The sequence below is a fragment of the Limobrevibacterium gyesilva genome (assembly GCF_025989185.1).
Lineage (GTDB): Bacteria > Pseudomonadota > Alphaproteobacteria > Acetobacterales > Acetobacteraceae > Limobrevibacterium > Limobrevibacterium gyesilva.
Genome location: NZ_JAPDNT010000034.1, coordinates 1 through 41,526, shown reverse-complemented (window position 1 = coordinate 41,526; position 41,526 = coordinate 1). Strand labels below are relative to the sequence as shown.

Below are 41,526 nucleotides of genomic sequence, written 5' to 3'. Positions count from 1 at the left end.
GCCACCGCCGGCGCTGCTCGAACAGCTCAAGCCAGGTGGGCGCCTGATTTTGCCGGTGGGTCCTGCTGAGACGCAGCTTCTCACGGTCATCGACAAGGGCGTGGCTGGAGATATTCGTATTCACGAGCTGATCCCGGTACGGTTCAGCCGGCTCGAGACTGTCACGTGATGAAGCCCGTGCGCGTGCCGCTGAGGACACAAGGGGTGCGACACCGCGATGTGTGAAGCGACCTTATCCGGCCTATGCGGAGACCGGCCCACAGCCTCTGCACGGTCATCTCCACCCGCCGTCCCGACAACGACAGCGCCCCCGCCGGAGCGGAGTTGGTGTGGCGTCCGCGCGTCGGTCCGTCTTGACCGCCTCGCGAGTCCGCCAGAACGCGGTACCGTCCATCCAGATGCGGTGCAGTATGACGGCGATCTTGCGTGCGGCCGCGATGCAGACTCTTCTCGACACCATCCACGTGGCGCGCGAAAAACAGAACCCGGCCAGAGCTGCATGACTGAAGCTGCTGACAGTCTCGATCCGGCGACACCCACCACGCCAGATCCAATGACTGTCAGATCAAGTCCGTGCTTCTACACTTCATGCGCAACCCATCGTGCGCGCTTCGCGTCGACGCGCTGGCCTTTGCCGGCAAGGCCCAGCACAGCATCGTCTCTGCCTGGGTGGCAACCGCGTTTGCCCGGGCCGACGCGCTCGCCGCTCGCACGCAGTGGCGCCACGTGGCCGACCAGGCCCGTCCCCGTGTGCCCAAGCTGGCGACCTTCATGGACGAGGCCGAGACCGCCGTTCTGGCCTACATGGGTTCCCCGCACAGCACCGCGCCAGGATCCACTCGACGGATGCGTTGGACAAGCGACGTTCTGTATCGTGGGGCCCTCGTCTGGTGGCCTACGTTGCGGGCTTCTCCTTGCCAGCAGCGGGCACCCGCTTCCTTTTCGTTGCGGGCTTCTTGGGCCAGGCCGCAACGAACCGCGTACCCCACAGATTCGGGGGCGCCGCACGCCACTCTTGACATAAGCGCCCTCAGCCATGGCCCAGTGCGCGGGACAGCGCTGCGGCCCCCTCCTCGGCCAGCGCCAGCAGCTCCGGCACACGCGCCTTCGCCACCCGCGCCAGCGGGGCCGCGATCAGCAGTGCGGCGGCAACCTGCCCCGTCGCGTCGCGCACCGGCACGCCGACCGAGAACGCCTCCGGCGCCACTTCCCCGCAACTGATGCAATGGCCGCTAACGCGGATACGGTCGAGTGCCGCCAGCAGATCGGCCGCCTCGACCGGCGTCGTGTCGGTGTAGCGCTGGCGGGGACATGCCAGCACCACGTCCAGCACGGCGGCCGGCGCATATGCCAGCAGCACCTTGCTCGCCCCCGCATGCAGCGGGGAAGCCTGGCCGACCTCGGCATGGTAGCGAACGATGCGCTGCGTCTCCCATTTGCAGACGCAAAGGCTTTCCAACCCTTGCCGCACGCGCAGCTGCACCGTCTCCTCACAGCGCGGGCCGATGGCGTCGAGCACCCGCTGGCCGAGCTGCACGATGTCGATCTGGGCCGCGGCGTGCAGCGACAGCCGCAGCGCCCGGGGGCCCAGCCAGTAATCGGTTTCGGGCAGCCGCTGCTGCACGAAGCCGGCATTCTCGAGGGTCTGCAGCAGGCGGAAGGTGCGCGCCTTCGTGTTGCCCGACAACCGCGCCAGCTCGGACAGTCCAAGGCCCGGGGTGTCCCCGACAATGCCCAGCAGGCGCAGCGCCCGGTCCACCGCGGCGATGATGTAGTTCGGCCCGTCGTCCGCCGCCTCGTCGGCCGCTGCGGCGCTCTCCTCTCTGGGCGGTCGTGCCATCACGTTCCGGCTGGCTCCCTTCCTCCGGTGTCGGTAGCAGAAGGCGCCGGAGGAGGGAAATGACCGGGCGCGCCGATCAGGCGGCGCCTCCCCCGGCGGATCAGCCTTCCAGCGCCTCGATCGCCTGCCGCAGTGCATGCGCCAGGCGGTTGCGCGCTCGCATCGCCGAAACAGCGAGAAACGGCGCCTCCGCGGTGCCGCGCGCCGCGGCGAGGCGGCGCAGCGGTTGCAGGCTCGGCCAGGCCGGCTGCTCCAGCGCCGGGTCGGGGCGGAAGCGGTCGCCCCGGGTGTAGTCCATCGGCACCAAAGCACGGCCGGCGCGCATCAGCGCCGCATCGAGGCGCGCCAAGCCAGCCTCGCCTGCCCCGGCGGCCCGGGCCCGCAGCGCCGTTGCCGCTTGCGCCAGCACCCTGGCGCGATCGGCCAGCAGGGAAAGGTCCAGGGCGTCCCCCAGGCTCGCCTGCAGCCGCGCCAGCTCCGCCTGCAAGGCGCGGGCGTGCTCGGCATAATCGAGCGGCAGCAGCGGATCGGTCAGCAGCCGCCAGACGACATGGACGAAGATCCGCGTGTCGCGCACCAGCGTGTCGGCGTCGATCTTGTCCAGCGTATCGTCCGGCGTATGCCACCACCAGCCGAGCTTCATGTGCCCCTCGCCGGCAGCACCGGGCGGGGCGGGGTGATGGCTCAGGCTGTTGAAGATGGAGGGGATGCCGACGCCCCAGAAGCTCTCGTCGCCATTGCGGCCATGGCGCGCCCGCGCATAGGCTTGGCCGGCCTGCGCCGCCACGGCCTCGCCGGCAAGTGCCCAGAGTTCGGCAGCCGCGCCGGACTGATTGACGAGGTCCGCGCCGCGCCCGCCGGTGGAATCGGTGTTCACATGCGCCACGCAGCGCCGGTCAAGCTCATCCCAGAATGCATCGGCGTACCAGGCCGAGCCGGAATATCGGCCCTGGGAATGCCCGGACCAGAAACAGAGACGCAGGCCACGGCGCCACGCATCGCGATGCAGGGCGCAGAGGCGCGCCACCTCCACCATGGTGGCGTTCGCCGCACCGTTGTCCATCACCCCCAGGTGCCAGGTGTCGTGATGGCCGGAGAACATCACGAAAGGCGCCTCGGGCCCCGCCCCCGGGGCGTCCATCTCGGCCACCAGGATCGGCGTCTCCCGCCAGCCGGTATCGACCGCGGCGTGCAGGGTAACGGCCGGCGCCGCGCCGGCGGCGAGCCGCGCACGCAGGGCGAGCCCGGCCGCGCGCCCCACGGTCAGCGCGACGCAGCGCGGCAGATCGGCGCGACTCTGCTCATCGGGACTGCCCCACACCGGGGAGATGCACATCTCATGCAGATGCGCGTCGGGCGAGATGTGCAGCTGCGCCAGCGCGCCGGCCGCATTGGCACGCGCCGCCATGGCGGGTGTCGCCATGCCCTCGATGAGCGCGATGCAGCCGGTCAGGTCATGCGCGGCGAAATCGGCCGGCGTGCCCCCTCCCAGGTCGACCACCGGCGCGGTCAGTCCAGCGGCGGGCGTGGGCTGCGAGAAGGAATGCGTGATGCAGGGCTGCGGCTCGTTGTCGACCAGCACCGCGGCGGCGGCGGGCAGGCTGATATAGGCCGGATGGCGCAGCAGGGTGGTTCGGTAGCCCAGGCCGGCAAGCAGCCCCTCGAGGCCGCGCAGGCTGGTCAGCTCCGCCGTCGTACCGGCGAGCTTCACATGACGTGCCAGGCCCTCCAGCGTCTCGAACATGGTCGTGGCCGAGACGGCGGTGGCAAGTCCGGCGGGCGTGACAGGACGCATCGGAACCTCGTCAGAACAGCGGGTCGACGGCGAGGAGCGCCCCTGGGCCGGGGCGCCGCCACCGCACATCAAGGCGCGGGGCGGATGCCCGTGGCGAGCGTGTACTGGTCCCCGCGCGGCTGCAGTGTCAGCCCCGTGCGCATGCCCCAGGCGGCCTTGAGGTAGAACAGCGGCAGGATCGGCAGATCGCGTGTGAAGACGAGACGCGTCGCCTCCGTGAGTTTCGCCGCCCGCGCAGCCGGATCGACCGCGGCGGCCGCGCCGTCGATCAGCGCATCGAGGCTCGGGTTGCTGTAGCGGCCCAGATTCGACACGCCGCGCCCCCGCGTGCGGTCGTAGCTCTGCACCAGCGAGGTGAAGGCATTGTCCGGCAGGCCGGCGGCGCTGCCGAATATGCTCAGCGACGCGCTGAACTCCGGCTCGCCGTTGGCGCCGCTCTGGGCGCGACGGAAGAAGATCGACGACGGCAGCGCCTCAATCTTCGTGCGCACGCCGATGGCGGAGAACATCTGGCCGATCGCCTGGCAGCTTTTCGTGTCGCCGGCGAAGCGGTCGTTCAGGCAGTGCAGCGTCAGGCCGAAGCCCTGGGGATAGCCGGCTTCGGCCAGCAGCCGGCGCGCGCCGGCGGGGTCATAGGCCGGCTTGGGCAGATCGGCGACATGGCCGATAAAGCCAGGCGGCGCGAACTGGTTCGCCGCCACCGCCCCGCCCTCCATGGCCCGTTCGGCCAGGCCCGCGCGGTTGATCGCAAGGTTGAGCGCCGCCCGCACCGCGTTCTTGGCAAGCGGGTTCTCGGCCAGCGTGTTGCCGTCGAGGTCGGTGACGAAGCCCGATTGCGGCCGTTGATCGAGCGTGAGCTGAAGCAGGAACAGGGAGGTCGCTGTGACCAGGCGGGAGCGGTTGCCATCGCCGACGCGGCCATACAGGCCGGCGGGCACGGCATCGACCACATCGACATCGCCTGAGAGCAAGGCCGCCACGCGGGCGCTGTCATTGTCCATGAAGCGGAAGGTCACGCGCGACCAGGGCTCCGCACCGCCGCGATAGGCGGGATTGCGCTCCAGCGTCACCTGCTGGCCGGGCAGCCATTGTCCCCAACGATAGGGACCGGTCCCAGTTGCCGCGCGACCGCCGTTGAAATCCGGCGCCGTCGCGTCCTTCGCCGCGCGGGCCGAGACGATGCCGAAGGTGGAGAGGTTGTTGGGCAGCAGGGCAGTCGGGGTCGCGGTGTGGACCACCACCCGGTGCGGCCCGGCCGCCTCGACCGAGGCGACCTCGCGCAGATAGGCGCGATAGGTTCGGATGCCCTCGATGGTTTGGGCGCGGCGGATCGAGAACACCACGTCCTCGGCCGTGAGCGGGCTGCCATCCGTGAAGCGCGCATCCTCGCGCAGGATGAACTCCCAGCTCGTCGGCCCGATCGGCCGCCACGACAAAGCGAGGCCCGGCGTGGGCTGAAGCTGCGCATCCTGCACCACCAGCGGCTCCCACACATGCAGCTGCACGGTGCGGCTGGGGGTGTAGAGCAGATGCGGATCGGCGCTGTCGATCGCTGCCTTCATGCCGATGCGCAGTTCCTGCGCCTGCGCCTGGGCGGGCAGCGCGAGCAACGCGGCCATGACAAGACGGGTGGCAAGTTTGACCATGAGCGGCGGTTCTCCGACAGGGCTGGCCAGCACCGCGGGACGTTCCTGATCGGCTTTCGATAGAAACGAACCGACGGTTCATTTTTCCGAAGCCCTCGTAACACCTTCGCCCCGCCCCGGCAACCGGTTCCGTCAGCGGTCTCGCCGCAACACCAGACGAGGCTGCTCGGCCTCGGCGCGACAGTGTCACGTTAACTGGTCGAGATCGTTGCCCGACTGAGAACGGGGACCCGGCGCGGTTATGCTGCCGTCCGGGCGCACGTCTCCTGGTTCCAGGACAATGCCCACGCATCACATGCCGAGGCGCTGGTGCTGGGTGCCACGGCACTGGCGGACGTCGCCGCGGCGGTAGTGGCTATGCTCGATGTCCCGGGCGGCCCATCGGTCACTCGCGACCGGCGGTAACGCCGGGGGACGCCGCGTTCAGTCCACGGCCAGCGCCATGCCGTCGCGCTGCGGATCGGCGCCGCCCGAGCACACGCCATCGTCGATGCGAATGCCGTGCAGCGCGGCGAAGGCGTAGCTCTGCCAGGAGCGCGCAACGGTGTAGCCCATCGCCTCCAGCGCGTTGGTCACGTAATGCGGCACGCGGTTGGAAACGCCGATTGCGTTGGACACGGCCATCACGCGCGGCGCCGCCACCGCCTCGGCCATGGTCATGCCGAAATCGATCACGTTCATGATTCCCTGCGCCATGGCCGGCGCGATGTAGCTGCCGCCCGGCGCGCCCATGACGACGAACGGCGCCTCGCCACGAAAGACGATGGTGGGCGCGGCCGAGCTCGCCCGCCGCTTGCCCGGCGCGATCGAGGCGGCGCGGCCCGGCCGCGGATCGAAACGGCTCATCGTGCCGTTGTACATGAAGCCCAGTCCCTCGGTGATGGCGCCGGAGGGGCTGCCCAGCGTGTGCGTCAGCGCGACGGCATTGCCGTGGCGGTCCACCACCGAAATATGCGTCGTCTCCCGCTGCGAAGCGCGTTCCAGCCGGCTGACCCGCGCGCGCTCGCCGGCGCGGATGCTGTCGGCGAGGCTGCTGCAATATTCGACGGAAATCAGGTGTTCGACGGGCACGTCGACATAGGCGGGGTCGCCCATGTGGCGGTCCTTGTCGATGGTCATGCGCTTCATCGCCTCCGCCAGCAGCCGGATATGTTCCGCGCTGTTATGGCCGAGTGCCGCGAGGTCGAAATGCTGCAGCATGTGCAGGACCTGCAGCATGGACATGCCGCTGGCCGGTGGCGGGCTGGTGGAAATGCGATGGCCGCGATATTCGCCCCAGATCGGGTCGGCGACGGATAGTTCGTAGCGCGCCAGGTCCTCGCGCGCGATCAGCCCGCCATTGGCCGCAAAATCCGCCGCGATCTCCTCGGCGATTTCGCCGCGATAGAAAATATCGGCGCCGCCCGAGCGGGCGATGCGTTCCAGCGTGCGGGCCAGGTCCGGATTCAGCACAAGATCGCCCGGCCGCTTCAGGCTTCCGTCGGCGTGGAAATAGATCCGCCGCCCCGTGGCACTGAAGCGCAGCTTGTCGATGGTGTTGACCTGCTCGCTGGCGCTCTGGTCCTGCGACCAGTACCAGTGGACGTGCGGGCGCACCATGAAGCCGCGCCGCGCCTGGGCGATGGCAGGCGCCATGGCATCAGCCCAATCCATCGTGCCCCAGCGCGACAGCGCCTCGGCATAGCCCTTCAGGCTGCCGGGCGTGCAGGCGGCCAGGTAGCCGATCTCGCTGAGGCCGTCCTTCAGCAGGAAGGCGAACCCGTCCTGGGACTGGCCGGTCAGCTTGTCGGCCCACATGTCCGGCCGGGCGGCAAGCGGCGCGCGGGCGTAGAACTCGAGGATGCGATGCTCGCCGCGGGAGGGCACGAACACCTGCATCGAGCCGAAGCCGCCAATGCCGGACATTTGCGGGTCCACCACGCCCTGCACGAAGGCGGCGGCGATGGCCGCGTCCACCGCGTTGCCGCCGCGCTTCAGCACCAGCGCCCCGGCCTCCGCCGCCTCGGGCTGCGGCGCCACGATCATGCCGCTCACGGGCCTAGCCCCGGCGCATGCGGGCAAGATGGTCGGCGAGGAAATCCTTGACGTGGCCGAGCACTTTCATGCGCTCGTGCGAAACGCCGGCCAGCAGGTCGAAGCGCACCGACACGCCCGCCGCCTCGAAGGATTGCTGCAGCGCGCGCAGGCGCTCCGGGCGGGTGCGGCCGGCATCGTTGGCGCCGGGCATCCAGTAGGCGCCGCCTTCCTTGTGGGTGATTTCCCAGGTTTCCAGATCGGCGTCGCCCACCACCATCTGCACGGGCACGCGGCGCAGCGCCTCGGCGTCGAACGCGATGCCGAATTTCTGTTGCAAGTCGCGCACGCCCACCCACCAGTCCCGGTCCGGGTCCAGCAGCGTCACCGAACCCGGCGCGCCGATGGAGGCGGCCCAGAGCCGGCGCGGGTGCAGTATGGCGAAGCGGTGCACGAAATGGCCGCCGCCGGAGAAGCCGAACATGGCGAAGCGGCTCCAGTCCTGCCGGTATTTTCCGGCGACTTCCTCGACCATGGACAGCAGCACCTGGTCGTAGCGGATGTCGCCTTCGGCCATGTATTTGTAGCCGCTGCGCGCCCCGTCGCCGCGCACGCCCACGGGGAAGATCGGGCACAGTATGGCGCAATTGTTCCAGCGCCCGAACTCGGCGAAGCCGTCGCGGAACTCCAGGAACGAGGTGCGGCTGGTGCCGTGCACGGCCACCAGCAGCTCCACCTTCCCGCCTTTGCCAACGGCGGGCGGAACATAGAGGCAGTAGTGAAAGCGCGGATCGGCCTTGCAGGCGAACATGGCGGTGTTGCCAAGATCGTAGATGGCGCGGGCACGATCGGCGGACTCGGCGGCAAGCTCCGGCGCTGCGGTGCTGGACATGGTCAGGGATTCCCGTCGGCAGATGGCCAGGTCAGGCGGTCTGGCCGACGCCCATGGCGAGCGTGTACTGGTCGGCCCGCGTGGCATAGGTGATGTTCTTGCGCGCCGCCCAGATCGAGACTTCGTGATGCAGCGGCGCGATGCCCACGTCGCGGAACAGCAGCTCGCTCGCTTCGGCGAGCATCCGGCCGCGCTCCTTGTCGTCCATGGTCCGCAGCGCCTGCTTCACCAGTGCATCCAGTTTCGGGTTGCTGTAGCGCCCGCTATTGGCCACGCCCAGGCCGGACTCGCGGTCATAGGTGGCGGCAATCGCCCCCAGCGGGTTGGAGGTCTCGCCGGTGTTCACGCCCCAGGCGTTCAGGAACATGCTGAATTCCGCCTTGTCGCTGCGGCCGGCATAGGCCGTCCACGGCATCACCTCGGCGCGGGTCTGGATGCCGATGCGGGTCAGCATCTGCGCCACCGCCTGCACGATCTTGCCATCGTTGATGTAGCGGTCGTTGGGGCCGTGCAGGGTGATGCGGAAGCCGTTCGGATAGCCGGCCTCGGCCAGCAGCGCCTTGGCGCGCACCGCGTCGTATGTCTCCGGCGCCAGCGCCGGCGAGGTGCCGAAGCCGCCCTTCGGCAGGAATTGCGAGGCGATGACGGCGTTGCCCTCCATCACCCGGTCCACGATGGCCTGCCGGTTGATCGCCATCGACAGGGCCTGGCGCACGCGCAGATCCTTCAGCGGGTTGGTGGGCAGCGGCTTGCCGTCATTGTCAGTGATGAAGGTGGCCTGGTCGCGCTCCTGGTCGAAAGCGAAATACACCAGGCGGCTGGAAATGCCGCTGATCAAATGCAGGTTGCCGCTGGCCTTGATGCGCTCCTCGTTCTCGGCCGGCACTGCCTCGATCATGTCGAGGTCGCCGGCCAGCAGGCCGGCCAGCCGGGCGCCGGTGGCGGGCACGATGCTCAGCACCACCCGGCTCCACGGCAGGCGCGGCCCCCAGTAATTCGGGTTGCGGTCCAGCGTCACGCGGCTGCCGGATGCGAACTCGGCCAGCACGAACGGGCCGGTGCCGATGGCGGCGCGGCCGGAATTGTAGTCGGCCGTGGTCGCGTCCTTGAACTTCGCGCTGATGATGCGGATACGGCTCAGCGAGTTCAGCAGCAGCGGGTCGGGCGCGCGCGTCTCGATCAGCAGCGTGTGCGGCCCCTTCGCCTGCATGGACTTGATGCTGCGCGTATAGGTGCGGAACGAGCTGGTGCTGGGCAGGTTCGTCGCCCGGTCGAAAGAGACGATCGCGTCCTCGGCGGTGAACGGGGTGCCGTCGCTGAAGCGCACATCGGGCCGAAGGGAAAATTCCCAGTGCGTGTCGTCGACAACCCGCCAGGACTGGGCGAGACCGGGCTGCGAGCGCGAGGCCTCGTCGTTCACGATGAGCGAGTCGAAGATATGCGTGGCCACCGCGTTGTTCGGCGCGTTGCTTTGCAGATGCGGGTCCATCGTGGTGTTCGGCGCGGCCATGCCGATGCGCAGCGTGGACGCCGCATCCTGGCCCCAGGCGGCGTGCGGGCGAAGCGCAAGCGGCGAGGCCAGGCCGATGCCGCCGATACCGGCCAGTCTGAGAAGCAAGCGACGATCCAGATCCATTTCTCTGTTCCCAAGCGTTCTGCGGCCGGAGCAATCCGGAGGTTTCCGGGGCCGTACTGTTTTTGCGGCAACTTGCCATAAATACGTTATAGCCAAAATTGGTACCAATCCACAATCCGCGAAACCGCGAACCGACGCATGAAGCTGGATCCCGCCGCCGCCCCATCCGGGAACGATCCCGCCCGAGACCATTCTCGCGACCCCGGGCGCGGGTACGCCGTCGCCGAGCTGATTGCCCAGGACATCCAGGCCGGAAGGCCGGCACCGGGCGCCTGGCTGAAGCGGGTTGGCCGTTACTCGCGCGGGCGCTGGACGGTTTTCCTTGCAGCCTCCCGCAAACCGGCTGAACATCGCGCCACTTGCAGAATCCCGGCAGGTACACCGAGGAGGAGAGCAATGCTCCGTCGCCGCAGCTTCGCCGCGGGCGCCGCGGCAACCATCCTGACCAGCGCTGGGATTCACCGCGCCCCGGCGCAGCCAGTCCGCAAGGTGCTGCGCGTGGTGCCCCAGGCGGAGCCGCAATCCTTCGATCCCGTGTTCGCCCAGGTCAATAATACCTCGATGCACGGCGCCATGATCTATGACCAGTTGTTCGGCTGGGACGACAAGATGAACGTCCGCCCGCAGATGGTCGATACCTGGTCAACCTCCGACGACAAGCTGCTCTACACCTTCACCCTGCGCCGCGGCCTGATGTTTCACGACGGTACGCCGGTGACCACGCGCGACGTTATCGCCTCATTGAAGCGCATGTTCGTGCGCGACACCCAGAACCAGATCTTCGCGAACCTGATCGATGGCTACGAGCGGATCGACGACGGCACATTCACCCTCCGCCTGAAGCAGCCGTTCGCCTTCACGGAATTCCTGCTCGGCGGCAGCAACGGCGTCGTCGGCGCGATCATGCGGGAGAAGGACGCGCTCACCGATCCATTCATTCCGGTGCGCGACCGCATCGGCTCCGGCCCTTTCCGCTTCGTCGAGGCTGAGTACCGACCGGGGGCGAAACTGGTCTATGAGAAATTCGACGGGTATGTCCCGCGCTCCGAGCCTGCCAGCGGCTTTGCTGGCGGCAAGGTGGCAAAGGTTGACCGCGTGGAGTGGATCATCATCCCCGACCCGTCGGTCGCATTCACGGCGCTGCGCAGGGGTGAAGTCGACATGCTCGATGCCCCGCCGCTCGATCTTCTGACGACCGTGGAGCACGACCCCAACATCGTTATCGGCGAGGTCTGGCCACTGGAATCCTACGCGGTGCTGCGCTTCAACTCGCTGTGGCCGCCATTCAGCAACGTCAGGGCGCGGCAGGCCGTCGCGCACGCCATGAACCAGGTCGACTACATGTCGGCGGCGTATGGCGATGCGAAGAACTGGCGCGAATGCTATGCGTTCTGGGTCTGCGGCAGCCCCAACGGAACCGAGGTCGGTTCCGAGGCATTCCGCAAACCCGACCTCAACCTCGCGCGCAGGCTGGTCCGCGAATCCGGCTATGCCGGCACACCCGTCGTGCTGATCGGCGGGTCGGATATTCCGGCCTATCAGCGGCTCAGCCTGGTCACGGTCGATCTACTGCAGAAGATCGGCTTCAAGGTGGACCTGCAGCTTTCCGATTGGGGCAGCGTCGCCACGCGCCGGCAGAAGAAGGACGCACCGGCGCAGGGTGGATGGAACCTGTTCCACACCAGCGCCAACGGCGCCCAACTCTCCAGCCCACTGACCAGCCCGTCGACGATCACCACGTGTGACGGCAAGAATTTCTACGGGTGGCCGTGCGACCAGCCCGAGGAGGACATGCGCCTGCGCTACATTCGTGAGCCGGATCCCGCCACTCGCATGGCATTGCTGCAGGACATGCATCGCCGCCTATGGGAGGTCGTGCCGTACGTCCCGCTGGGCCAGTTCATCCAGCCGTTCCTGTGGCGCAGCAACATCTCCGGCGTGCTGAAATCAAACGTGCTGGCGTTCTGGAACATCAGCAAGGCGTAGCCGGTGCGCCGCGGTACGACATCGGCTTTGCATGGCTCATCCTGTCGATCGGGCGCACACGATGTTCCTGCAAACCCGGGGTCTGAGCGTGCGGTATGGTGCCGAGATCGGCATCGCGGATCTTGCAGATCGCCGGATCAGCAAGATGAGCGGCGGGCAAAGGCAACTCGTGATGATCGCGCAGGTCCTGGCCGCGCATCCCGTGGTGCGAACATAGGATCTAGCCTCGCCGGCGTGTCGCGTTGTCTGCTCTGCCGCTCAGCACGCGATCGATATGGGCGAGGAAGCTGGCCGCCAGGCGCGGCAGCGGTCGATCGGCGGCCTGCAGCGCTTCCAGCGTGATCGAGATTTTCGGCCGCAGCGGCCGGCTGACGACGTTCGGGAACAGCTCCTGGTAGCCGGAATGAGGATCGACGATGGCGATCCCGGCGCCCTGACTGACCAGCGACCAAGCGTTGATAATCAGCCCAACCTCGATCGGGCAGCAGACGGCGACGCGTGCCTCGGCCAGCAGGCCGTTGATGATCGGCGCCAGGCCCTGGCGGGAGGTGTAGCCGATCACCGGATACCCCCGCAGGTCGCCGACGCTGATTTCGGCGCGCTCGCACAACACATGCCCGCGCGGCAGGATACAAGCGAGGTCGCCTTGCGCGATCTCGCGGATCGTGATGCGCGGCGAGGCGGGCGACAGAAAGCCGAAACCGAGATCAGCGGCCCCGCTGCTTACCTGGTCCACCATCTCCTGGCGGGTGCGCATGTGGAAGCGGATCTGCACCTGACGTCCACGGGCTGTGAAGGCACCGATCACTGTCGGCAGCAGAGTCAATGCCAGCGCCGGAATCGCCACCAGGTCGAGCGTGCCGACTCGCGAGTCGCGCATGTCCTCAACCACTCGGTTGACCACGTCCACGCGGTCGAACACGTGGACGATCTCGGCGTAGAGCGTGCGCGCCTCCGCGGTCGGCGCCAGCCGGCCCTTGACGCGGTCGAACAGCCGAAAACCGAGTTGATCTTCGGTGTGGCGCAGCAGCGCCGTCACGGCCGGCTGCGAGACGTGGAGGACCCGCGACGCTGCCGTCACGGAGCCCGTCTCGATCACCGCGCGAAACACTTCCATCTGCCGCAAATTCACGCGCACCTCCCGACAAGCGGGCCATAAGAGCATCTTATGTCTCCGCACCAAATAGCGATTAGCGCGAACCGCAGGGGGACTCTTCACTGGTCGTGTTTCACCGGTCATATCACTGGTCGCGTTTCCCCGGTCACAGAAAGGTTTCCGATGTACCGCCCGAACGCCGCAAAGCGCCGCCTGCAGGCAGGCGAGAAAATCCTCGGCTGCTGGTCAGCCCTCGGCAGCCCCGCAGTGGTCGAACTGCTCGGCTTCGCCGGTTTCGACTACATCCTGCTCGACCAGGAGCACGGGATCGGCGAGCCGTCGAACCTGTTGGCGCAGTTACAGGCGATGTCGGCCACCGCCTGCACCTCGATCGTGCGGGTGCCGTGGAACGACCATGTCTACCTGAAGCGGGTGCTGGACGCCGGCGTCGAGGGTGTGATGGTGCCCAGCATCGAAACCGCCGAGGAGGCCCGAGCGGCGGTCGCCGCTTGCCGCTATCCGCCGGTCGGCCATCGCGGCGCCGGCGCCAGCAGCGCACGGGCATCGAACTACGGCATGGCGCCAGACTACGTCGCCACCTGCGCCGACAACCTGCTGATCGCGTTGCAGATCGAATCTGCCAAGGGGGTTGAGAACATCGACTCGATCCTCGCCGTCGAGGGTATAGATGTCATGTTCATCGGGCCGCACGACCTGTCGGGCACGATCGGGCAGCTCGGCAACCTCAAGCACCCCGATGTCGCGGCCCTTATCGCGCGCGCCGAGGAACGCATCCTGGCGCGCGGGCTGCCGATGGGCACCGTGCCGCATCCCGGCTGCTCGGCGCTCGACATGTTCGCCCGCGGCTACAGCTTCGTGAACGCGGGCAGCGATGTCAGCCGGCTGCGCGACAGCTCGCTCAGCGATGTCCGCGCCTTCCGCCAGTCGTTCCGGGCGAAGGACGTCGCCGCGTGAGGAAATTCCTTCTCAAGGACATGACCTTCCGGGAGTTCGAGGCGCGGATCCCGGACAAGCCCGTGATTCTGCTACCGCTCGGCTCGCAGGAGGAGCATGGGCCGACCGCGCCGATGGGCGACTTCATGCTCACCGACGCATTGGCCGGGCGGATCGCCGAGCGTGCCGACGCCATCGCCGCGGCGACCCTGCCGTTCGGCTACGCCGATTACTTCCGTCCGATCGCCGGCGGCATCCAGCTGCGCGCGCCCACGTTCTGCGCCGTGCTGCGCGACTTCGCCGATAACTTTCTCGACCATGGCCTGGACCGGCTCGTGATCCTCAACGGCCATAGCGGCAATGCGCCGCTGATCGACCAGGTGACGCGCGGCATCCGTCGCGACACCGGTGTCGTGGTACCCTCGATCAACCTGTGGCGCCTGCACACGCCGCAGGTCTGGACCGAGGCCTACGGCGTGCCCTCGGGAAAGGGTTTCGGCCACGGCGCGGAACCGGTGGGCTCGGTCTACGCGCATTTGTTTCCCGACGCGATCCGACCCGACCTCGGGGAGGCACCGGCCAACGGCAAGCCGTTCATGGGCTTCGAGACGGCGGGCTTTGCCGGGGTGCGGTTCCACGGGATCGAAATCGCCATGCCGCTCGACGTCACCGACCTCACCGACAATGGCATCGTCTCGGGCGACCCCACGATGTGCTCGCCCGAGGCCGGGCGACGCATCGCCGAGCATATCGTGGCCACCAGTGCCGATTTCGTCATAGCCTTCCGCGATGCGTGCGCGATGAGAGCCCGGGAGCAGAGCTGATGTTCGATATCCAACCCCTTCCCGCCCCGGTGGCGCCCGACCTGCTGGCGCTGCTATGCCAAGCCGAACCAGCGACGATCGGCCATGTCCGCCATACCGGCTTCATGGACCCCGGCATGCGCGGCCTGCTGTCCGGCCACCGTATCGCCGGGACCGCGGTGACGATCCGCTGCTTTGGCCCGGATACGACGATCGTGCATTACGCCCTGGGCAAGCTGCGCGCCGGCGACGTGCTGGTGATCGACCGCGCCGGCGACCATCGCCACGCCGCTTGCGGAGGCGGCGTCGCCTACGCCGCGCGGGAAGCCGGCTGCCTCGGCATCATCATCGACGGCATGGCCACCGATATCGACGAGCTGCGCGACTACGGCGTGCCCGTCTGGGCGCGTGGACTGTCGCCGGTGACCGGGAAGCGGCTGTTCCTGCACGGCGAATTCTGCACCCCGGTGTCCTGTGGCGGCGTTACGGTCACACCTGGCGACGCGATCCTGGCCGACGAGAATGGCGTACTGGTGCTGAAGGCGCACGAGATCACCGCCGCGGCCAACCGCGCCATCGAGATGCAGCAGGCCGAGAAGAAGACCCTGGCGCGCATCAAGGCAGGGGAGAGGATGCCCGACATCAACGGCACCAACGCGCGCATCGCCGAAATCGTCGCGACCCAGAAATAGGAGCCGCATGATGCTGAACAGACGAGCACTGACCAGGCGGGGATTGCTTGGCGGAGCCGGCGTCGCGGTCGGAGCGGGCGCGCTGGCGGGCGGCGCCCGGGCGGAGCTGAAGGGCGACACGCTGGTGATCGGCCAGGCCGGCGACATCGTCTCGCTGGATCCTGCCTACCGGGTGGATACGCTGACCGGCAATGTCCAGAAGCATCTCTACGACACGGTGCTGACCCGGCGCCCCGATATGGGCGTGGGCCCGGGAGCCGCTGAGGCGGTCGAGCGCATCGGGCCGACCGCGTGGCGGCTGCGGCTACGGCCAGACCGCCGCTTCGCCAACGGCGAGCCGGTCGATGCGCAATGCGTGCAATACACCCTGGCCCGGCTGAACGCGCCGGAAACCCGTTCGCCGATCCGCAGCTTCTTCGAGCCGCTGAACAAGGTGACGGTGGAAAGCCCGACCTCGGCGCTGATCGAGACGGAGACGCCCGACGCACTGTTCCTGGCGCGAATGACCAATCTGCAGCTTGTGCCGCCGCGCGCCACTGAGAAGCTCGGCCTGAAATTCGGCGAGGCACCGATCGGCTCCGGCCCGTACACGCTCGATCACTGGCGCCGCAACGACGAAGTCGTGCTGAACGCCAACCCGACCTATGGTGGACCAGCGCCCCGCTTCGCCCGGCTGGTGATCCGGCCGGTCCCGGAAGAGATTGCGCGGATTTCGGCGGTCAAGACCGGGCAAGCCCAGCTGGTGACGAACATCTCGCCCAACCAGGCCGACGCCCTGCAGCGCGCCGGCGCGGTGCAGGTTCTGCGCACCGCCAGCAACCGGGTGATGGTGGTGCAGTTCAACAAGATGGCGGCCCCCGCCGACGACCCGCGTTTCCGCCGCGCGGTCGGGCTCGCCATAAACCGCGACGAAATCATCCGCGGCCTGCTGAAAGGGTTTGCCAGCCCGGTCCGCGGCATCTTCGGCGCGGCCATCCAGGGCGTGCCGCAGGATGTGCGCGGTGACTTCGATTACGACCCCGATCAGGCCAGGCGGATCATTCAGGAGCTGGGGTTGGCCGGCCGCGAGATCGAGCTGGCGGGTGCCGCGGGCCGCTATCCGCTCGACCGCGAATGCGCTCTGGCGATCGGCGCGCAATTGCGCCGCATCGGGCTGCAAGTGAAGGTCCGCACCAGCGATTACGGTAGCTTCGCGGAGGACATCAAGACCAACCGCGTCGCCCCGGTGTTCATCCAGCCGCACGGCAATGTCTGGCTGGATCCGCTGCCGCAAATCATCGCCTTCTTCGACAGTCGCGGTCATTGGTCTGGCTGGCGCGACCCGGCGCTGGACGCGATGATCGCACGTGCCGGCAACGCCGAGGGCGATGCGCGGCTAGCCCGCGTGGGCGATTTGATTCGCAAGCTCCACGACGACGCGATCGCCGTGCCGCTGTATGCCGACGAGGTGATCTACGCCGCGGTGCCGGAGCTGAAATGGAGTCCGCGCGCGGACGACCTGATCGTCGCCAGCGAGGTCTCATGACCGACGCCGAGACCCGTGTCCTTGCCCATATAGATGGGCGTCGCGCGGCCTCAGTAGAGGAGATCCGCCTGGCGATCCGCCAGCCCAGCGTATCGCGCACCGGCGAGGGGGTGGCCGCGATGGCGGCGTCGGTGCGCGACGCGCTCACGGCCCTCGGCGCCGATGCCAGGCTGGTGCCAGGCGACCGGTTCCCCATCGTCGAGGGCACGCTGGTGGTGGACCCGGCTCTACCGACGCTGCTGTTCTACGACCTCTACGACGTGCAGCCCGCCGCCGGCCAGCAGGGATGGAGCGTGCCGCCATTTGCCGCCGACATGGTCACCGATGCGCAGGGGCGGGAGCGGCTGGTCGGGAGGGGCGCGTTCAACTCCAAAGGCCCCCTGATCGGCACGCTGGCAACCCTGCGTGCCTTTACCGAAGCGGGGGTCGCATTGCCGTGCAATTTCCGCTTCCTGATCGAGGGCGAGGAGGAAGTCGGCAGCCCTGGCCTGCCCGCCTACATCTCCGCGAATCGCGCGGCGCTGGCCGCCTGCGATGCCGCGTTCATCCCCTATTTCGGCACCAACGGCCGCGGCGAGACGATCATCCGGCTTGGCTTCAAGGGCTTAGTGCTGGTCGAATTCCGGGTCGCCGGCGGCGATTGGGGCGGCCCTGCGCGCGGCGACATCCATGCCGCCAACGGCGCGCTGGTGGACAGCCCGTCCTGGCATCTGGTGCGGGCGTTGGCGAGCCTCGTCGACGCGCAGGACCGGCTGGTCGTCGACGGGCTTTCGGATATCGTGCCGCCGCCGGCTTCTGCCGACCTCGCGTTGATCGAGACCGCCGCCCAACGGTTCGACGCCGTCGCCCACCGCGCCGATCTGGGCGTGACCCGACTGAAGGATCTCGGCAGCGCCCGAGCGTTGCTGTCCGAGCTGATGCTGACGTGCACGCTCAACATCGACGCGCTGCAGGCCGGCCGCATAGAGGAGGGCGAGGGTGCGGCGACGCTGATCCCGCGGACGGCGCGGGCGCTGACCGATCTGCGGGTGGTCCCCGGGGTGGCGCCAGAGGCCGTGTTGGGACTGATCCGCGCGCATCTCGACCGTCGCGGGTTCCAGCACGTCGAGGTCCTGCTGCGCTCCGCCTATCCGGCATCCCGCGCCACACTGGACGAGCCGGTGGTGGCGGCGCTGATCGATGCCTGCAGCGTCCATGCGCCCGATGTCCGGGTGTTGCCGATCCATGCCGGCGCCGCCCCGATGCACTGGTTCAGCGACGTCATCGGCATTCCCTACGCGTTCGGCGGCGTCGGCCATGGCGCCGGATCGCACGGGCCGGACGAGTACATCCTGGTCGATGACGTCGTACCGTTCATGAAGTCGATGGCCAGCTTCTTCTATCGTTTCGCCCAGCGCCGGCAGGCTGCCAGCGGCAAGACGGGCCCGCGATGCTGACGTATCTTATCCGCCGCACCCTGCTGGTCTCCGTCACCATCTGGGGGGTGATGACCATCCTGTTCGGCCTGCAGCACCTCTCGGGCGACCCGACCCTGCTGCTGCTGTCGTCGGACGCGACCGAGGATGCGCGCCGTACACTGGCGAACCAGCTCGGCCTCGACCAGCCGCTCGCCGCGCAATACGCGGCGTTCCTGTGGAACACGCTGACCGGCGATCTCGGCCTGTCCTGGAAATACCACCAGCCGGCCCTACGGATCGTGCTCGAGGCGCTGCCGGCGACCGCCCTGCTCACCAGCGCAGCAATAGCCCTCGGGCTGGCAGTCGCGGTGCCGCTCGGCATCCTCGCCGCGGTCTATCGCAACAGCTGGATCGACACGCTGGCCAGCTTCATTGCCGTGCTCGGGCAATCCATGCCGGTCTACTGGTCTGGCCTGCTGCTGATCCTCCTGTTCAGCACGACGCTGCGCTGGCTGCCGTCGATGGGCTCGGACGGCGCCGTGGCCCTGGTGCTACCGGCGGCGACGCTCGGCCTCAACATCATGGCGCGCATCGAGCGCATCACCCGCGCGTCGATGCTGGAGGTGCTCGGCCAGGACTTCGTCCGCACGCTGCGCTCCAAGGGCCTTTCCGAGCGCTCGGTGCTGTTCCGCCATGGCCTGCGCAATGCCTCGGTGCCGATCGTCTCGATGGTCGGCCTTCAGCTCAGCGCCCTGCTGGGCGGTGCGGTGCTGATTGAGACGGTGTTCGCATGGCCGGGGGTCGGCCGGCTGGCGGTCAACGCGGTGTATGCACGCGACTTTCCACTGGTGCATGCCGCGGCACTGGTGGTGACGCTGACCTTCTGCCTGGTGAACATGCTGGTGGACGTGCTGTGCGCCAGCCTGAACCCGCAGATCCGGCTCGACTGATGCGGTCCCTTCCGGCCAAACCGGCATTCGGTACCTGTATCATCCTCCTCGTCATCGCGTGCGCGCTACTGGCGCCGCTGATCGCGCCGTTCGATCCGAACGACCAGGACATCCTCAACAGCCTGGCGCCACCGTTCTCGACCGGCGATGGCGGCCGACACTGGCTCGGCACCGACCGGCTGGGCCAGGACATCCTCAGCCGGATGATCTTCGGCACAAGGGTGGCGCTGACCGTGGCGTTCGGCGCGGCCGCGGCGTCGGCGGCAATCGGCGTGCCGCTCGGCCTCGCCGCCGGCTTCCTCGGCCGTGCCGTGGAATCGGCGGTGCTGGTACTGGCCGACATGATCCTGTCGATCCCGTTCATCCTGCTGGCGCTGGTGATCATGAGCGTGCTCGGCGCCAGCCTTCTCAACCTCGTCATCTGTTTCGCGGCGGTGCGCTGGGCGCAGTTCGCACGGGTGTCGTACTCGCTGTCGCTCGAGTTGCGGGAGAAGGACTACGTCATGGCCTGCCGAGCCGGCGGCATATCGCTCGGCCGCACGCTGCTGGTGCATGTACTGCCGAACATGCTGGGCCCGATTACCGTCATCCTCACCCTCGAACTCGCCTACGCGATATTGATGGAGAGTGGGCTATCGTTCCTCGGCCTCGGCGCGCCGCCAGAGATCCCGTCCTGGGGCGGCATGCTGCAGGAGGGGCGCGACGAACTCGACACCGCCTGGTGGCTGACCACCTCGCCGGGGCTCGCCATAATGGCCACCGCGATCGCCTGCAACTTCATCGGAGACTGGATCCGCGACCGGCTCGATCCACGCACCCAGGGAGTGCTGCGATGAGCGGCGCCGAACCGGTTTTGGAAATGCGCGACGTCGGCGTGGAGCTGGCCCCGCTCGGCGGCGCGGCGCGGCGGATCACCAGCGACGTCGATCTGGCGCTGCATGCCGGGCGCACGTTGGCCCTGGTCGGCGAAAGTGGCTGCGGCAAGTCGGTGACAGCACTGGCGGCGATGAACTTGCTGGCGCCGCCGCTGCGCCTGGGCACGGGGCATATCCTGTTGCGCACGCCGGGCGCCGCGCCGCGCGACCTCACCCGCCTGTCGCCCGCGGAGCTGCGGGCGGCACGCGGCGGCCAGCTTGGCATGATCTTTCAGGACCCGATGACGGCGCTCGATCCGGCGTTCCAGGTCGGCGAGCAGATTGCCGAAAGCCTGCGCGCACATTTGGGCCTCAGCCGGCGGGCGGCACACGACCGTGCGGTTGAGCTGTTGCAATTGGTCGGGATCCACGAGCCGGAACGCCGCGTCCGCGCCTACCCGTTCCAGCTGTCGGGCGGCATGCGCCAGCGTGTGATGATCGCCATCGCCGTCGCCTGTTCGCCGGCGGTGCTGATCGCCGATGAGCCGACCACGGCGCTCGATGTCACGGTGCAGGCGCAGATCCTCGAGCTGCTGCGCGAGTTGGGCGCGCGGCTGGGGATGGCGACGCTGCTGATCACCCACGACCTCGGCGTGGTGGCGGAGAACGCCGACACGGTGGCAGTGATGTATCGCGGGCGGATCGTCGAGCGGGCATCGGCTGAGGCGCTGTTCACCGCCCCGGCCCATCCATACACGCGCGGCTTGCTGGCCTCGCTGCCGCCACTGGACGGGCCGCGCGAGCGGCTGCGGCCAATCCCCGGACAAGTTCCGCCGGCCGGTGTCGCCGACGCGGACTGCCCGTTTGTCGCGCGCTGCCCGGAGGCGATGCCGCGCTGCCTCGCCGCCCGCCCGGCGCTCACCGCGATCGCGCCGGAGCACGAGGCGGCCTGTTTCCTGCACGCGACGGTGGCGGCATGAACACGCAACTGCAAGTGACTGACCTGCGCGTGCACTACCCGATCCGAAAGGGCGTCTTCCGCCGCCAGGTGGGCGCGGTGCGCGCCGTCGATGGAGTCAGCTTCGGCATCGCTGAGGGCGAGACCTTCGGTCTGGTGGGCGAGAGCGGATGTGGCAAGAGTACCCTGGCCCGCGCCATCCTGCGGCTGCAGCAGCCGACCGGTGGGACGGTACAATTCCGTCACCGGGACGGCGGCGAGATCGATGTCACCTCGCTGCCGGCGCCGGCCATGCGGGCTCTGCGCCGCGACATTCAGATCGTTTTCCAGGACCCGTATTCATCGCTCAATCCGCGGCTGTCGATCGGCATGACGCTCGCCGAGCCGGTGCGCGCGATTGAAGGTGTCGGGTCGCGGGAGCGCCGCGCCCGCGTGGCCGAGGCGCTCGCCGCGGTCGGCCTGCCGATGGAAGCGGCGCGGCGGTTTCCGCATGAATTTTCTGGCGGCCAGCGACAGCGCATCGCCATCGCCCGCGCGCTGATCACCCGGCCCCGTTTCGTGGTGCTGGACGAGCCGGTTTCGGCGCTGGACGTCTCGATCCGCGCGCAGGTGCTGAACCTGCTGGTCGACATGCAGCGCGAACGGGCGCTGACTTATCTGTTCGTCTCGCACGACCTGTCGGTGGTGCGCTATCTCTGCAACCGGGTGGCGGTGATGTATCTTGGCCGCATCGTCGAACTGGGCGAGGTGGACCGGATGTTCGCGGCCCCGCGCCACCCGTATACGCGCAGCCTGCTGGCAGCGATTCCGCGCCCGCAGCCGCGGAAAATACGGCCGCCGCTCGGCGTTGTCGGCGAGCCGCCGGGCCCGCTTTCTGTCGCGGGCGGCTGCGCCTTCCGCTCGCGCTGCCCGCACGCGACCGGGCACTGCGCCGCCGAGCCGCCGGTGCTGCGAGATCTTGGAAACGGCGATCTGGTTGCCTGCCACCACGCCGAAACCCTGCCCGCAACGCCACGCTTCGTGGCCGCCTGAACCGGAGGAGAAGCCGATGCGCCCACCCGTTTCGATCGGACGCCGCAGACTGCTGACGGGGGCGGCGGCGATCGCCGTTGCGCCCCAGGCGCGCGCACAGGACCGCGCCGTGGTAATCGCGCAGACCAGCGACGTGGCGACGCTCGATCCCGCCTACGGCATGGACACCGCCACTGGCAACGTACTCAAGCACATCTACGAATCGGTGCTATCGCGGCGCGGCGACGGCAGTATCGGCCCCGGTGCCGCCGGCCCGGCAGTGAACCTCTCGCCCACCGAATGGCGCGTCGAGCTGCCCGCCGGCCGCCGCTTCGCCAATGGCGAGCCGGTCGATGCAGAGGCGGTGCGCGCAAGCTTCGCGCGCATTGTCGATCCCGCGGCCAAGGCCCCGACCCGGCCGCTGTTCACGAAGATCGTCGAGGCGATCGTGGAAAGCCCCGGCGCGATCCGCTTCCGCACCGATGGACCGGATGCGCTGTTCGAGGCGCGGATGACCAACCTGTTGGTGGTGCCGCCTAAATATGCCGCTACCGGCAAGCTGACAGAGGCGCCGGTCGGCTCCGGCCCCTACATGCTCGAGCAGTGGCGGCGCAACGATGCCGTGGTGCTGACCGCCCGCCCCGACAGCGGCCTTCCCGCGCCACACTACACGCGAGTCACCTTCCGGGCGATCCCCGAGGAGATCGCGCGCATCTCGGCGGTGAAGACCGGAGAGGCGCAGCTGGTCACCGCCCTTTCGCCCAACCAGGCCGACAGCATCGCGCGGGGCGGCGGCGTGCAGGTACTGCGCTCAGACAGCACGCGGGTGATGGTGGTGCATTTCAACACCGCAGTGCCACCAGCCGACGACCTGCGCTTTCGCCGCGCCGTCGCGATGGCGGTCAACCGCGACGAGATCATCCGCGGCCTGATGAAGGGCTATGCGACACCGGTCGCGACAATATTCGGCGCCGCAGTGCAGGGCGTGCAAAAAGGGGCCGACGGCGCCTTCGCGCACGACCCGGAGGCGGCGCGCAAGCTGATCCAGGAGCTGGGCCTGACCGGGCATGAGATCGAGATCGCCGGCGGCGCCGGACGCTATCCGCTCGATCGCGAAATTGCCCTCGCGGTTGGCGCCCAGCTGCGCCGCGTCGGGCTTGCGGTGAAAGTGCGGGCGACCGAATATGGCACCTTCCTGGGCGATGTGAAGCAGCGCAGAGTGGCGCCGGTATTCATCCAGCCGCACGGCAATGTCTGGTTCGATCCGCTCCCGCAGCTGGTCGCGTTCTTCGACAGCAACGGCTTCATCTCGGCCTGGCGCGAACCGGCGCTAGACCGGCTGCTGACCGAAACAGACGGCGCGCTTGGGGCGGCTCGCGAGCAGCTGGTCGGCAAGATCGTCACCCACCTCAAGGACGAGGCCGCCGCCGTGCCGCTGTTCGCCTATCAGTTCATCTACGCGGCGGCGCCGGGGCTGCAATGGCGGCCGCGGCCCGATGACGTAATCCTGGCGCAGGAGATGACCTGACATGAAACGCAGGACTCTCCTTACTGCTATGGCCGGCGGCGCGGTGGCGCTGGCCGCACCGCGCCTTTCCGCAGCCGAAAAGGACCGGGTGCTGACCTTCGTTCCGCAGGCGGACCTTGCGATCCTCGACCCGGTGTGGACCAGCGCCACCATCACTCGCCAACATGGCAGCCTAGTCTACGACACGCTGTATGGCCAGGACGAGCAATACCGCACGCAGCCGCAGATGGTTGCCGGGCACAGCATCGAACGGGACGGCAGGCTGTGGCGGCTAACGCTGCGCGACGGGCTTCGATTCCACGACGGCGAGCCGGTGCGGGCGCAGGATGTCGTGCCGAGCTTGGAGCGCTGGGGCCGCAGGGACGCGTTCGGCTCGGCACTGCTAGCGGCGACTGACGAGCTGCGCGCCGAGTCCGACCGGGTGGTGGCGATCCAGCTGAAGAAGCCGTTCCCGCTGCTGGCGGACGCGCTGGGCAAGAGCGGTGTCAACATGCCCTGCATCATGCCAGAGCGTCTGGCCCGTACCGATGCGATGACCAAAGTGACCGACCCGACCGGCAGTGGGCCATACCGGTTCGTGCCCGGCGAGTGGGTTCCCGGATCGCAGGCAGTCTATCGCCGGTTCGATGGCTATGTGCCGCGCGCCGACGGCGTGCCCAGCCTGACCGCGGGGCCGAAGATCGCCCGCTTCGAGCGCATCGTCTGGAAGATCATCCCGGACGCCGCCACAGCCGCGGCGGCGCTCCAATCAGGCGAGGTGGACTGGTGGGAGCGGCCGACCGCCGACACCCTGCCGCTGCTGCGTCGCGGCCGCGGCGTGCGGGTGCAGGTGCTCGACCCTGCCGGAGCACTTCAGTTCCTGCGCTTCAACTGGCTGCACCCGCCGTTTGACAATCCGGCAATCCGCCGCGCGATCCTCGGCGCGGTGAATCAGACCGACTACATGATGGCCGCCGGCGGCAACGATCCGGCCATGTGGAACGACCATTGCGGCGCGTTCTGTCCCGGCACGCCGCTGGCGAGCGAGGTCGGCATGGAGGCACTGACCGGCCCGCGCGACATTGAACGGGTCAAGCGCGACCTTGCTGCCGCGGGCTATCGCGGCGAGCGCGTGGTGTTCATGGGCGTCTCCGACGTGCCGGAGATCCAGGCAATCACCGAAGTCGCCGCCGACATGTTCCGCCGGATCGGCCTCAACCTCGATTACCAGGTAGCGGATTGGGGGACCGTGGTACAGCGCCGCACCAGCAAGGCACCGCCGGACAAGGGCGGGTGGAACGTCCATCATTCCGGCTTCGGAGGGCTCGACATGGCGAGTCCTGCCTCCAACCTGGCGATGCGCGGCAACGGCCGCGATGCCTGGTTCGGCTGGCCCGACGACCCGAAGCTCGAGGAGCTGCGGAGCGCCTGGTTCGATGCACCGGATTTCGCGGCGCAGAAATCGATCTGCGACGCGATCCAGCGCCAGGTGTTCCAGAACGTGCCTTATATCCCGCTCGGTCTGATCAAGCGCGCGACGGCCTATCGCGACGACCTGGTCGACATGGTCAAAGGCGGCATCGTGTTCACCAACGTGCGGCGCGGATGACCCGCGTCGCCGTCGCCGGCTTCTTCCACGAGACCAACTGCTTCTCGCCCATTCCCGGCGATCTCGACGCGTTCCTCCGCCCGGCGACGCTGCCCGGGCTGACATTGGGGGACGACATCGTGACGCGGCTCGATGGAATGAACGTACCGGTGACAGGCGCGATGCGGGTGCTGGCCGAGGCCGGACACACAGTGATGCCGATTGCCTGGGCGAGTGCGGTGCCCTGCGGGCGGGTGACAAAGGACGCCTTCGAGACGATCGCCGGAATGATCGTCGACGGGGTCAACGTCGCTGGCATAGCGGGCGGCTTCCGACCCGACGGCGTCTATCTCGATCTGCATGGGGCGATGGTCGCCGAGCATCTGGACGATCCGGAGCTGGAGCTGATCCGCCGGCTGCGCGCGCGGCTGGGGCCGGACGTGCCGGTAGTGGCGAGCTTCGACCTTCACGCAAATCTGTCGCCGGCGCGGGTGGCGGCGCTGGACGGGCTGGCAATGTTCCGCAGCTACCCGCATCTCGACATGGCGCGGACCGGTGCGCGCGCGGCTCGGCTGCTGCTGCGCTGCCTGGCTGGCGAGCGCTTTGCTGTCGGGTTTCGCCAGCTGCCGTTCCTGGTGCCCCTGCACGCCCAGGCAACCGGCGAGGGAGGGCCGGCAAGCGGGCTCTATGCGGCAGCCCGGGAGCTGGAGACGGCGCCCGGCATGGTCGGCGCAGAACTCGCGCTCGGATTTCCGCCGGCCGACGTGGCGCATTGCGGGCCGTCGATCGTGACGCTGGGGACGCTCGGGGCGGACACCGAGGCCGCCGCGGATGCGCTTGAACGGGTCGCTCTGGCCGCCGAGTCGCAGTTCTCGCGGCCACTGCCGGAGGCCACCAAAGCGGTGCGGCTGGCGCTCGCTGCGAGCGGCCGGCCTGTGGTGATCGCCGACACCCAGGACAATCCCGGCGCCGGCGGCACCGGCGATGGCGTCGGCCTGCTGCGCGCACTGCTTGACGCCCGGGCGCCCGATGCGGTGCTGGCGCTGCTGCACGACCCGCAGGCTGCGCGACAGGCGCATGCGCTCGGCACCGGCGCTACCGCGCGGTTCCTGCTGGGCGCCCATTCCGGTGCCGTGCCAGAGCGGCCGGTCGAGGCCGAATTCACGGTCGATGCATTGACCGATGGCCGCATTATCGCGCAAGGGCCGATGTATCGTGGCAACCGCTGGGAGATCGGGCTGACCGCGCTGCTGCGCCACAGCGGCGTGCGCGTGCTGGTCGCCGAGCGCCGCCTACAGGCGGCCGATACCGCGGTGCTTCGCCACGCCGGAATCGAGCCGGAGCAGCACGCCATCATCGTGCTCAAGAGCAGCGTGCATTTCCGCGCCGAATACGAGGCGATCGCCAGCAGCATCATCGTCGCCGCGGCACCCGGTCTGCACATGGCCGATCTGCGCGCCTACCCGTACCAAAAGCTACGGCCGGGCTTGCGCAGGATGCCGCAGGGCTCCCCCCCGTGAGCTTGACGATCCGACCAACTGATGGTCCTTTTGCTGTTCCAACGTGAGCCGCGCTCGAGCTTGGCCCGTCGCATCTGGCCGCTTCGAACTGTTTGGATCGTTCGCGCAGCGACGACACGCCCTGCTCGGTAACCAGGCGGTTCATCGACGAAGGGATGTGCGGCGCCGGCGGGGCCTTTTGCACTTCGCGAGTGGTCAGCAACTGTCGTTGTCCCCGGTCCTGCAGCATCGCCAACCTAACACTGCTTTGGCACTTTCGGCTTTGTCGGTGGCAGCCTGTTGCGGCAATGCGGGCATCGGGTAGGTGGGAGTGGCGGTTTGAACGGCCGTTCGATGACGGCGCGTCGGATTTCAGGCAGCGTCGGTTTCGGCGGCAGGGCACATGGGATCGGCTTTTTTCCCCGATCCGCCGCAACTTTGAGCCGCAGATGCTGGAGATAGGCGAACGCGGTGCAGCCCATCAACGCATGCCGATGCAATCCGGTCCACGATCGGCCTTCGAACGAGCCGAGACCAAGTTCCTGCTTGAGTTGCTGATGCACCTGCTCACACACCCGGCGTGCCTTGATCGTCACGGCCAGCGTGCGCAGCGAGGTGCGCGGCGGCTGGTTGCTGAGGTGGGATTTGCGCTCGCCGCTGCGGCGCCATTCGCCAATCAGCCACGCTTCCTCGCCCGGCAGGTGTTTGCCTTCACGCACGGTTGGGCCGTCGGCGACCCGTATGCGCACGGCCGCGAAGCGGGCGGCGAGCACGCCCTTGCTGCCCTGGCGCCAGGCGATGCGGCGCCACCGGCGATCGGCCGGGGCCAAGGCGGCATCCTGGCCAGGTTCACTCGGCACCGGTTGCTGGCGCGGCCGCCCGGGGGCCGGGTCGTCGGTCCAGGCCTTCGGCAGAAACAGGCGCAGGCCTACCGGCACGGGCACCTCGCGGCGCGCCAGGGTGAGCGACGCCAGCGACTGGCAGTTGGCCTGCTTGCCAAGTTCGCCGCAGTATTGCGGGGCAACGCCCACCGACAGCGTCCCCTTCGTCGGAACGCCGGTGTCGTCGATTACCGGCACAGCGTCTGCGCCGCCCACCAACCGGTCCGCCTGCTCGGCCAGCACGCGCCAGAGCGGCGCGTCGTCCCAGGCGGCGCCGCTGACAAAATGATGCAACTGGCCGTGGCCGCGCAGCCCGAGCCGGACAGCGATCGGCTGCACGCTCTTCGGCCCGTCGGGGCCGAGCAGATCGCTGCCGCGAGCTAAACTACCCGTCCACCAAACCGGCAACAGCTCACAAGGCCGATGCCGAGGATCGTCCGGCTCCGGTCCGCACCCGGTCGAAGGCGAAGCGCGAGCCGCTCCGCGAGCATCTTCCCCGCCAGGAGGTCGTGCACGAGCCGGCCGATGGTGGTGCCTGCACCTGCCCGGCCTGCGGTGGCGGGATGGCGAAGCTCGGCGAGGACGTGACCGAGGTGCTGGACTACATCCCCGGCCGCTTCCAGGTGATCCGTCACGTCCGGCCGAAGTATGCCTGCAAGGCGTGTGATGCGATCACCAAGGCCCCGGCGCCGGCGATGCCGACCCCGCGTGGTCGCGCGACCCCGGCGACGCTCGCCCATCTCCTGGTCTCGAAGTACTGCGATCACCTGCCGCTCTGCCGGCAGAGCGAGATCTACGCCCGGGATGGCGTCGACCTCGACCGCTCGACCCTGAGCGACTGGGTCGGCCAGTCAACCTGGCTCCTTCGGCCGATCGTCGAGGGGATCAGGCGGCACGTCTTCGCGGCCGAGAAGATGCGCGGCGACGACACGACGGTGCCGGTCCTGGCGCCGGGGCTGGGACGGACGAAGACCGGCCGGCTCTGGGTCTATGTCCGCGACGATCGACCATTCTGCGGCACGGCACCGCCGGCGGCCGCCTACTTCTACAGCCCGGACCGGGCCGGCGAGCATCCGGCGAAGCATCTGGTTGGCTTCACCGGCTTCCTCCAGGCCGACGCCTATGCCGGGTTCGAGGCACTCTATGCACCACGCCAGACCAAGGTGGGTCCGGCCGCCAATGCCGGGATCATTGAGGTGGCGTGGTGGGCGCACTGTCGGCGGAAGTTCCACGACTGCTGGGTCGCCAAGCAGTCCGCCGTCGCCAAAGAAGCGATCGACCGCATCCGCGGCTTCTACGACATCGAGGACAAGGCCCGCTTCGCACCACCTGACGAGCGTCTGGCGCACCGAGCGAGGACGCGGCCGCTCGTCGACGCCTTCTTCGGCTGGGCTGGCGCGACCGTTCGGAAGCTCTCGGCCAAATCCGACCTGGCCGAGGCGTGCAACTACACGATCAAGCGGCGCGAGGCACTCTCGCGCTTCCTGGCCGACGTCAGGCTGGAGATCGACAATAACATCGCCGAGAATGCGCTCCGCGGTGTGGCGCTCGGCCGGAAGAACTACCTCTTCGCCGGCGCCGATAGCGGCGGGGACCGGACAGCGGCGATGTATACGATCGTAGAGACGGCGAAGATGAACGACCTCAACCCCGAGGCCTATCTCCGCGACACGCTCATGAAGATCGCCCAGGGCCACCCGATCAGCCGGATCGACGAGCTGATGCAATGGAAAGGAAGGTGATCACCATGGCGCGCCCAGCACAACAGCCTTCGTTCGGAGGGATGTTCGACAGCCAGCCGCAGTATCGGCTGTTCTTCGGGCTCTGGCCGGATGCCCTTGCCACCAAAAGCCTGACGCGTTTGATGGCACAGCTGTGTATCGACGGGACCATGCCGGGCAGACCCGTCGACGCGGACCGTTTGCACCTCACGCTTCATCATCTTGGAGACTTCGTCGATCAGATCCCGCCCAGTCTCATGCCGGCCGCACAGGCCGCCGCGTCAAACGTCAGAATGCCACCCTTCGAGATCGCCTTCGACCGCATCGGCGGCACGCGAGGGCAATTCCTACTGCGGGCCTCCGACAAGCTCACGGCGCTCAGAGACTTCAGACAGGCTCTCACCACCGCACTCATCAAGACAGGGCTCCGCCGCTACGTCGATCCGATATTCAACCCACACGTCACCCTCTCCTACGACTTCAGCGACGTTCCAGAAATGTCCATCGAGCCAATCGGCTGGATCGTGCGGGAGTTCTTTCTCATCGAAAGCCTCCTCGGAAAACACAAACACATCACACGGGGCGATTGGCCAGTCCAACCTTGAGCCAGACCCGTCAACGGCCTCGACCGGACGGTTACCCTGCGCGTCGAGATTCGTGGAGAGCTGGGGGCGATCCTGGCTTTGGCGGGGGCCGCCGCAAACGGCAAAGGCGCCGGGGACGCCGGCGCTTGAGCGAGCAAGTCAAGTTGGTTGCGGGGACGGGATTCGACCTTTACCGAACTTGCCTGAAATCGAACTTCCGCCAGGAAGCTTAAGAAGACCGCCATGCCCGCCAGCCGGTCATCCCGCCGAAGAAGGACCACAAGCAGCCCATCGACTATGATTACGTCGCCTACCGTAACCGCAATCGCGTCGAACGCATGTTCAACCGCCTCAAGCAGTTCCGCCGCATCGCCACGCGATACGACAAGGCCAGCCTGCCCTTCCTCAGCTTTCTCAATATCGCCGCAGCCAAGATCTGGTTACCAGATTTTGTCAGCAGGACACTAGCTCTAGCTCTTCGGGAAGACGACCAGACCGGACTTGTCGGCCACCGGCGCGCGGTTCGTCACCTTGCTGCCGCCGACATAGAGGCGCTGGAGCTTCGGCAGCGCCTTGATCGGCTCCAGATTCGTCACAGGCGTTTCCGACAGGTCGAGCACCTCCAGCGCGGAGAGCTCCTTCAGCGGCGCGACGTCCACCGCCTTCGTGCGCGACAGCGACAGCCGGGTCAGCGCCGTCATGCCCGACAGCGGCTCCAGCTTCGCCACCGGCGTGCCGGCCAGGTTCAGCGATTGTAGCGCCGTCATGCCCTTCAGGGCCGCGAGGTCGCTCACCGGCGTGCCGGTGAGCGTCAACCGCGTCAGCTTGGTCAGCCCCTTGATGGCATCGAGCTTCGTCACCGCAAGATGGGACAGGTCGAGATGGATCAGCGCTGGCAGCGCCTTGATCGGGCCGAGATCGGTCACCTTGGTGCCACCCACGAACAGGTCCTGCAGCGCCGTCATCCTGGCGACCGGGGCGAGGCTGGCCACCAGCGAGCCCGAGACGTCGAGCTGGACCAGCCCGGTCAGCCCCTTCAACGGCGACAGGTCGGCCAGCGGCGTGCGCCTGACATAGAGGCGCTGCAGGCCGGACAGCCCCTTCAGCGGCTCCAGGCTCACCACTTGGCTGTCGGCGACGCCGAGCCGCTGCAGCGATTTCAGCCCGGCCAGCGGCTCCAGCGAGACGATCGGCGTGCCCGCCGCGTAGAGCTCGGTCAGTGCCGTCAGCCCCTTCAGCGGCTCGAGATCCTCCACCGGCGAGCCGTTCAGATAGAGCTTCTGCAGCGTGGCGAGCCCGCGCAGTGCGTCCAGATCGGTCACCGGCGTCTGGGACAGGTCGAGCTCCACGAGCCCGGCCAGGTCCTTCAGCGCCGCGATGTCGGCCGTGCGGGTGCGCGAGAGGTCGAGCGTCACCACCCCCGCTGCCTTCAGCAGCGGCACCGCCTCGGCGAGCTTGCCGGGCTGGTAGGCGTGGGTCGCCTTCGCGCCGGTTCCGGCCGGCAGCTTCTCCACCAGCAGGCCGAGCGCGGCGAGCTTCGCCGCCGGGTCCGCCTCCTGCGCCAGCGCCGGCGCCGGGCGCAGCGCCAGGGCGGCGGGCACCGCGAGGCCCGGCAGCAGGGCCATCACCGCGACGAGTGCGCGAGCCTTGTGCAGGCTGAGTGGCGGCCTGCCGCCAGTGATTTGCAGTGTCACGTCGTCTTCCCCCAATGCGGCCGGTCCCGGACGGGCGCCGGTGCAACGACTGGCAGAAATCCTAGGCAATGTCTATAGAACCCCCGATCGCTGATGTATTTGTAGAACATTTGCACTGAAGAATCCCAACCGACGCTGGCTCCTACTTGCCAGCCGTACTGGTACGCCCCGGTCGGATCAGCCCATCATTACTTTGGCAGATATGCAGGGGAAAGGATCGGCGGCAATGCGGGCATCACATGGGAGGCGGTTGTTGGAGTTTGGCGATAATGGTGGTGTGGATCGCTGGAAGGCTCGGGCGGGGTGGCGGGCCGGCGAATCTTTTTTCCCGCTTCGCCTGTTTGAGGCGGGGTGATTGGCGTAACATGCAGCGCCAGCAAGTGCCCCAGCATATCGACGGCCAAGTGGACCTTCGATCCACGCCCGCGGCCTCTGCGGAGAGGCCGGCCGGCGAACTGCGAACTCGGACCACTTCGCACGCCGGCCTTTTGCCAGCCGCGACAACCAAGGATCAAATCAACCCCGGCCTCTTATTACGACTGAACGAGAAATGGGGTCAGGTCACAACCAGCGACCATTCGTCGTCGCTGACGTCAGATGGGTAGGACTTGCGGGGTGCACCGGCGAGCGAAGACATACAACTGCATTAGACCACAGCCTCGCAGAAGTACATAAGACCCTCTGGGCTGGGCACATCCGTGCCCTGCACTTATGCTGCAAATCCTCAAGAAGCGGCGCAAGCTAGCTTTCCAGCTCGGCTCTCCAGTGCTTTTCCATGGTCGGCCCTCTTCGCAGCCGACCGTCTATAAATCATGCCAAACCGCGCCGCAGGAATCCCAAAACCGCAACGCCACCCAGAATCTGCCGAAGTAGCGCTAATCCAGCGCGCCGGCTTTGGCGAACAGCGCATCGGTCTCGGCGGCGAGCACGCCGCCGAGCAGCGTGCCGTTGTAGCCGCGAGAAGCCTCGACCACCGCGCGGGCGGGAATATCGATGCCGTATTCGCCGCGGCCCCAATGCATCACGGTGGCAAGCGAGGAGGCGAACACCACGCCGCCGATGCCGGACCAGACCAGCGCGCTCATGCACATCGCACAGGGCTCCGCGGTAGTGTAGAGCACGACGTCGTCCCAGCCGGTGTTGCCGTTGCGCGCCACGTAGTCGTTGATGCAGGCGATCTCGCCGTGCAGCACCGGGTTGCCGCGGAAATTGTTCACGCCGTTGCCCAGCACGGTTTCGGTGCCAGCGCGGACGATGACGGCGCCGAAGGGGAAGCGCGGGTTCTTCATCGCCTCGGCGATGGCGAGGCGCATGCCGCGCTCGTGCGTCGCCATAGGGATGGCAGCGAATGCGGTGGCGGCGCGGGCTGGAGCGCTCGGGGTGGCGCCGGCCACGGCAGCGAGGCCGGCGAGGATCGTCCGGCGCCGCACTAAGTCGATCGAGGGATGGGTCGCGGTATCGGACGGGAGCGCCATTCGTGGTATCCTTGTGAGGCTGGTCAATTCTGGGGGTTCGGGGCAGGAAGGCAAGCACGGCCTGCTACCAGAAAAGGGTTGACCCGACCGGTCACGGGACGGTCATGAATTTCGTGTGCGGGAGGGAGTTGCACACGATCAGGCCACGGTCTGGGTGAAGCGCTGGCCGAAGAGGATGGCGAACTGTGCCTTGACCATGCCCCGTTCCCTGGCGGGCACGGTTCACTCCTTTTCGGCCCGGATCAAGACCAGGAACAGCAGCTTCAGCGCGGCCACGTCGGTCGGGAAATGTGCCCTGGTACGGACTGCCCGACGCAGCTTCGCGTTCAAGTGCCTCGATGGCGTTGGTCGTGTAGACCAGTCGGCGGACACAATCACGAAAGGCGTAGAACGGGATGACCTCGGGCCAGGCCCGCCGCCAGGCCTGGCCGATGGCGGGATATTTGCGGCCTCAGTCTCCGGCCTCGAAGGCCGCCAGGGCGGCTTCGGCGGCCGCACCTGCCAGGCGCCGATCTCATCGAGCACCACGTCGGTCACTGCGCTGACCAGGTCCGGCGAGACCTCGATGCCGTAGAGTTCGCGCAGGTGGCCGACGATCTCTCGCGTGCTCATCCCCCGCGCATACATCGAGATGATCTTGTCGTCGAAGCCCGGGAACCGGCGCTGGTACTTGGCGATCAGCTGCGGGTCGAAGGTCGATTGCCGGTCGCGGGGAATGTCCAGCGCCAGCTTGCCGGTATCGGTCAGCTGTAGAAGTCTTGATGTTATCTGACGGTCACCCGGATTGGTGGGGATGTAGGCCGGGGCGCGGAGCCCTTTTGAAGCGCAGCGCTCCGGCCGGTATCACCGGAGAAACCGCCATGACGATGACCGAACGCAAGGTGACCAAGGCCAAGATCGGCCTGCTGGAGCTGGCCGGGCAGCTGGGCAGCGTGACCCAGGCCTGTCGGATGATGGGCTACTCGCGCGACAGCTTCTATCGCTTCCGGGACCTCTACGAGAAGGGCGGCGACCTGGCGCTGGCGGAGATCACGCGCTCCAAGCCGAACTTGAAGAACCGCGCCGCGCCTGAGGTGGAGGCAGCGGTGGTGGCGATGGCCATCGACGAACCCGCCTGGGGCCAGGCCCGCGCCGCGAATGAGTTGAAGAAGCGTGGCACCGAGGTCTCCCCCTTCGGCGTCCGCTGCATTTGGCTGCGCCACGATCTCGAGACCAGGAAGAAGCGGCTCAAGGCGCTCGAGGCCAAGGTCGCCCAGGACGGCGGCGTGCTCACCGAATGCCAACTGGTCGCCCTGGAGAAGGCCAAGGCCGAGAGCTTCATGAAGACGTTGAAAGTCGAGGCCGTCTACCTGGCCGCCTACGAGACGTTCGAGGACGCCATCGCCGACCTTCCGCGCTTTATCAACGAGGTCTACAACGAAAAACGCCTCCATTCCGCATTAGGCTATATCCGCCCTGCGCAGTTCGAGGATCAACACGCCCGGCAGACGGTCAAAACGGCGGCTTGATACAGTCCACCGTCAGGGGCGCACTCCATCTCACGATCGACGATCATGGGGGGCACGCCCCCAACGGCGCCGCTTGTTAGGCCGGCCACCAAGGCCTATCCTCTTCACTCAATCAACGTCCCTGCGTTGGACTTGGACTCCCGACGAGCCGCTTTTGATCGACAGCTTTGCCGACGTCGCTCCTGAACCGAGTGGTTGCGTAACCCGAGGGAGGAGGACCTGATCGGACGAGCCGCAGCCTCCATCGACGTATGAGAGTGGTCTAGGGACGACTGCGCTGCGATGGCTTGTGCACACAAGACCGTCGAAGTCCCGCGGTCGTCCGCTCGCCAATCTCGATGATCGCCACCTGTGGCGACCGGAACGAAGGGAGAAGATCAATGTCGGAGCCGTCATCGCTCCCGAACCGGCGCGACCTCCTGGCTGCCTCGACTGCCTCGGCTGCCGCAGGTTGGTTGAATGTGCTTCCCGTGGGCGCGGCTAAAGCAGCCGAAGGCGACGCGATCCGTCCCTTCCGCGTCAACATTCCGGAAGAGGAACTCGTCGATCTCCGCGGCCGCATCGCGGCGACACGGTGGCCCGACCGCGAGACGGTCAATGACCAGTCGCAGGGCATACGGCTCGCGAAACTCCAGGAGTCGGTGCGCTTTTGGGAGACGGACTATGACTGGCGCAAAGCTGAGACCAAGCTCAACGCCCTGCCTCAATTCACAACAACGATCGATGACGTGGACATTCACTTCATCCACGTCCGCTGGCGTCATGTGAGCGCCATGCCGCTGATCATCACGCACGGTTGGCCGGCCTCGGTGCTCGAGCAGATCAAGCTCATCGGACCGCTGACCGAACCAACCGCGCACGGCGGGAAGGCCAAAGACGCGTTCGAGGTCGTCATCCCGTCGATGCCCGGCACGGTTCCAGCCGACGTTTCGAAGGCGCTCCAGGTCGGCGACCCGCCACCTTCCGGGCTCTCAGCCGAGGAGCGACGCGCGTATGAGCAGCTGGAAAAAGCCGTCAAGCAAGTCACCTACGCGAGGTTGACGGGAACGCGCCCGCAGACCTTATACGGAATTGCGGATTCACCCGTCGACCTCGCCGCCTGGCTCCTGGACCATAATGACGGTGATGGCCAACCCGCGGCGGCGGTATACTCCGCTCTCAACCGGACCACGAGCGCCACGGGCGAAGTAACGCGGGACGAGATTCTCGACAACATCACGCTCTATTGGCTGACGAACACGAGTGTCTCGGCGCCTCGTCTCTATTGGGAAAACAAGCTCAGCTATTTCGACGCCAAAGGTGTCTCCATCCCGGTTGCTATGAGCGTAATCCCTGGCGAACAATATCAGGCCCCGCGGAGCTCGACCGAGCGGGCCTACCCCAAGCTCATCTATTACAACCGAGCCGAAAAGGGCGGCCACTTCGCCGCGTGGGAGCAGCCGACGATTTTCGCTCAGGAATTGAGGGCGGCCTTCAGGTCGCTACGCGGAGCTAGGGGACGCGGACGGATTCCCTCCCCGCCCCCGCCGTCCGCACCCCTCGAATTTCACAGGTGTGTCGGCAGCGTTTCGTCGCCGCTTCACAGACGAGGAGAATGATCATGTCCGGGCCCTACTCGGTGATTGGCAAGCGCCAGTGCCTTGCGACCTCCGCATTGGTTGGAGCAATCGGAATCTTTGTTCCTGCGGCCGCCGCTCACACCGCAACGACTTCTCCCGCGCCAGGCGGCGCCGAGACCGTTGCGCAGGCGCCCGTCAGCTCGAGCCCCGGCGCGGCGATTGCCCAAGCTTCCGTGATCGGCGCGGCCGCAGCAGCGCCGACCGCGGACGACACGTCGATCCGCCCGTTCCGGATCCATGTGTCCGACGAGGCTCTCACGGACCTCCGCAGGCGGATCGCCGAGACAAAGTGGCCTAAGCGGGAAACGGTAACAGATGCATCGCAAGGCGTGCAGCTCGCGACGATGCGCGAACTCGCGCGCTATTGGCAGACAGACTACGACTGGCGCAAGGTCGAAGCGGAGTTGAACGCCTTGCCGCAATTCACGACAAATATCGACGGGCTGAACATTCATTTTATCCGCGTTCGTTCCAAACATGAGAATGCATTGCCGGTGATCATCACGCACGGGTGGCCCGGCTCGATCATCGAGCAGCTGAAGATCATCGACCCGCTGACGAATCCCACGGCACATGGCGAGAGTGCATCGGACGCTTTCGACGTCGTGATTCCGTCGCTGCCGGGCCACGGGTTTTCAGGGCAGCCCAGCACCACCGGTTGGGACCCTGTTCGCATAGCACGCGCCTGGGTCGTGCTGATGAAGCGCCTCGGATACACGCGATTTGTGGCGCAAGGCGGCGATTGGGGTGATGCAGTCTCGGAGCAGATGGCCCTGCAGGCACCTCCGGAATTGCTCGGCATTCACACCAACATGCCTGCCACTGTACCAGACGACGTTGCAAAGGCACTCCAATTCGGCGGCCCGCCGCCGTCTGGCCTCTCAGCCGACGAGAGGCATGCCTACGATCAGCTCGACTTTTTCTACAAGCACGGCGTGGCCTATGCCCAGGAGATGGGGAACCGCCCTCAGACGCTGTACGGGATCGAGGATTCGCCCGTCGGCCTCGCCGCTTGGATGCTCGACCACGACGCGCGCAGTTATGCGCTCATCGCACGCGTCTTTGACGGTCAACCTGAGGGTCTTACGCGAGACGACATCCTCGACAACATCACGCTCTACTGGCTGACGAACACGGCGGTTTCTTCGGCTCGTCTGTATTGGGAAAATAAGCTTGCCTTTTTTGCGCCGAAGCACATTGCCATCCCGGTTGCCGTCAGCGTCTTTCCCGACGAGATCTATGCAGCCCCGCGGAGTTGGGTAGAGAAAGCGTTTCCAAAACTCATTCATTACAACCGGCTCGACAAAGGCGGGCACTTTGCGGCCTGGGAGCAGCCGGAGCTCTTTGTCCTGGAGCTCAGGGCCGCGTTCAAACCGCTGCGCTGAAACCTTGGAAGCGGTCGGCGTCATTCGGGCGCCGTCCGCTTCCACCGATGAGCCGTCTCAAGGAGAATTGCCGTGATCAGAATATGTGTCCTTTCGTTGTCGCTGTCGCTGTCAGCCATGGTTGCCGCAGCTCACGCGGAAATGTCGGCGCAAAGCGGTGCGGAGACCTTTGCGCAGATGCCCGCGGCAACGAGCGTCCCGCCAAATGAGGACAAATCGATCCGGCCGTTCCGTATCCATGTGCCCGAAGCGGCGATAACCGACCTGCAACGCCGGATCCGTGAAACCCGCTGGCCCGACAAGGAGACCGTCGGTGATCGGTCGCAGGGTGGTCAATTGGCCAAGATGCAGGAGATCGTTAGGTACTGGGGCAGCGCCTACGACTGGCGCAAGGCGGAAGTGAAGTTGAATGCCTTGCCGCAATTCGTGACCACGATCGACGGCGTCGATATTCACTTCATTCACGTTCGTTCGAAGCATCCCAATGCGCTGCCGGTGGTCATCACCCATGGCTGGCCCGGCTCGGTGATCGAGCAGATCAAGACCATTGGTCCGCTCACCGATCCCACTGCGCACGGCGGGAGTGCCGAGGACGCGTTCAACGTCGTCATCCCATCGATGCCCGGCTACGGCTTCTCCGGCAAGCCGACGGGTACCGGTTGGGGCCCCGACCATATCGCCCAAGCCTGGGCAGAGCTGATGAAGCGCCTTGGCTACACCCGTTACGTGGCCCAGGGCGGTGACTGGGGGTCGCCCATCAGCGAAGCGATGGCGCTCCAGGCACCGGCAGGATTGCTCGGCATCCACATCAACTTGCCGGCAACGGTTCCGCCCGACGTGGCCGCTGTACTGGCCAGCGGAGGGCCGGCGCCGGCGGGACTTTCCGACAAGGAGCGCGCGGCGTTCGTCGCGCTCGACAATCTATATAAAAAGAAGAGAGCCTACGCCGCGATGATGGGCACGCGGCCGCAGACGATCGGCTATGCCTTGACGGATTCGCCTGCAGGGCTTGCGGCCTTCATCTATGACTATAATGACGGCGAGCCCGAGCGCTTGCTCAGCAAGGACGACGTGCTCGACGATATCTCGCTATACTGGCTGACGAACAGCGCGACCTCGGCAGCGCGGCTGTACTGGGAGAACGGCGGCCGGCCCATTGTTAACGCGGCCACGCAGAAGACCGACGAGATCTCGCTCCCGGTCGCCATCACGGTTTTCCCGGACGAGTATTATCAAGCTCCACAGACATGGGCCCGGCGCGCCTATCGCAACCTGATTTACTTCCACGAGGTCGACAAGGGCGGTCACTTTGCCGCGTGGGAGCAGCCGGAGCTCTTCAGTGCCGAGCTTCGAGAAGCGTTCCGATCGCTCCGCAAATCGATCTGAAGCGTTCGGCGCGCGCTGTGGGTGCCGGCTTCCGTGCAATTGCGGCAACATCGATCGGAATCCAGAAGGGTATTCATCAATGAGGACCAACAAGCTCTTGGCAGCTGCGGTACTCGCCACCGCGATCGGGACGCCGGCTGCAGGCTTTGGAGAAGACGTAAACATGCCACAGCCGCCAACATCCCCAGAGATACGGGTTCCGTTCCTTCACGGATTACCCACTGGCCCAATTTCTGGTGAACCCGTGTTGGCTTCTCTCGAGCGTGCGAACGAGTGGTCCAATTCGCCGCCCCTGACGGCGGCGGCTCTCCACGGAAGAGTCGTCCTCATCGATTTCTGGACCTACACCTGCATCAACTGGCTGCGCACACTTCCCTATGTCCGCGCCTGGGCCGAGAAATACAAGAATCAAGGACTAGTAGTAATCGGCGTCCATGCGCCAGAGTTCACATTCGAAAAAGACATCAACAATATTCGCTCAGCCGTGAAAGCGATGCAGGTCAATTATCCGGTCGCAGTGGATAATGAGCATGTCATATGGCGTGCTTTCAAGAATCAATATTGGCCGGCACTATATTTCATCGATGCGCAGGGGCGCGTTCGGTATCATCACTTCGGCGAAGGCGCGTACGAACAGTCGGAAATGATCATTCAAGAGTTGCTGGCAGAGACCGGAATCGGCGGGATCGATCGTGAACTCGTGTCGGTAGATGGCCGCGGTATCGAAGCGGCCGCCGATTGGAGCAGCCTGAAGTCTCCAGAAAATTATGTCGGGTTCGAACGAACCGAGAATTTTGCGTCGCCCGGCGGGGCGTTCCTGGATAAACCTCGCATGTATGAACTGCCCGCGCGATTGCGCCTGAATGAATGGGGGCTGTCTGGCGATTGGACGGTGCAGAAGGAAACCGCCGTGCTGAACAAAGCCAATGGAGGCATCGCGTATCGTTTCCATGCCCGCGATCTTCATCTCGTCATGGGCCCGGCAGTGCCGGGAACGTCCGTGAGATTTCGCGTGCTGATCGATGGACGGCCGCCAGGTGCGGCTCACGGAATTGACGTTGACGAACAAGGCTACGGCACAGTGACAAAACAGCGGCTGTACCAGCTGATCCGACAACCCAAGCCCATCGCCGATCGACAGTTCCAGATCGAGTTTCTTGCTCCGGGCGTAGAGGCATTTGCTTTCACGTTCGGCTGATCCGCCGCGCAATGATCAATTGTGGAGGCTGCCCAATGGATAAGATTGTGGAGGAAATCAACCAAGATCGACGCCGCTTCTTTGGCAGCGCCGCGATGGCGATCATCGCCACTCAGATCGGGATGATCGGTCCTGCAGCAGCACAAGGGGCGAGGACAACAATGCCTGCAATCAAGCCAGGAACAAACACGTCGTTCGGACCGCTGAAGCAGGTCAATGCGGGTGCACTGAATGTGGGTTACGCTGAGGCCGGTCCCACGAACGGGCCCGTTGTGGTTCTTCTGCACGGCTGGCCCTACGACATTCACAGCTTTGTCGATGTCGCGCCCATGCTCGCACAAGCGGGCTACCGCGTGATCGTCCCATATCTCCGTGGTTACGGCGCGACGCATTTCCTTTCAAGCGAAACCGCCCGGAACGGCCAGCCATCGGTGCTGGCGGTCGACACTATCGCCCTATTGGATGCTCTCAAGGTCGAAAGACCCCTCCTCGCGGGTTTTGACTGGGGAGCCCGAACCGCCAACATCATCGCGGCGCTCTGGCCGGAGCGCTGCAAGGCCATGGTCTCCGTCAGCGGCTATCTAATCGGCAGCCAGGAAGCCAGCAAGATGCCGTTGCCGCCGAAGGCCGAACTCGAGTGGTGGTATCAATTTTATTTTGCCACCGAACGCGGCCGAGCCGGCTATGACACATATCGGCGCGAATTTTCGAAGCTCATTTGGCAGCTAGCGTCACCGAAGTGGGCCTTCGATGACGCCACGTTTGATCGCACTGCAGCGTCCTTCGACAACCCGGATCACGTCGCGATCGTGGTTCACAATTACCGTTGGCGGCTCGGCCTGGCTCAAGGCGAGCCGAAATACGACGACCTGGAAGCGCGGCTGGCCGCATTCCCGGTTATCACGGTGCCGACCATCACGCTTGAAGGTGATGCCAACGGCGCACCACACGCGGAGCCCAGCTCGTACGCCAAGAAATTCGCGGGCAAGTATGAGCACAGGCTCATCAAGGGCGGGATCGGGCACAATCTGCCCCAGGAGGCTCCGCAGGCGTTTGCCGAGGCTGTCGTCGATATCGCCGCAAGTTGATCGGCGCAGCCGAGCCGCAGCTCGGCTACCGAAATTCAACCAAGCCAGGGAGATTCACGATGTGCGCGCGAACGGTTGCGAAGTTATCAATCAGGACCGGCGCCAGCATTTGAGCACCGCTGCGATGGGAATTGCAGCTGCGGGTGCCGCGGGCCTGTCTCCTGCGCATCTGTCAATCGGCGTGCAAAAGGGACCCCAGATCGGCGTCCAAAAGTGACCCCTCTTACGGTGCGCGTAGTTTGACGCTGTTCGCCGCTCCGGAGCCGTAGGTGGAGGAGCGGTGAGCAGCGTCGGCCGATCGCTGGTGGAGAGTTAGCCGGCAGGATCAGGCGCGGTTCTTGAACC

General features: G+C 66.8%; 30 protein-coding genes and 6 pseudogenes. 25 read left to right on the top strand and 11 right to left on the bottom strand.

All coding sequences use genetic code 11. The features are described 5' to 3' along the window. Positions 1–13: 13 nt before the first annotated feature. Together OL599_RS26080 and OL599_RS22365 are read left to right on the top strand one after the other, a co-directional pair. Positions 14–169, top strand: coding sequence for a hypothetical protein (locus tag OL599_RS26080; protein WP_347403225.1), 156 nt, complete (start codon positions 14–16; stop codon positions 167–169). Positions 170–579: 410 nt separating this feature from the next. Further along, a pseudogene (locus OL599_RS22365) lies at positions 580–860 on the top strand (transposase); the annotation flags it as partial. A 170-nt stretch (positions 861–1,030) separates the two neighbouring features. On the opposite strand, the gene OL599_RS22360 reads toward OL599_RS22365, so the two are convergent. From OL599_RS22360 to OL599_RS22335, 6 genes are all read right to left on the bottom strand, one after another. Next, on the bottom strand, positions 1,031–1,840 hold the full coding sequence (locus OL599_RS22360) for an IclR family transcriptional regulator (protein ID WP_264716245.1): 810 nt from the start codon (positions 1,838–1,840) through the stop codon (positions 1,031–1,033). A gap of 100 nt (positions 1,841–1,940) precedes the next feature. Then, positions 1,941–3,635, bottom strand: coding sequence for a M28 family peptidase (locus OL599_RS22355; RefSeq protein ID WP_264716244.1), 1,695 nt, complete (start codon positions 3,633–3,635; stop codon positions 1,941–1,943). A gap of 68 nt (positions 3,636–3,703) precedes the next feature. Further along, a complete protein-coding gene (locus OL599_RS22350) occupies positions 3,704–5,254 on the bottom strand; it encodes an ABC transporter substrate-binding protein (protein WP_264716243.1) in 1,551 nt (516 codons plus the stop codon). A gap of 450 nt (positions 5,255–5,704) precedes the next feature. Further along, a complete protein-coding gene (ggt, locus tag OL599_RS22345; protein ID WP_264716248.1) occupies positions 5,705–7,306 on the bottom strand; it encodes a gamma-glutamyltransferase in 1,602 nt (533 codons plus the stop codon). 13 nt (positions 7,307–7,319) lie between these two features. Then, a complete protein-coding gene (locus tag OL599_RS22340) occupies positions 7,320–8,186 on the bottom strand; it encodes an alpha/beta hydrolase (RefSeq protein WP_264716242.1) in 867 nt (288 codons plus the stop codon). A 31-nt stretch (positions 8,187–8,217) separates the two neighbouring features. Then, on the bottom strand, positions 8,218–9,804 hold the full coding sequence (locus tag OL599_RS22335) for an ABC transporter substrate-binding protein (RefSeq protein WP_264716241.1): 1,587 nt from the start codon (positions 9,802–9,804) through the stop codon (positions 8,218–8,220). A 414-nt stretch (positions 9,805–10,218) separates the two neighbouring features. Here OL599_RS22335 and OL599_RS22330 point away from each other — a divergent pair, with 414 nt between their 5' ends. Continuing rightward, a complete protein-coding gene (locus tag OL599_RS22330; protein WP_264716240.1) occupies positions 10,219–11,808 on the top strand; it encodes an ABC transporter substrate-binding protein in 1,590 nt (529 codons plus the stop codon). A 61-nt stretch (positions 11,809–11,869) separates the two neighbouring features. Continuing rightward, positions 11,870–12,025: an ATP-binding cassette domain-containing protein gene (locus tag OL599_RS22325; protein ID WP_264716239.1), complete on the top strand. Its 156-nt coding sequence runs from the start codon at positions 11,870–11,872 to the stop codon at positions 12,023–12,025. A 3-nt stretch (positions 12,026–12,028) separates the two neighbouring features. On the opposite strand, the gene OL599_RS22320 is transcribed toward OL599_RS22325, so the two are convergent. Further along, entirely contained in the window at positions 12,029–12,925 is an 897-nt protein-coding gene (locus OL599_RS22320) for a LysR family transcriptional regulator (RefSeq protein ID WP_264716247.1), read from the bottom strand. Between the two features lie 162 nt (positions 12,926–13,087). On the opposite strand from OL599_RS22320, the gene OL599_RS22315 reads away from it, so the two are divergent. From OL599_RS22315 to OL599_RS22260, 12 genes are read left to right on the top strand one after another with little or no spacing between them, the layout of a single operon-like run. After that, on the top strand, positions 13,088–13,879 hold the full coding sequence (locus OL599_RS22315) for an HpcH/HpaI aldolase family protein (RefSeq protein WP_264716238.1): 792 nt from the start codon (positions 13,088–13,090) through the stop codon (positions 13,877–13,879). Beyond that, entirely contained in the window at positions 13,876–14,682 is an 807-nt protein-coding gene (locus tag OL599_RS22310) for a creatininase family protein (RefSeq protein WP_264716237.1), read from the top strand. Before OL599_RS22315 ends, OL599_RS22310 begins: the two co-directional genes overlap by 4 nt. Then, a complete protein-coding gene (locus tag OL599_RS22305; RefSeq protein ID WP_264716236.1) occupies positions 14,682–15,353 on the top strand; it encodes an RraA family protein in 672 nt (223 codons plus the stop codon). Before OL599_RS22310 ends, OL599_RS22305 begins: the two co-directional genes overlap by 1 nt. Before the next feature lie 10 nt (positions 15,354–15,363). Further along, positions 15,364–16,878, top strand: a complete 1,515-nt coding sequence (locus OL599_RS22300) for an ABC transporter substrate-binding protein (RefSeq protein ID WP_264716235.1) — start codon at positions 15,364–15,366, stop codon at positions 16,876–16,878. Then, complete coding sequence (locus tag OL599_RS22295) at positions 16,875–18,314, top strand: M20/M25/M40 family metallo-hydrolase (protein WP_264716234.1); 1,440 nt, start codon at positions 16,875–16,877, stop codon at positions 18,312–18,314. Before OL599_RS22300 ends, OL599_RS22295 begins: the two co-directional genes overlap by 4 nt. Beyond that, positions 18,308–19,225, top strand: coding sequence for an ABC transporter permease (locus tag OL599_RS22290; RefSeq protein ID WP_264716233.1), 918 nt, complete (start codon positions 18,308–18,310; stop codon positions 19,223–19,225). The genes OL599_RS22295 and OL599_RS22290 overlap by 7 nt, the downstream gene beginning before the upstream one ends. Continuing rightward, entirely contained in the window at positions 19,225–20,061 is an 837-nt protein-coding gene (locus tag OL599_RS22285; RefSeq protein WP_264716232.1) for an ABC transporter permease, read from the top strand. Before OL599_RS22290 ends, OL599_RS22285 begins: the two co-directional genes overlap by 1 nt. Then, the gene (locus OL599_RS22280) at positions 20,058–21,059 is read left to right on the top strand and encodes an ABC transporter ATP-binding protein (protein WP_264716231.1); all 1,002 of its coding nucleotides are present in this window, start codon (positions 20,058–20,060) and stop codon (positions 21,057–21,059) included. Before OL599_RS22285 ends, OL599_RS22280 begins: the two co-directional genes overlap by 4 nt. Positions 21,060–21,073: 14 nt before the next feature. Beyond that, positions 21,074–22,069: an ABC transporter ATP-binding protein gene (locus tag OL599_RS22275; RefSeq protein ID WP_264716230.1), complete on the top strand. Its 996-nt coding sequence runs from the start codon at positions 21,074–21,076 to the stop codon at positions 22,067–22,069. Between the two features lie 16 nt (positions 22,070–22,085). Next, positions 22,086–23,576, top strand: a complete 1,491-nt coding sequence (locus tag OL599_RS22270; RefSeq protein ID WP_264716229.1) for an ABC transporter substrate-binding protein — start codon at positions 22,086–22,088, stop codon at positions 23,574–23,576. Between the two features lies 1 nt (position 23,577). Beyond that, positions 23,578–25,164, top strand: a complete 1,587-nt coding sequence (locus OL599_RS22265; RefSeq protein WP_264716228.1) for an ABC transporter substrate-binding protein — start codon at positions 23,578–23,580, stop codon at positions 25,162–25,164. Then, positions 25,161–26,663 carry a M81 family metallopeptidase gene (locus OL599_RS22260; protein WP_264716226.1) on the top strand — a complete coding sequence of 501 codons (1,503 nt, stop codon included), beginning with the start codon at positions 25,161–25,163 and terminating at the stop codon, positions 26,661–26,663. The genes OL599_RS22265 and OL599_RS22260 overlap by 4 nt, the downstream gene beginning before the upstream one ends. 195 nt (positions 26,664–26,858) lie before the next feature. Here the strand turns inward: OL599_RS22260 and OL599_RS22255 are convergent. Continuing rightward, a pseudogene (locus OL599_RS22255) lies at positions 26,859–27,895 on the bottom strand (IS701 family transposase); the annotation flags it as partial. A gap of 95 nt (positions 27,896–27,990) precedes the next feature. Between OL599_RS22255 and tnpC the strand changes: the two are divergent. Continuing rightward, positions 27,991–29,265: pseudogene (gene tnpC / locus OL599_RS22250) on the top strand (IS66 family transposase); the annotation flags it as partial. A gap of 5 nt (positions 29,266–29,270) precedes the next feature. Next, positions 29,271–29,849 carry a 2'-5' RNA ligase family protein gene (locus OL599_RS22245; RefSeq protein ID WP_264716246.1) on the top strand — a complete coding sequence of 193 codons (579 nt, stop codon included), beginning with the start codon at positions 29,271–29,273 and terminating at the stop codon, positions 29,847–29,849. Positions 29,850–30,298: 449 nt separating this feature from the next. On the opposite strand, the gene OL599_RS22235 is transcribed toward OL599_RS22245, so the two are convergent. The 3 genes and pseudogenes from OL599_RS22235 to OL599_RS22225 form a co-directional block, all read right to left on the bottom strand. Then, the gene (locus OL599_RS22235) at positions 30,299–31,522 is read right to left on the bottom strand and encodes a leucine-rich repeat domain-containing protein (protein ID WP_264716224.1); all 1,224 of its coding nucleotides are present in this window, start codon (positions 31,520–31,522) and stop codon (positions 30,299–30,301) included. 875 nt (positions 31,523–32,397) lie between these two features. Continuing rightward, positions 32,398–32,997, bottom strand: coding sequence for a nucleoside deaminase (locus OL599_RS22230; RefSeq protein ID WP_264716222.1), 600 nt, complete (start codon positions 32,995–32,997; stop codon positions 32,398–32,400). Between the two features lie 138 nt (positions 32,998–33,135). Then, positions 33,136–33,744 (bottom strand): annotated as a pseudogene (locus OL599_RS22225) (transposase); the annotation flags it as partial. A 119-nt stretch (positions 33,745–33,863) separates the two neighbouring features. On the opposite strand from OL599_RS22225, the pseudogene OL599_RS22220 reads away from it, so the two are divergent. From OL599_RS22220 to OL599_RS22195, 7 genes and pseudogenes are all read left to right on the top strand, one after another. Further along, positions 33,864–34,308 (top strand): annotated as a pseudogene (locus OL599_RS22220) (helix-turn-helix domain-containing protein); the annotation flags it as partial. Next, positions 34,293–34,505: pseudogene (locus tag OL599_RS26190) on the top strand (IS3 family transposase); the annotation flags it as partial. The pseudogenes OL599_RS22220 and OL599_RS26190, both read left to right, overlap by 16 nt. A 380-nt stretch (positions 34,506–34,885) precedes the next feature. Beyond that, positions 34,886–36,103, top strand: coding sequence for an epoxide hydrolase N-terminal domain-containing protein (locus OL599_RS22215; protein ID WP_264716220.1), 1,218 nt, complete (start codon positions 34,886–34,888; stop codon positions 36,101–36,103). 2 nt (positions 36,104–36,105) lie between these two features. Beyond that, entirely contained in the window at positions 36,106–37,509 is a 1,404-nt protein-coding gene (locus tag OL599_RS22210) for an epoxide hydrolase family protein (protein WP_264716219.1), read from the top strand. Between the two features lie 96 nt (positions 37,510–37,605). Further along, on the top strand, positions 37,606–38,895 hold the full coding sequence (locus OL599_RS22205) for an epoxide hydrolase family protein (RefSeq protein ID WP_264716218.1): 1,290 nt from the start codon (positions 37,606–37,608) through the stop codon (positions 38,893–38,895). A gap of 79 nt (positions 38,896–38,974) precedes the next feature. Beyond that, positions 38,975–40,093 (top strand): thioredoxin family protein, encoded by a 1,119-nt coding sequence (locus OL599_RS22200; RefSeq protein ID WP_264716217.1) that lies wholly within the window; start codon positions 38,975–38,977, stop codon positions 40,091–40,093. 35 nt (positions 40,094–40,128) lie between these two features. Next, on the top strand, positions 40,129–41,181 hold the full coding sequence (locus OL599_RS22195; protein ID WP_264716216.1) for an alpha/beta fold hydrolase: 1,053 nt from the start codon (positions 40,129–40,131) through the stop codon (positions 41,179–41,181). Positions 41,182–41,526 lie beyond the last annotated feature (345 nt).

Bases quoted from the DNA above. Each gene is read 5' to 3' on its own strand.
- OL599_RS22360 (WP_264716245.1), bottom strand. From the start codon at position 1,840: ATGGCACGACCGCCCAGAGAGGAGAGCGCCGCAGCGGCCGACGAGGCG.
- OL599_RS22355 (WP_264716244.1), bottom strand. From the start codon at position 3,635: ATGCGTCCTGTCACGCCCGCCGGACTTGCCACCGCCGTCTCGGCCACG.
- OL599_RS22350 (WP_264716243.1), bottom strand. From the start codon at position 5,254: ATGGCCGCGTTGCTCGCGCTGCCCGCCCAGGCGCAGGCGCAGGAACTG.
- ggt (WP_264716248.1), bottom strand. From the start codon at position 7,306: ATGATCGTGGCGCCGCAGCCCGAGGCGGCGGAGGCCGGGGCGCTGGTG.
- OL599_RS22340 (WP_264716242.1), bottom strand. From the start codon at position 8,186: ATGTCCAGCACCGCAGCGCCGGAGCTTGCCGCCGAGTCCGCCGATCGT.
- OL599_RS22330 (WP_264716240.1), top strand. From the start codon at position 10,219: ATGCTCCGTCGCCGCAGCTTCGCCGCGGGCGCCGCGGCAACCATCCTG.
- OL599_RS22325 (WP_264716239.1), top strand. From the start codon at position 11,870: ATGTTCCTGCAAACCCGGGGTCTGAGCGTGCGGTATGGTGCCGAGATC.
- OL599_RS22320 (WP_264716247.1), bottom strand. From the start codon at position 12,925: ATGGAAGTGTTTCGCGCGGTGATCGAGACGGGCTCCGTGACGGCAGCG.
- OL599_RS22315 (WP_264716238.1), top strand. From the start codon at position 13,088: ATGTACCGCCCGAACGCCGCAAAGCGCCGCCTGCAGGCAGGCGAGAAA.
- OL599_RS22305 (WP_264716236.1), top strand. From the start codon at position 14,682: ATGTTCGATATCCAACCCCTTCCCGCCCCGGTGGCGCCCGACCTGCTG.
- OL599_RS22300 (WP_264716235.1), top strand. From the start codon at position 15,364: ATGCTGAACAGACGAGCACTGACCAGGCGGGGATTGCTTGGCGGAGCC.
- OL599_RS22295 (WP_264716234.1), top strand. From the start codon at position 16,875: ATGACCGACGCCGAGACCCGTGTCCTTGCCCATATAGATGGGCGTCGC.
- OL599_RS22290 (WP_264716233.1), top strand. From the start codon at position 18,308: ATGCTGACGTATCTTATCCGCCGCACCCTGCTGGTCTCCGTCACCATC.
- OL599_RS22285 (WP_264716232.1), top strand. From the start codon at position 19,225: ATGCGGTCCCTTCCGGCCAAACCGGCATTCGGTACCTGTATCATCCTC.
- OL599_RS22280 (WP_264716231.1), top strand. From the start codon at position 20,058: ATGAGCGGCGCCGAACCGGTTTTGGAAATGCGCGACGTCGGCGTGGAG.
- OL599_RS22270 (WP_264716229.1), top strand. From the start codon at position 22,086: ATGCGCCCACCCGTTTCGATCGGACGCCGCAGACTGCTGACGGGGGCG.
- OL599_RS22265 (WP_264716228.1), top strand. From the start codon at position 23,578: ATGAAACGCAGGACTCTCCTTACTGCTATGGCCGGCGGCGCGGTGGCG.
- OL599_RS22260 (WP_264716226.1), top strand. From the start codon at position 25,161: ATGACCCGCGTCGCCGTCGCCGGCTTCTTCCACGAGACCAACTGCTTC.
- OL599_RS22245 (WP_264716246.1), top strand. From the start codon at position 29,271: ATGGCGCGCCCAGCACAACAGCCTTCGTTCGGAGGGATGTTCGACAGC.
- OL599_RS22230 (WP_264716222.1), bottom strand. From the start codon at position 32,997: ATGGCGCTCCCGTCCGATACCGCGACCCATCCCTCGATCGACTTAGTG.
- OL599_RS22215 (WP_264716220.1), top strand. From the start codon at position 34,886: ATGTCGGAGCCGTCATCGCTCCCGAACCGGCGCGACCTCCTGGCTGCC.
- OL599_RS22210 (WP_264716219.1), top strand. From the start codon at position 36,106: ATGTCCGGGCCCTACTCGGTGATTGGCAAGCGCCAGTGCCTTGCGACC.
- OL599_RS22200 (WP_264716217.1), top strand. From the start codon at position 38,975: ATGAGGACCAACAAGCTCTTGGCAGCTGCGGTACTCGCCACCGCGATC.
- OL599_RS22195 (WP_264716216.1), top strand. From the start codon at position 40,129: ATGGATAAGATTGTGGAGGAAATCAACCAAGATCGACGCCGCTTCTTT.